Annotated in this window: 53 protein-coding genes and 2 rRNA genes (2 of these 55 only partly in view); 45 read left to right on the top strand and 10 right to left on the bottom strand. The window is 46.9% G+C overall.

What is annotated here, in order from left to right; all coding sequences use genetic code 11:
• Nucleotides 1–628 carry the 3' portion of an ATP-grasp domain-containing protein gene (locus WF803_RS04185; RefSeq protein ID WP_489611856.1) on the top strand. It extends 572 nt beyond the left edge of the window, so 628 of the gene's 1,200 nt are visible here — the last part of the coding sequence; its start codon lies off the left edge, out of view; it ends in the stop codon at nucleotides 626–628.
• Nucleotides 629–647: 19 nt separating this feature from the next.
• Nucleotides 648–1,853, top strand: coding sequence for an MFS transporter (locus WF803_RS04180; RefSeq protein WP_489611855.1), 1,206 nt, complete (start codon nucleotides 648–650; stop codon nucleotides 1,851–1,853).
• A 485-nt stretch (nucleotides 1,854–2,338) separates the two neighbouring features.
• Here the strand turns inward: WF803_RS04180 and gltS are convergent, their stop codons facing one another.
• Entirely contained in the window at nucleotides 2,339–3,574 is a 1,236-nt protein-coding gene (gene gltS / locus WF803_RS04175) for a sodium/glutamate symporter (RefSeq protein ID WP_489611854.1), read from the bottom strand.
• A 115-nt stretch (nucleotides 3,575–3,689) separates the two neighbouring features.
• Between gltS and WF803_RS04170 the strand changes: the two genes are divergently transcribed.
• The 10 genes from WF803_RS04170 to WF803_RS04125 all read left to right on the top strand — a co-directional run bounded on the left by WF803_RS04170 (nucleotide 3,690) and on the right by WF803_RS04125 (nucleotide 12,766).
• On the top strand, nucleotides 3,690–4,148 hold the full coding sequence (locus tag WF803_RS04170; protein WP_489611853.1) for a hypothetical protein: 459 nt from the start codon (nucleotides 3,690–3,692) through the stop codon (nucleotides 4,146–4,148).
• A gap of 36 nt (nucleotides 4,149–4,184) precedes the next feature.
• Nucleotides 4,185–4,661, top strand: a complete 477-nt coding sequence (locus WF803_RS04165; RefSeq protein ID WP_489611852.1) for a hypothetical protein — start codon at nucleotides 4,185–4,187, stop codon at nucleotides 4,659–4,661.
• A gap of 312 nt (nucleotides 4,662–4,973) precedes the next feature.
• Nucleotides 4,974–5,132, top strand: coding sequence for a hypothetical protein (locus WF803_RS04160; protein WP_489611851.1), 159 nt, complete (start codon nucleotides 4,974–4,976; stop codon nucleotides 5,130–5,132).
• A gap of 65 nt (nucleotides 5,133–5,197) precedes the next feature.
• Nucleotides 5,198–5,506 carry a hypothetical protein gene (locus WF803_RS04155; RefSeq protein WP_489611850.1) on the top strand — a complete coding sequence of 103 codons (309 nt, stop codon included), beginning with the start codon at nucleotides 5,198–5,200 and terminating at the stop codon, nucleotides 5,504–5,506.
• Nucleotides 5,507–6,298: 792 nt separating this feature from the next.
• Nucleotides 6,299–7,012 carry an LbetaH domain-containing protein gene (locus tag WF803_RS04150; protein WP_489611849.1) on the top strand — a complete coding sequence of 238 codons (714 nt, stop codon included), beginning with the start codon at nucleotides 6,299–6,301 and terminating at the stop codon, nucleotides 7,010–7,012.
• On the top strand, nucleotides 7,005–8,288 hold the full coding sequence (locus WF803_RS04145; RefSeq protein ID WP_489611889.1) for a hypothetical protein: 1,284 nt from the start codon (nucleotides 7,005–7,007) through the stop codon (nucleotides 8,286–8,288). Before WF803_RS04150 ends, WF803_RS04145 begins: the two co-directional genes overlap by 8 nt.
• Nucleotides 8,278–9,480: an ATP-grasp domain-containing protein gene (locus tag WF803_RS04140; RefSeq protein ID WP_489611848.1), complete on the top strand. Its 1,203-nt coding sequence runs from the start codon at nucleotides 8,278–8,280 to the stop codon at nucleotides 9,478–9,480. The genes WF803_RS04145 and WF803_RS04140 overlap by 11 nt, the downstream gene beginning before the upstream one ends.
• Entirely contained in the window at nucleotides 9,470–10,705 is a 1,236-nt protein-coding gene (locus tag WF803_RS04135; RefSeq protein WP_489611847.1) for a hypothetical protein, read from the top strand. The genes WF803_RS04140 and WF803_RS04135 overlap by 11 nt, the downstream gene beginning before the upstream one ends.
• 530 nt (nucleotides 10,706–11,235) lie before the next feature.
• The gene (locus WF803_RS04130) at nucleotides 11,236–12,030 is read left to right on the top strand and encodes a hypothetical protein (protein ID WP_489611846.1); all 795 of its coding nucleotides are present in this window, start codon (nucleotides 11,236–11,238) and stop codon (nucleotides 12,028–12,030) included.
• 109 nt (nucleotides 12,031–12,139) lie between these two features.
• Nucleotides 12,140–12,766, top strand: coding sequence for an ABC transporter ATP-binding protein (locus WF803_RS04125; protein WP_489611845.1), 627 nt, complete (start codon nucleotides 12,140–12,142; stop codon nucleotides 12,764–12,766).
• Between the two features lie 179 nt (nucleotides 12,767–12,945).
• On the opposite strand, the gene WF803_RS04120 is transcribed toward WF803_RS04125, so the two are convergent.
• Genes WF803_RS04120 through WF803_RS04110 form a run of 3 tightly spaced genes read right to left on the bottom strand, consistent with a single transcriptional unit; the run spans nucleotide 12,946 to nucleotide 15,717 of the window.
• A complete protein-coding gene (locus tag WF803_RS04120) occupies nucleotides 12,946–13,677 on the bottom strand; it encodes an ABC transporter permease (RefSeq protein WP_489611844.1) in 732 nt (243 codons plus the stop codon).
• Nucleotides 13,665–14,582, bottom strand: coding sequence for an ABC transporter ATP-binding protein (locus tag WF803_RS04115; RefSeq protein ID WP_489611843.1), 918 nt, complete (start codon nucleotides 14,580–14,582; stop codon nucleotides 13,665–13,667). The genes WF803_RS04120 and WF803_RS04115 overlap by 13 nt, the downstream gene beginning before the upstream one ends.
• A complete protein-coding gene (locus tag WF803_RS04110) occupies nucleotides 14,566–15,717 on the bottom strand; it encodes a ThiF family adenylyltransferase (RefSeq protein ID WP_489611842.1) in 1,152 nt (383 codons plus the stop codon). The genes WF803_RS04115 and WF803_RS04110 overlap by 17 nt, the downstream gene beginning before the upstream one ends.
• 422 nt (nucleotides 15,718–16,139) lie before the next feature.
• On the opposite strand from WF803_RS04110, the gene WF803_RS04105 reads away from it, so the two are divergent.
• The 14 genes from WF803_RS04105 (at nucleotide 16,140) to WF803_RS04040 (ending at nucleotide 27,744) form a co-directional block, all read left to right on the top strand.
• Complete coding sequence (locus WF803_RS04105) at nucleotides 16,140–17,120, top strand: uroporphyrinogen decarboxylase family protein (protein ID WP_489611841.1); 981 nt, start codon at nucleotides 16,140–16,142, stop codon at nucleotides 17,118–17,120.
• 35 nt (nucleotides 17,121–17,155) lie between these two features.
• Nucleotides 17,156–17,818, top strand: a complete 663-nt coding sequence (locus tag WF803_RS04100; RefSeq protein ID WP_489611840.1) for a corrinoid protein — start codon at nucleotides 17,156–17,158, stop codon at nucleotides 17,816–17,818.
• Nucleotides 17,808–19,505: an ASKHA domain-containing protein gene (locus WF803_RS04095; protein ID WP_489611888.1), complete on the top strand. Its 1,698-nt coding sequence runs from the start codon at nucleotides 17,808–17,810 to the stop codon at nucleotides 19,503–19,505. The genes WF803_RS04100 and WF803_RS04095 overlap by 11 nt, the downstream gene beginning before the upstream one ends.
• Nucleotides 19,468–20,577: a uroporphyrinogen decarboxylase family protein gene (locus tag WF803_RS04090; RefSeq protein WP_489611839.1), complete on the top strand. Its 1,110-nt coding sequence runs from the start codon at nucleotides 19,468–19,470 to the stop codon at nucleotides 20,575–20,577. Before WF803_RS04095 ends, WF803_RS04090 begins: the two co-directional genes overlap by 38 nt.
• A complete protein-coding gene (locus WF803_RS04085; RefSeq protein ID WP_489611838.1) occupies nucleotides 20,570–20,755 on the top strand; it encodes a hypothetical protein in 186 nt (61 codons plus the stop codon). Before WF803_RS04090 ends, WF803_RS04085 begins: the two co-directional genes overlap by 8 nt.
• Before the next feature lie 306 nt (nucleotides 20,756–21,061).
• The gene (locus tag WF803_RS04080; RefSeq protein ID WP_489611837.1) at nucleotides 21,062–21,523 is read left to right on the top strand and encodes a hypothetical protein; all 462 of its coding nucleotides are present in this window, start codon (nucleotides 21,062–21,064) and stop codon (nucleotides 21,521–21,523) included.
• Nucleotides 21,516–22,070 (top strand): ATP-binding cassette domain-containing protein, encoded by a 555-nt coding sequence (locus tag WF803_RS04075; protein WP_489611836.1) that lies wholly within the window; start codon nucleotides 21,516–21,518, stop codon nucleotides 22,068–22,070. Before WF803_RS04080 ends, WF803_RS04075 begins: the two co-directional genes overlap by 8 nt.
• A gap of 137 nt (nucleotides 22,071–22,207) precedes the next feature.
• Entirely contained in the window at nucleotides 22,208–23,353 is a 1,146-nt protein-coding gene (locus WF803_RS04070) for an MFS transporter (protein ID WP_489611835.1), read from the top strand.
• A gap of 483 nt (nucleotides 23,354–23,836) precedes the next feature.
• Complete coding sequence (gene rsmG / locus WF803_RS04065; RefSeq protein ID WP_489611834.1) at nucleotides 23,837–24,550, top strand: 16S rRNA (guanine(527)-N(7))-methyltransferase RsmG; 714 nt, start codon at nucleotides 23,837–23,839, stop codon at nucleotides 24,548–24,550.
• A 189-nt stretch (nucleotides 24,551–24,739) separates the two neighbouring features.
• Nucleotides 24,740–25,018, top strand: a complete 279-nt coding sequence (locus WF803_RS04060; protein WP_489611833.1) for an uberolysin/carnocyclin family circular bacteriocin — start codon at nucleotides 24,740–24,742, stop codon at nucleotides 25,016–25,018.
• 35 nt (nucleotides 25,019–25,053) lie between these two features.
• Nucleotides 25,054–26,199 (top strand): hypothetical protein, encoded by a 1,146-nt coding sequence (locus tag WF803_RS04055; protein WP_489611832.1) that lies wholly within the window; start codon nucleotides 25,054–25,056, stop codon nucleotides 26,197–26,199.
• Nucleotides 26,192–26,701 carry a hypothetical protein gene (locus WF803_RS04050; protein WP_489611831.1) on the top strand — a complete coding sequence of 170 codons (510 nt, stop codon included), beginning with the start codon at nucleotides 26,192–26,194 and terminating at the stop codon, nucleotides 26,699–26,701. The genes WF803_RS04055 and WF803_RS04050 overlap by 8 nt, the downstream gene beginning before the upstream one ends.
• Entirely contained in the window at nucleotides 26,694–27,266 is a 573-nt protein-coding gene (locus WF803_RS04045) for an ATP-binding cassette domain-containing protein (RefSeq protein ID WP_489611830.1), read from the top strand. The genes WF803_RS04050 and WF803_RS04045 overlap by 8 nt, the downstream gene beginning before the upstream one ends.
• Nucleotides 27,253–27,744 carry a hypothetical protein gene (locus WF803_RS04040; protein ID WP_489611829.1) on the top strand — a complete coding sequence of 164 codons (492 nt, stop codon included), beginning with the start codon at nucleotides 27,253–27,255 and terminating at the stop codon, nucleotides 27,742–27,744. Before WF803_RS04045 ends, WF803_RS04040 begins: the two co-directional genes overlap by 14 nt.
• Before the next feature lie 69 nt (nucleotides 27,745–27,813).
• Here the strand turns inward: WF803_RS04040 and WF803_RS04035 are convergent, their stop codons facing one another.
• The 3 genes from WF803_RS04035 to WF803_RS04025 are packed head-to-tail and all read right to left on the bottom strand — an operon-like array spanning nucleotide 27,814 to nucleotide 29,299.
• A complete protein-coding gene (locus WF803_RS04035; RefSeq protein ID WP_489611828.1) occupies nucleotides 27,814–28,242 on the bottom strand; it encodes a hypothetical protein in 429 nt (142 codons plus the stop codon).
• A gap of 41 nt (nucleotides 28,243–28,283) precedes the next feature.
• Complete coding sequence (locus WF803_RS04030; protein WP_489611827.1) at nucleotides 28,284–28,979, bottom strand: ATP-binding protein; 696 nt, start codon at nucleotides 28,977–28,979, stop codon at nucleotides 28,284–28,286.
• Nucleotides 28,904–29,299, bottom strand: a complete 396-nt coding sequence (locus tag WF803_RS04025) for a hypothetical protein (protein WP_489611826.1) — start codon at nucleotides 29,297–29,299, stop codon at nucleotides 28,904–28,906. The genes WF803_RS04030 and WF803_RS04025 overlap by 76 nt, the downstream gene beginning before the upstream one ends.
• Before the next feature lie 484 nt (nucleotides 29,300–29,783).
• On the opposite strand from WF803_RS04025, the gene WF803_RS04020 reads away from it, so the two are divergent.
• From WF803_RS04020 to WF803_RS03965, 12 genes are all read left to right on the top strand, one after another.
• On the top strand, nucleotides 29,784–30,554 hold the full coding sequence (locus tag WF803_RS04020) for a ParA family protein (RefSeq protein WP_489611825.1): 771 nt from the start codon (nucleotides 29,784–29,786) through the stop codon (nucleotides 30,552–30,554).
• Nucleotides 30,538–31,458, top strand: a complete 921-nt coding sequence (locus tag WF803_RS04015; protein WP_489611824.1) for a ParB/RepB/Spo0J family partition protein — start codon at nucleotides 30,538–30,540, stop codon at nucleotides 31,456–31,458. Before WF803_RS04020 ends, WF803_RS04015 begins: the two co-directional genes overlap by 17 nt.
• The gene (locus WF803_RS04010; protein WP_489611823.1) at nucleotides 31,458–31,652 is read left to right on the top strand and encodes a DUF951 domain-containing protein; all 195 of its coding nucleotides are present in this window, start codon (nucleotides 31,458–31,460) and stop codon (nucleotides 31,650–31,652) included. Before WF803_RS04015 ends, WF803_RS04010 begins: the two co-directional genes overlap by 1 nt.
• 21 nt (nucleotides 31,653–31,673) lie before the next feature.
• Entirely contained in the window at nucleotides 31,674–32,771 is a 1,098-nt protein-coding gene (gene ychF, locus WF803_RS04005; RefSeq protein WP_489611822.1) for a redox-regulated ATPase YchF, read from the top strand.
• 9 nt (nucleotides 32,772–32,780) lie between these two features.
• Nucleotides 32,781–33,491 carry a DUF1129 domain-containing protein gene (locus tag WF803_RS04000; protein WP_489611821.1) on the top strand — a complete coding sequence of 237 codons (711 nt, stop codon included), beginning with the start codon at nucleotides 32,781–32,783 and terminating at the stop codon, nucleotides 33,489–33,491.
• 260 nt (nucleotides 33,492–33,751) lie between these two features.
• Nucleotides 33,752–34,267 (top strand): thioredoxin domain-containing protein, encoded by a 516-nt coding sequence (locus WF803_RS03995; protein ID WP_489611820.1) that lies wholly within the window; start codon nucleotides 33,752–33,754, stop codon nucleotides 34,265–34,267.
• Between the two features lie 194 nt (nucleotides 34,268–34,461).
• Nucleotides 34,462–35,943 carry an IMP dehydrogenase gene (gene guaB, locus WF803_RS03990; protein ID WP_489611819.1) on the top strand — a complete coding sequence of 494 codons (1,482 nt, stop codon included), beginning with the start codon at nucleotides 34,462–34,464 and terminating at the stop codon, nucleotides 35,941–35,943.
• 160 nt (nucleotides 35,944–36,103) lie between these two features.
• Nucleotides 36,104–36,997: an SIR2 family NAD-dependent protein deacylase gene (locus tag WF803_RS03985; RefSeq protein WP_489611818.1), complete on the top strand. Its 894-nt coding sequence runs from the start codon at nucleotides 36,104–36,106 to the stop codon at nucleotides 36,995–36,997.
• On the top strand, nucleotides 36,978–38,027 hold the full coding sequence (gene lplA / locus WF803_RS03980; RefSeq protein ID WP_489611817.1) for a lipoate--protein ligase: 1,050 nt from the start codon (nucleotides 36,978–36,980) through the stop codon (nucleotides 38,025–38,027). The genes WF803_RS03985 and lplA overlap by 20 nt, the downstream gene beginning before the upstream one ends.
• Nucleotides 38,028–38,558: 531 nt before the next feature.
• Nucleotides 38,559–39,434 (top strand): helix-turn-helix domain-containing protein, encoded by an 876-nt coding sequence (locus WF803_RS03975; RefSeq protein ID WP_489611816.1) that lies wholly within the window; start codon nucleotides 38,559–38,561, stop codon nucleotides 39,432–39,434.
• A 76-nt stretch (nucleotides 39,435–39,510) separates the two neighbouring features.
• Nucleotides 39,511–41,580 carry a class III lanthionine synthetase LanKC N-terminal domain-containing protein gene (locus tag WF803_RS03970; protein ID WP_489611815.1) on the top strand — a complete coding sequence of 690 codons (2,070 nt, stop codon included), beginning with the start codon at nucleotides 39,511–39,513 and terminating at the stop codon, nucleotides 41,578–41,580.
• Between the two features lie 40 nt (nucleotides 41,581–41,620).
• Nucleotides 41,621–43,264 carry an ABC transporter ATP-binding protein gene (locus WF803_RS03965; protein ID WP_489611814.1) on the top strand — a complete coding sequence of 548 codons (1,644 nt, stop codon included), beginning with the start codon at nucleotides 41,621–41,623 and terminating at the stop codon, nucleotides 43,262–43,264.
• Nucleotides 43,265–43,795: 531 nt separating this feature from the next.
• On the opposite strand, the gene WF803_RS03960 is transcribed toward WF803_RS03965, so the two are convergent.
• The 3 genes from WF803_RS03960 to WF803_RS03950 form a co-directional block, all read right to left on the bottom strand.
• Entirely contained in the window at nucleotides 43,796–45,487 is a 1,692-nt protein-coding gene (locus WF803_RS03960) for an IS1182 family transposase (RefSeq protein ID WP_489611813.1), read from the bottom strand.
• A gap of 159 nt (nucleotides 45,488–45,646) precedes the next feature.
• Entirely contained in the window at nucleotides 45,647–48,205 is a 2,559-nt protein-coding gene (locus WF803_RS03955) for a carboxymuconolactone decarboxylase family protein (RefSeq protein ID WP_489611812.1), read from the bottom strand.
• On the bottom strand, nucleotides 48,202–48,333 hold the full coding sequence (locus WF803_RS03950) for a hypothetical protein (protein WP_489611811.1): 132 nt from the start codon (nucleotides 48,331–48,333) through the stop codon (nucleotides 48,202–48,204). Before WF803_RS03950 ends, WF803_RS03955 begins: the two co-directional genes overlap by 4 nt.
• A 347-nt stretch (nucleotides 48,334–48,680) precedes the next feature.
• Between WF803_RS03950 and WF803_RS03945 the strand changes: the two genes are divergently transcribed.
• From WF803_RS03945 to WF803_RS03915, 7 genes are all read left to right on the top strand, one after another.
• Nucleotides 48,681–49,373 (top strand): response regulator transcription factor, encoded by a 693-nt coding sequence (locus WF803_RS03945; protein ID WP_489611810.1) that lies wholly within the window; start codon nucleotides 48,681–48,683, stop codon nucleotides 49,371–49,373.
• Between the two features lie 775 nt (nucleotides 49,374–50,148).
• Nucleotides 50,149–51,288 (top strand): sensor histidine kinase, encoded by a 1,140-nt coding sequence (locus tag WF803_RS03940; RefSeq protein ID WP_489611809.1) that lies wholly within the window; start codon nucleotides 50,149–50,151, stop codon nucleotides 51,286–51,288.
• Between the two features lie 23 nt (nucleotides 51,289–51,311).
• Nucleotides 51,312–52,802 (top strand): serine hydrolase, encoded by a 1,491-nt coding sequence (locus WF803_RS03935; RefSeq protein WP_489611808.1) that lies wholly within the window; start codon nucleotides 51,312–51,314, stop codon nucleotides 52,800–52,802.
• 717 nt (nucleotides 52,803–53,519) lie between these two features.
• Nucleotides 53,520–54,812 carry a serine--tRNA ligase gene (serS, locus tag WF803_RS03930; protein WP_489611807.1) on the top strand — a complete coding sequence of 431 codons (1,293 nt, stop codon included), beginning with the start codon at nucleotides 53,520–53,522 and terminating at the stop codon, nucleotides 54,810–54,812.
• Between the two features lie 66 nt (nucleotides 54,813–54,878).
• Nucleotides 54,879–55,412, top strand: coding sequence for a peptide-methionine (S)-S-oxide reductase MsrA (msrA, locus tag WF803_RS03925; protein WP_489611806.1), 534 nt, complete (start codon nucleotides 54,879–54,881; stop codon nucleotides 55,410–55,412).
• A 458-nt stretch (nucleotides 55,413–55,870) separates the two neighbouring features.
• A 16S ribosomal RNA gene (locus WF803_RS03920) occupies nucleotides 55,871–57,419 on the top strand.
• Nucleotides 57,420–57,629: 210 nt separating this feature from the next.
• A 23S ribosomal RNA gene (locus tag WF803_RS03915) occupies nucleotides 57,630–57,671 on the top strand; it runs 2,856 nt beyond the window's last position.
• The 16S and 23S rRNA genes sit together here, the layout of an rRNA operon.

Below are 57,671 nucleotides of genomic sequence, written 5' to 3'. Positions count from 1 at the left end.
GGAAAGCTATTCGGAAGCAGGTGAGCGTTATATTTATGGTATTACTGAGAAACATAAAAATGAACATTTTGTAGAAATCGGCCACGTGGTGCCTGCTCCCCTGGCTGCAAAAAAGGCTGCTCAAATTAAAGCTTATGTGAGTCAGGTGCTCACTCATTTGGGGGTGACGGATGGGCCGATGCATACCGAAGTGATGGTGACGCCGACAGGTTTGGAGCTGGTGGAAACGCAAGCACGTGTAGGGGGCGATATGATTAATGAGCTGCACAGTGAAGTTTTAGGTGTGGATCTCTTAGGGGACATTATGGAGGGGATGGTGACGAAGCAAAAAGCGGCGACCTTTAAGGCAATCACAGAAAAAACACCGCGATACTATGCGGCCATTGCGTTTGGCATGTCTGGTTCAGGGCGAGTTAAAACTATCGACGTGCCTAGTGATTTAAAGCGTCAGCCGGGGTACTTGGGCTACCGTATTTGGCGGCAGGAGCAGGAGATAGCCAATGAGGAAAATAGCTCGGTTGGTCGCATCAGTCAAGCCTGGGCTAAGGCCGAAACGCCCCAAGAAGCCTGGGAACGCGCACAAAAGCTACTTTCGGCCATTACGATTACTTATGAACCCATGACTTAATAATGAAGGAGGCATCATGATGACCAATTCTGCCCAAAAAAATTCCCTGCGCCTGATTATTGGGAATATTACCTCGCGCTTGGGGACTTCTGTTTTTAACTATGTGAATCAAATTACCATTACCAATCTTTTTCCCCAGCAGATGCGTTTCATGTCCTATTACCAGGCTTCGGAGACTGTTATTCAGGTCGCCTTTAACCTTTTGTCGGGGGTTTTGGCCGACCGCTTAAATCGCAAACGTCTGCTGATTTTAACGGATGTCTTGAGTGGCCTCGTGTGCTTGGTGGGGGTGCCCTTTCTTCACAGTAAGGAAGTTTTCCTCCTGATTATGGGGGCTAATATTGTTTTGAAGCTTTTAGCGACCTTTAATTCGCCGGTATATAGCGCCATGATTAAGGACAGTATCACGGAGGATGTCGTAGATACCCATTACAGTCGCTCCACGATGATGAAGGAATTATTTAATATTGTATCGCCAGCCATTGGTGTCTTGGTGATGCAGTGGGTAGGCTTGACCGGTGCTTATCTTTTTAACGCGCTGACGTTCTTTTTCTCGGCCTTCGTCGAAAGTCGTATTGAAATCCTCCATGCCCAAGAGAGTCGGGCGGTGAAGGATGTGGCGGATGTGTTAAAGGATATGAAAGCCGGCCTGTCCTATATTCGCCAGCAAAAGGAAATTTTCTTCCTATTAGTCATGTCTTGCTTAGTAAATTTTGTCCTAGCGGCTTATAACTTATTTACTCCCTACCTGAATGGCTACTATGAAGGCCAGACAGCGAATTTTTTTGGTGGCCTCCTGATTGCTTCCTCGATTGGCTCCATTGCTTTTTCTAGCTTGAAAAATATGCTGCAGAAGCGCATCAAAACCTTAAATCTCTATCAAGCCATGCTCGGTTGTGGGCTGAGTTTATTACTTTTCCCCCTGCTCGAGCAAGTGACCACGCTGCTTTGGTTGAAATACGTGCCTTTTGCCCTTTTTAGTGGGTTTTTGACTTTATATAATATTGAATTTTTCGTCAATGTTCAAAAACGAGTCGATCATGCCTATATTGGCCGGGTGATGAGTGTGATTTTTACGGTTGCTGTGCTCTTCATGCCACTAGGAAGTTTAGTATTTGGCTATATTCATGAACGTTATATGATGACGATGTTCACTGGTATGGGCCTAGCTATTATGGTGATTGCCCTCGGTGCCCAAATGATCGCCAAGAAATTAAAGCTTTAAGAAATAAAAGCAGGTGGGTGTCCTGCTTTTTTTGCTCGTGGAGAGGAAATAGTTTCATTTTTTCTGAATTTTGGTAAACTAAACTTATATTCTTTGTTGTTAAATTTTTATACGAAAGGAAGGTTGTGGTCGCATGTTTTTTTTGATGATGTATTTCCTCCAAAAACCGCTGAAGGACTATGTGCTTCATAAGTTGAGTCATTATCACCTCTTTTAGGGAGCTTGAGAGGATATTTCATACGAAAGAAGCGATCCTAGCGCCGATAAACGCGGGCTATTTCTTGCAAAGATAATGAAAGCCTTATCAAAACGTTAGAGAGTTAAAAGCCCTTGCACCGGATGGGGTGAACGGGTGAAAAAGTCGAATTGTTGGGAGGTAACTGATCCCTCAAGAATATCACCGAGAAGAAGTTTAGCCTCCTTCTTGGTGACGTCATTTTTTTAATCATGGGGTAGGGGGCGCAATTACCATGCATGGGGGCTGGCTAAGCTGAATGGACGAAATGCTTAATGAACCAAATGGTTTGCGGTTGGTAGAGAATATCGACGAGGAAGGCCCCCACAATGGGAACAATCATCATGGCCTTCACACTCATGCCGTATTTGTCATTGACGGCGGTGAGATTAACGAGGGCAGTCGGTGTCGCTCCCAGGCCATGGCCAAGGAGGCCAGCGCACATGACAGCAGCATCATAGTCCGCTCCTAAGAGGCGGAAGACGATAAAATAGCTGAAAAGGATGAGGAAAATCACTTGCATGGCGAGAATCACCAGCATGCCCCCGGCAAGTTCGGCTAATTCCCACAGTTTTAAGGTCATCATGGCCATGGACAGGTAGAGGCTGAGGGTGACGTTGCCAATGCCATCGACTAGGGTGAAGGAAAAAGGATAGACTTGTATTTTTTCATTAATATTACGAACGAGCACAGCCACAAACATGCAGCCCACGTAGGTTGGAAATTCCATCTGAATTAAGGCGCCAAAGCCCTTCGATAAGAGCGTACCTAAAGCTACTGCCACCAGGATGACAGTGATATTTTTTAGCACGTCTAAAGCGGAGAGGGGCTCGTGTTTGTCGGTGTTAATCTCCTTGAGATCCGTATTTTCGACCTGACCTTTTTGGGGTTTTAGCTGATGCTTGCGGATGAGGCGGGCAGCCGTGGGGCCACCAACCAAAACTGAGAAAATCAAGCCAAAAGTTGCGGCGGCTGCACCGACTAAGGGGCCTTGCGCATAACCCATATGCTGGAAAGTCTGCCCGTAAGAGAGGGCTGCCCCGTGACCGCCAATCATGCTAATGGCTGAGGATAAGAGGCCATAGGCAGGAGGTAGGCCAGTAAGTTTTGCTCCTAAGATGCCAATCGTATTTTCCAAAATGGAAACGAGGCCAGCAATCAGCCAGTAAATGATGAGCAGCTTGCCCCCTTGCTTGAGAATTTTTAAGCTAGCGCCCAGACCCACCGTTGTGAAAAAAATATTCATTAATAAGGTCTGTAAATCGGTATTGAACTCAAAATGAAAACTATGGGTGAAATGCCCCAAGCTGGTCAAGAGCATAAACAAAAAACCACCAATAACGGGCGCCGGAATGCAATACTTCTGCAACCAGGCACTTCTGTTCTTGAGGCCATAGCCCAGCATCAATAAAATACTGGCAAAGGCGAGAGTAAAGGTCATATCGAGGCCAAAAGTCAATTGGCCAGCAGTCGTCTGAATGGTCATGATTTTCTCCTCCTTTACTAAATTATACCGAAGGCTTTCCTTGGGTGTAAAATGATACATACTTCTTCCTGTGGCCTTAGTCGCTTAGCTCGTAATGGGGAAGGGCAAGAAAGATATGAAATTCAAAAGAATAATAAATGCTTCTCTAATTTTGTTAGCGTTTAATACTACTCTACCTGCCATCGCTCAAGCTGCTAGCTATGATGAGAATAAGGTAGAGGAGGGCAAAAATGTTATCAAAGAGAATGAGTCACTCTGCATTCAGGGCATCACTTATCGCTCATGTGATGAATTGCTTAGGTTACTTGACACAGGCTACTATACGGATGATTCTGAAACAAGATCCTCATCGGTTGCCGTTGCAACAGGGAGTTACTTCATCCCAGGGTTGGTCAAGTCCTTGTCCTTGCAACAGGTGCCGTCATTATTGGAGGGGTGGCTATTTATGCTGGCCATTGGGCTTACAAAACAGTTATCAATTATTTTAGAAGCCATAAGAAAAATAAACAACCCAGCAATTGGAATAAATACACTAAACCTAGGCCGGGGCGTGGTAGTGAAAAGAAAAAGTTAAAAACCGGATGGAAGCCCAGAAAGTAAGGTGTTAATCATGAAGAGCAGTGAAAATAACTGGATGAGTTTGCCCTTAGTAGAATATTATGGGTCCGAAAGCTTGAAACAAAAGGATGAAGCAACGATATCCTTTGCCTTAGGAGGACTCCAACGGTTAGCTGATGATGCCCACTTGCTTTTCTCTCTCAACGAGTATGGGAGTCTCGATAGCTTAGAATGGCGCCCAAAGAAAAGTGTAGGAAAAATTATTGAGGAGTCCCCTTACTTATCGATTTATAAAAACTTTTTGGCTTACAATCAAGAACATGGCCTAGTAGATCCTTACCAGATTGCGGACTGCTTTGCTCCTGCATGGGGAATGTTGCCTCGAGAAAAGCTATTCCTTCATTACAAAGACCACTTGCTGAATTTTCTGGTGCCTTCTCAGGATGAAATTTTGACTGGCCGTTTAATGACTGCCAATAATCGTGGTATTGTTTTAGAACAATTAGCGATAGCGACTTTGGAGGTCTGAGGTCAAAAAAAGTTATCTTGGACAGAAATCGAAGCCGTTGAATTAGTGAGTGTTAAAAATAGGTTACTCGAAAGGGTGCTAGTTGACGCTTAAATTTGGGGTCGGGAAAATTCAGTTTCTAAATATAAAAATGTATTGAAGGAAGCAAAATATGATTGACTTCAAAGTGTTTTAATCCTTTTTATTATTGGGGACGATTTAATCCTCAGTTCCTAGCCACGATTTGATGATATTTGGGGGATTCTATATATTTTTTGCCTGTTTGTAAATATAACGTTGTGAACCTGGGAATAGAATTCGAGAATAGATCATATGAAAAAAGTTGCGTTAAATCAAAGGCAGCTTTACTTGATTTTTGAATTTTTTGGCAGACTTGATCTAATTTTAGATCGTAAAAAATATCTTCAAGAAAAAGATAGCCGAGATAATAACTTTGCTGTTCCTTTTTGGGCAGTATCTTACTTTTATTGAATTTGACAATAATTTTATTATTTTTCTTTTTTTCTTGCTGAGATAATTCTTTGGCAGCCACTCATATGGGCGGCATTGCGATGCTTCTCTATAATTTCTTCGTCATTTTCCAAGGCTTTGATTACTTTCGTGGTTCATTTTCTATCATCGTTGAAACATCTTTAATCATCAAATTGGAGATTGAATTTTTGGATCTTGCTATTTTGACTCGCATCCTAGACATCGCATTCCTTGACTCTATTATATTAGTGTACGATATTGTATGTAATATAAAAATAGAAAAATGGACAAAAAATAAAGCCATGATAGGCTTTTTACCAGTTTTTATGATTAGTAGCCGTCAAAGAGCTGATCCGATTTTAATAAAAATTTGACAATAAGCCAATTCTCAATGTATACTTAAGTTTAGTCGTTTTGTTTATTATTTTTTTCTATTTATGATAGCGATAACATAAATATGGGATGATTATTCGCTGGATGAACTGCCTCGAAATAATGAAGACGATATCTATTTTAAAAGAGTAGCTTCAATTCTACTATTAAATAAGGTCATTATTTTTAAGAGTTCGCAAGTTTCATTGGTTACCATCATTTTTAATTAAATTGTTATCTTCTAACAACTGTAGATAAAGCATTAGAGCATCACAAAAGATTGGTTTGATACTTATTTATATTAATAAACGGGTTGTGAGTGTTATGAAGGATGCGTTATCTCCTAATGATATACATCATAGCCAATTAGCCTTAAATTAAAAGTTTGAGATTATTTTTATTTATTTGCGTGATTTTATATATAAAAACCTCAATTTTAAAAGAATATAGTCATTCTTAATCACTTTGGAAGATCTCATTCTGTTCTCGGCGGGGAAGGATTAACCCAATGCGAACTTAGGTGTGATGCAAGCAATGAATTCCTTATCGGGTTAATGGTCAAAGATATCTATCTGAAGATTCAGAAACAAAATAGGGGGAATAGAAAAAAGATTCTAGATTTAGTAATGAGAATAGGGAAGGTCGAAAGCTGATTCGAATAGGCTAAGTTTGTATTTCCAATTTTGATCTGGAGAAAAGATAAGGAAGGTATAAATTATTCAGAATGTTTTTTCTATCAAGATGGTATGGGGTAAACAAGATGTTTTAGTGGATAAAGTAAAGAGGTGATTTAATTGGTAGAGGGTTTTGATAGGTATACCACTATTGATGATTTATTAAAAGATGTCGATGTAATTGGTTATCTATTAAAAAGAGACGTCCTCTTCAAGACTAATATAAAAAAGATAAGAGGATTAAGGAAGATAGAAAGTTATAAGCATGCAATTATCGAAGGAGAGGTGTTTGTTGGAAATAATGTCGTAATACAACCTTATACTTATATTATTGGTCCCGTTTGCCTGATGGATGATGTATGTATTGGGCCTGGCTCATTTATTCGGCATAATACATTTATAGGGGAAGGGAGCTATATCGGTTATGGTAACGAAATATCAAACTCAATAGTTTTACCAGATTGTGTTATATCACATCACACTACTATTTCTAAGTCATTTGTCGGAGCAGGAACTAGAATGAGTACTCATTCTAGTTTAATGTCCGCAATGTTAAAGCCTTCCTTTGTTACAGCAGCTTTTAGAAATAAGGAAATTTTTCCTGACTTAATTACTCCAGCTAGCATTTCTGAGATTAGTCAAATAGATTTTGGTTCCATTATTGGAGATCGCTGTGTAATTGGGGCTTATGCATCCGTTAATCCAGGATCAGTGATGGAGAATGATGTTATCGTTTATCCAGGTGTTAAACTTCCTACAGGGAGGTATAGAAAGAAGACGCTTGTTTACATAGAAAACTACAAAAGTAGATTGAGAAGTGAAAATTATGGATGACCAGTCGTTGTTTCTGAGCGCTAAGCAGAAAGTTTCCGGTTTTTTAACCCCTGGCGGAGCAAAAAACTCTGCATTATTTTTGATATGTGCTGCACTATTTTGTAACGAGCAGGTAGTGATCCAGAATATTCCAGACATATCGGATATTGAAGTCCTGGCTAAATTGCTTATTTCTATGGAGGTTGGTTGTAAGTATGAGCGCAAAAATAAAACTATATTGATATATAATCAAAACAATATAAAAAACCAAATTGATGAAAATCTTATAAAAAAAATGAGAGCCTCTATTTTTCTTATTTTACCCCTAATTAAAAGATTTAAATCGATTCATTTTCCTTATCCTGGTGGTGATAGTATCGGGAACAGATCCCTTGACGAACTTTTTAGAGTTATGACATGCATGGGAGTGAAATGTTCATTCGATAAAGACTATATTCATCTTTCTAGGGAGAATTTTTTTAATCCTCCTCAATTAATCAATTTAAAGTGCGTAAGTCACTCTGTAACCTTGGCTCTTCTGATGTTTTTATCCTCTTTTTCTTGTGACGAAACTATTATACACAATATATATACTGGCCCAGAACTTAATAACATGATTGAAATGCTAAATGAGGCAGGTGCTTTAATTCGACAAGAGAAAAATAAAATTATTATAACAAGTTCTGGTAACTTATCAGGTGTCCATATTGATGTTATAACTGATCGTGTTGAATTGGCCTCATATATTTTGGCGGCTATTGCTACCAATGGTAATATTATAGTTAGAAAAGATGATTTTAATTTACTGGAGGCCTATGTAAAGAATGTTATTTACAATATGGTAAGCATAACTGAATATAATGAAGATAAAATAATTATTAAGAGTACGCATAATATCAAGCCGTTTGATATTATTGCTGATAACAGTGGAGCCTTTCACTCTGATCTACAAAACTTGTTAATTCCAATTGCTAATAAAGCTCATGGTAAAAGCACCATCACTGATCGTTTATTTAATAATAGGTTTAGACAAGTTGAAGATTATAGGTCAGCCGGTTTAGAGGTGTCTATTGAAAATCATGGTCATACTTGTCAAATCATTCCACACCCTCTGGTAGCGAAGGATCAGCATTTTATAGCCCGAGACATTCGTGGAGGTTTTTCATTATTAATTCTTGCCATGATCTTACCCTCAGGAACGAGAACCAGAATTTCTAATAGTACCGTTATTCATCGTGGTTATGAGCACATTGTTGAAAAATTCGCTCAGTTAGGAGTTGTTATTGATGAAAAATAAAAAACCTAAGCAAATATTAGTGATTGATGGTTTTATTCCCTTACATTTGGCTCTCAGAGCCTTAGGTGCAGAATTAACAATTATTTGTGAAGTGGGTCGCTTGGGTGTGAAATATCCCAAATTATACAAACGCCGACTTCAATTATCCCAAGGCTATTCCGTTGAGGAGGCCATTGCGGTGGCTCGGGACTTGCATGCTATTGACCCTTTCGATGGCATCGTTAATAGCCATGAGAAGAATCAAGATATCACGGCGGCTATTGCCGAGGCTTTACAGCTTCCTTATCACACATCCCAGACCATTGCTTGTATTTATAATAAGGATGCTATGCGTCAAAGGTTGGAGCAAGCAGGCTTACCTGAGTTGGCGCATCAAATGGTCGAAAATATATCGGCTTTAGAAGCTTTTGCTCGAGCATATGACTATCCTTTCGTGGTTAAGCCTGTCGCGGGCTGGGGCAGTCAAGGCGTCAAGGTGATTAATAACGAGGGAGAACTCGCCGACTATCAAGCAGACCTTTGCTTCCCCGTTTATGTTGAAGAATATATTCAGGGGACAGAATATTCTGTTGAAACTTTCAGTGAGAATGGGGAGCATGCTTTACTTGGCATCACAAAGAAAATTAAGCTGGCAGACACTTGTATTGAGATTGGCCATGCCTTCCCTGCTGATCTTCCTGGGACGTTAAGGGATAAGATTTTTGACTATGTCCAGCGCGTTTTGACAGGTGTTGGCCTGCGCTTTGGACCGGCGCATACGGAAGTTATTGTTCGCCCCGATCATAGCCTGCAAGTGATTGAAACGCATAATCGTTTTGGTGGGGATAAAATCGATGAACTGATGAAGTACGCTCTCGGAGTCGATCCCTTAATGCTCTGGGCACGGCAGGTTCTAGGGGAGCAGGTTTTATCTGAAGTGAAGAAGCTCCGGCCGCAACGTGAGGCCGCTGTGTGGTTTTTACATACGAGAGAAGCGGGGCGGCTGGCGACTCTACCGCCCATCACTCTTATGAAAGAGGCCAATGTTTTGGACATTCATTATTTTAAAGCAGTAGGTGATGCGGTAGAGGCGATCACAGATTCCTTTTCCCGACTGGGCTATGTCGTTGTGCAGGGTCAGAGCCAAGAAGAGGCTTTGCTTCTCGCCCAACGTGTGGCTCAACGTATTGAGGAGGGGTGGCGTGTTGAATAAAGTTTGGTCGCTGGCAGAAGTCAATCAGCAAGTGGAGACATGGGGGTTAAAGCATGGCTTCCAGTTAGGCACTCCCAAGCCCTTAATTCGGAGCACTAGACGCCTGCCTTACGTGGTCAGTTCCCCACTCGACTTATACTTGCCCTATTTTAAGCAGGTGCCCAAAAATTTCCCCTCTCGCATGCTGGCTTTGCAATTATGCCTGCGTCAACTTCCTCTAGTGGCCTTAGAACAGCAAGTCTTACAAGCTTCCTTGCAACCGCTATATGGGGTTTTTTCCTTCATCAAACAAGATCTTTTCCAGCATTTTGCACGGTTAAAGCACCTACTTGTCGATCAGTTCGGTTTGGATCAGAGGAACATTTATGTGATGTATGCCGAGGATAACACTGCGGTCGCCAAGGCTAACCCTTTTCAAGCGATTCCCTATCCAAAAGAACGGCTGCAATGTGATCTGCCCCTACCTAGTTCGGCTCAGTATGTCAAAATTAACTATCATTACCGGCAGGGACTTGTGCCAGTAATTAATTTATGCCTCATTCAGCAAACAGGGACTCAAGTATTATTAGATGGTGTATTGTATCCGGAGCGTTTTCAATTTATATTGAGCCACTTGGACCATCAATACGCTTTGCCAGCCTATCAAAAAACGGTTGCCCAATTAAATGCCTGGGGTTTGCCCTACCCGCTGGCCTGTGCGTTAAGTCAACATTGGCGGACGATTCTCTACCTCAGAGCTTGTGGTTTACAGCCAAGTGCGCAAAAATTGGGTTATGTACTCAGAAAATATGAACGTGAGGCCTTTAATTCGTTGTTATGGCAGGCAGAGGGGGAGGAGAAATTAGTGCAGCTTGCCCGCATGGCTCTGCGTGCAGATCCTATTTTATTAGAGGAGGTCGCTTTACCTCCGATTCTCGAACATTTTAAGGCTTACTATCAACTGACGAAAAAGCAGCTCAAGCAAGCGCCCCACTCAGGAACAATAACCTATGAAATGGCTTTGACTCTGAAAGACAGGTATGGCCTCTACCCAGAGGTCTATCGGCAGTATTTGGAGGATCAAGGGGCTGATGTTCATTTTGTTGGCTGGCCAAAAAAACAAACAGAGGATTCGGTAGCTCCTTATCATTTCGATGTCGCTAAAAATAAAATCATGACACCTAAAGCTTGGGCACTTGAACGGATTAAGACGCCCTTTCATAAAGCCTGGCAAAGTAAGGCATAACACAATATAGTCAGAGGCAGAGGAAGTCAAGCACCCAATGCTCGCTTCCCCCAACTATCAAAGGGCAAAAGAAGTGAAGATGAGCTTAAGCCAGGTCCAATGAGGAGACAGAGGAGCTAACCTATCAGCAGCAAGGCACCCTACGGTTAATTGTAGGTTTCATTAAATTAGTGAGTGTTAAAACGATATTGCTAGAGGGGGTGCTAGCTAACGCTTAAATTTGGGGCTGGAGAAAATTCAGTTTCTGAATATTTTAGGAGCAGAATGAGGAAGCAAATTCTTGCTCATTTAGAGTGTTTTTAACTTGACAAGCAAAAAAAAATGATATCTTTTTTGTAAAGGATTTCAATTTTGAAAATTAGAGTGAACTAAGGTGGTAAGCGATTCCTATAGGACTGGTAATTTCTGATAACGTTTTTTTATCATTGTGTGCTAGCGGAGGCCACTGGCTGGCAGCCATACAGCTTGCTTATCCATATAAAGCAAGCTATTGCGGGGAAGGATCAGTAGTATTTAGAAGAAGGGAAAGCATGAAAAACATCAAGACTGTCGCTCGTATTATGTGGCTTGAATGGTTGGCGAGTGCGAAAGAATTAGTCCAGTATCGCAAGTCGGTCATCTCAGAAATCATTTCATTTTTTGTTGCCTTTATCTTGATCCTGGGCTTTTCTGATATGGAATATTTTAAATTGACTTATGGGGCGACGGGTTCCCAGGCTGTTTTGCACGTACTTATCGGTTTTTCTTTCTGGAATTTTGGCAATATGGCGATGGGTTATGCGGCGTCTGTACTCACTGGGGATGCGCGCACAGGTTTATTGGAAAGTAAAGCACAAGCCATTGTGCCTTACTACTTGCTCATTTTTTCGGATATGCTGGTCAGTCTCATCGTGGGCATGTTGACCTTTCTTTTAGCTGAAAGCTATTTAGTCTTGACTGGGCAGCTATTCTGGGGAGACTTGGGTGCTAGCTTTTTGTTTTTGGTATTTATGCTTCCTTCCATCATTGGTATGTATGGGCTGGGGTTGATTTTTGGGGGGCTTGCCTTCAAAGAAAAGACGATCGGCCAGTATCTTTCTCTCTTCTCTATTTTATTAATTTTTATTAGTGATATTTTTGGCTCAGAACAGATGCGTTTTTCCTTTTTGGTGCCGTTCACCCTCGGAATTCGGCTCTCACGCTCCTTTTTGGCTGCAGGCCGTATGGCTTGGGGAGACACTGTCCTTTATTTACTGGTGAATTTGCTCTGGCTGTTTATTGGTGTGTTGGTATTTAATTATGCGGAAAGCCGAGAGCGGAAGTGCGGTGGACTGAGTAATTTTTAATGGTGATAGGCGAGTTTTTCTGGGAGAGGACTGCGATGGTCAAATCTTGTACGGCAGCAAGAAGACTTGGATAGCCTCATTGGGGATCGTCTGCGAAAGGTGGGAGACGATGGTGCTGACCATTAACATTTGTGATTTAGTGAAGCGTTTTGATCACGAGGTGATTTTGAACCATATTAATTTGTCTATCCCTCTCAACAGTGAGACGTTTATTTTAGAGGGAGAAAATGGTGCGGGAAAGTCAACCTTCTTTAAGCTCCTTTGCGGTCTTGTTTTACCGGATGAGGGGGAAATAAAGCTCTCTTCCCAAAAAGCTTACCATGCCTGGGCCCGGGAAAACACCTATTATTTGTCGGCGAGTGATCGGGGTTTAATTTACAGGCTCACTGGTCGTGACAATATTCACTATATTTTAGCCCTAAAAGGGAAGCGGCCAGATGGTTATCAGCTTGATTATTTGTGCGATCTTTTTTCCTGTAAGGCGTTGCTTTATAAGAGAGCTTATCAAATGTCCAGTGGAGAGAAGAAAAAAATTCAATTATTGGGTGCCTTAATGAGTCAGATGCAGTTCATTTTACTGGATGAACCATCCAGCTTTCTAGATCGGCAGAGTCAGGGAGCTTTATGTGAGTTTTTAAATGACTCTGTGGAGGCAAAAATTGGGGTGATCTCACACGATTTCTACTTCAGTCAGCAGCTTGTGGGGGAGCATTACTGCATTTGCGAGCGACAATAGGAGAGGGTAAAGCACGAGGAATCGTTTTCTAAGTCTTGGAGCAATAAGAGTGAGCAGTAGCCTGGTTCAAATGGATGTTTCAATTAGCGGCTGACAGGCTTGCAGAATGGAAAAAGCAGGGCATGGCTCCTGCTTTTTTCTTAAAAAAACTGCCACGTGGGCAGTTTCTGGGGGAATGTTTAACGTTCATGCTTCAACCAGGCAAAAATGATAGTTTGGGTGAGGAGAAACCAGCAGCAAAGAATCAAGGTATCAAAAAGAATCTGCCCATTTTCAGCATAGAGGGTGGCGCGAAGGAGGTCAGCAGCGGGCACGAAGGGGAGGAAGCCGTAGATTTGATTGATGATTCGCGGCAAGCGATCAGCTGGATACATGATGGGGGAGAACATGAGCCCCAACATTAAAATCAGCTGGGAGATAAGGTTGACAAGGTTGGGCGGGAACACGTAGGCGATCGAGAAGCCTAGGCTGATCATCGTAAGGGTGATGAGTAAAATTGCGCCAGCGGCACTGGGGGTGAGGGTGATGGGAACGCCGAACTTCAACTGGCCGAGAAAAATTGAGATCAAAAGTCCCGGTAGCATGGCCAGAAACCAAATCGTTAGGTCGGCTAGTGAGATTAGGAGGCGGGGGACTGGCAGAGCGCGAAGGTAGTCGACGTGGCCTTCATTTTTTGCATGGGAAACCACCGGTGATGAGATAGTGCAACCACTAGAAATAATGCCGATCAATACCGAGCCTGAAGCGAGGTAACGGGTGGTTTCTGGATCGAGCTCCCCCATAATGAGGGGATAGCCAAAGACCAGGGAAATGGTCAAAAGCATCTGTGCGAGGGTAAAGAGAATGAAAAGGCTTTTCTGACGGAGGAAATTCCAGTAGAGTAGGGAGCGGAATTGGGCTAGGCTTTCCATTGGGCAGCCTCCTTTCGGTAGAGGTCGGTAACAGTGGCGTGGTAGGGCTTCACCTGGAGCTGGCTAATGCGTTCTTCTGCGAGCCAGGCTTCAAGTTCTTGGAGTTTTAAAACGAGGTCAGGAGCCGGGCACTCCTGCTGGCACTGGTTGGGAGTTAACCACTCGGCTGCAGGGAGGGAGGCTTTGAGTTTGCTATCATGAACAGTGAAAGTGATGAGATATCTTTCTTCCTGGCTAATCTGCTGAACCGGACCGTGGCTGATTAATTGCCCCTCATTGAATAGGGCGTAGTCATCGGCGTATTTTTCCACTTCAAGTAAATTATGGGTCACGATGACGATGACATGGCCATTTTGGGCAAGATCACGCAGAAGCTGCCACTGTTTCTCTCGCCGCATGGGGTCGACATCATTTGTTGGCTCATCGAGTAAAATAATTTCTGAAGCACCCACCATGGCCATAGCGAAGGAAGTGAGGCGTTTTAAGCCGCCTGAGAGATTTTGCCCCTGCTTATCTTGATGGGCTTGGATATCGAGCTTGTCAATGAGATGCTGGGTCTCCTGTTCGACCTCTGTGGCCGTCAAACCGCGTATGCGCCCAATAATATCTAGGCTTTGGCGGATAGTGAGAAGATCGATGGGGGCAAATTGCTGCGACATGAAGGAGATGAGCTGACGAGCTTTTGGTCGGTGGGTGATGAGAGATTGCCCACGGTAGCAGACATCGCCCGAGGTAGGACTGGTGAAACCGATCATTTGCTTTAACAGTGTTGATTTCCCGGCACCGTTATGCCCAAGCAGAGCGGTCACTCGACCTGGATGGATGGTCAAGGAGATATCCTGATTCGCAAAATGCTTGCCATCATAGGTCTTAGAGAGATGTTCAATATTAAGTTCTTTTGTCATTTTTTGCTGACACCTCCTGCTGGTAGTTCGAAAATATTTCCCAGTTCTCTTCCTTACCTTTCCCACACGTTGGGCATTCTTTGGGATACCTCCCCCAAGGTTGATGCGTGAATGAAGCCCCTGTTTCATAATTTATCTCGAATTGCTTGTTTAGACTCATTGGCTGTGCATAGCCAGTGAGTAAGCGCATTGCTTCATCAGTAATGGCAGCAGTTAGCTGGAATATAGAAGGACCATAGGCGATAGTAGGTATAGGCTTACTGCTGTCACGCAAACCTATAAATTGTTGAATAAACTGATCATCCTGTTTCATATAATGGATATTGAGACAATCAAAACAGCCTGTGACATGTGGAATGACTGAGTAAACGCGACCTCTACTGACCTGGCTAGCGCCAAATACAAATGGGATATCATATTCGACCATTGCTTTGTTGACGATTCGATGGATAATAAATTGAGGCTCATCAATGACACAGATGGCAAGATCAATATCAGAAAGTAGGGGAGCGAGATCATGATATGTACTAATTTTTAAGTTAAAGGCTTCTACTTCAATGTCAGAATTCATTTGTTGCAAGGTATTTTTCGCAACTTCTACTTTTAGCTTGCCTATATCTGATTCCTTGTATAAGAATTGCCGTCCTAAATTGCTGAGTTCAACTCGATCAAAGTCCACAATTTTTAATTTCTTGGGGCCTAATCCGGCTAGTAGGGTTAGGATATTAGCCCCACCTCCACCCAGGCCTAATAGCAAAATATTGGATTGATTAATTTTTCTTTGGATATTTATACTTTTATTGAAATCATTGAGATAACGGCTAAAATAATAAACATTGGAACGGTAGCGGGGTTTTATTTGTTGAATATCTCCGCTTTCTTCAACAAAACCGGCCTGGTCTAGTCTCTTGATCGCTTTAATAATATCTTCCTTAACAAGAGCGGGATATTTAGAAAGCATTTTTTCAACTATTGTACCCAGAGGACGACCGTCCATTAGATCCACTAAGCTCTTCATTTTGTTGTCAACGTCTTTAATCTGGGAAGTGATCCCAATTTGTGCACCGATACGAAATATATTATTGGCTATTTGATAAACTGGATATATTTTTTTAATTCGTGGAGCAATAAACATAAATGCCACTCTCCTGATTATTAATGATAAATTAGGCAGGAGAGTGGCTAAATAAATTAACTACTCTCTGCCCTTTCAAATGTGGGGGAAAATCATTAGATCAAGCATTATCTAAATAACTCCCCAAGAAACATCACCGATACGGGTCATTGTTTCAATTTTAATGTCATCCATGAGTTCTACCTCCTTCATTTTTATAATTATATTATAATACCTTTCATTTTTTATTGCAATAGTTTACATGTATATTATTTATTATTATTAATCGTTTTCCTTTTATGGCTATTTTTGCTAAAACATTAGAACAGATTAAAGAAATATGAAATTAAGGAGTTTCAAGAGGGGGATACTTTGAATGGATGGGGGTATGTTAAAATGAAAAAGGAAGCATGAATTAGTCAAGCTACAGAGAGGTGAGGGGATTGACACCAAGAGAGCGGCGAAAAGCCTTGCAGCAGGGTAAAAGGGTGGATCATTTGCCGATAATGCAATTACACCCAGATTATGCAGCAAAGTTGGCAGGTTATGGGATTGCAGAGTCGCATTTTTCGGCAGAGAAAAGTGCGCAGCGCGAGATTAATATGTATGAAACCTACCATTTAGATATGGTGATGGTGACTTATTTTGCGATGAAGTTGCAGTCTGGCCACCTGTTGAAGAGTTTGGCGGGGGTTGAGGCTTTGGATGTGTCGATGTATACGTATGAGCGTGACTTGCTGCAGCGGATTAACTATGAAGCTATTGAACGAATTCAAGAAGCTATTGGCGAAGACATTGCGGTGACGTATGGGGTGTCGGGGCCACTGACCTTGGCGGGGGGCTTAGTGCCGCACACGGCCATTTTGCGGGGCATGCGGAAAAATAAGGAAGGCGTGCACCGTTTGCTACGCTTGACGACGGACTTTTTGAAGGCGATGGCCGATCGTTTTGCTTCGGTGGGGGATATTCATTATATGATCTTTGAACCAGTTGCGTCGGGCTCCTTACTCAGTCCGAAGCAGTTTGAGGAGTTTGCCTTTCCTTATTTAGAGGAAATTATTAGCTATTTAAAGGGCAAAAGCGAGGAAGTGAACTTGCATATTTGTGGGAATACGACGAAGAGTCTGCCGTTGATTGCGCAGACGGGGGCAGATTTCTTCAGCCTAGATCAGGAAGTCGATATTGCTGAGGCGGTAGATTTGGTAGGCGGCCAGATTGGTCTGATGGGCAATGTGGACCCCACGACGCGCTACTTGCAGGGGACGCCAGAAGAGATGCGCCAAGCTGTGAAGGCTTGCTTTGCGGCGGGACGGAAGAGTGAGCGGGGCTTTCGAATTTGCTCGGGCTGCGGGGTGCCGTATGCGACGCCGGAGGAGAATATGACCGCTTATATTGAAGCAGCGTGCGAATTTGGCCAAGGGTAGCTTTAATATAGGAGAATTTGGAGTGGAGGTTTTCTATGGCTAGTAAGGAAGCGTTGATTCAGAAATTATCGGATGCGATTTATGAGATGGAGGATGACGGGATTATTGATATTGCCCAGGCCTACTTGGACGCCGGTTACGATCCTTATGATGCGGTGAGCCAAGGCCTGGTGGACGGTATGGAGCGGGCGGGTGAGGCCTTTGCGGCGGAGGAATATTTTGTCACCGACCTGCTCTTCGCTTCGGACGCCATGTATGCCGCTATGGACGTGTTGAAGCCGGCGCTCATGGCCCAGCAGGAGAGTCGAACGTTGGGCACGATGGTGATCGGCAATGTGAAAGGCGACACCCATGACATTGGTAAAAATCTGGTGATCACGATGCTGGAGGTGGCGGGCTTTCATATGATTGACCTGGGCAAGGATGTGGACGTGGATACCTTCATCACGGCGGCGGAGGAGAATAACGCTGATATTATTGGGATCTCGACCTTGATGACGACCACCATGCCGAATATGCGCGCTGTGTTGGATGAATTGCGGGCACGGGGCTTGCGGGATAAGTACAAGGTCATGGTGGGGGGCGGCCCGGTGAACGAGCGCTTTGCAGAAGAAATCGGCGCCGATGCTTACTCTGCGGATGCCATGGAAGCTGTTGTGGTGGCCAAGCGACTGTTGGGGATTGACGATGAAGCTTGAGGCTCGAGCTAAAGACCTGCACGAAAAATTGCAAGCCCAACGTGGCCGGCCTTTTCCCTGCCAGGGGCGGGGGACGTGTGGAAAATGCAAGGTGCGCTTATTAGAAGCGATTGAGGAACCCATGAGCCGCCGGGAAGAGGCCCTTCTCAGTGAACAAGAGCGGGCGGCAGGCTTTCGGCTGGCGTGTTTTCTGCGTGGTGAGGAGACGGTAGCAGCTATTTTTGAAGAAGCTGGCCAAGAGGACATGCAGATTCTTCTCACTGGCCAGCAGGCAGACTTTACGCTGGCTCCCTTGGTGGAGCAGGTGCCTTTAGACACTGAGGGCTTGGGAGCAGCGGCCCAAGACTTGGTGGGCATTACCTTCGACGGGACGGTGCTGGATAAGCGTCCTGCCCAAGATGGCCTCTATGCGGGGGTGGTGGATATTGGCACGACGACGATTGCCGTCTCCTTGGTGGACCTTTTGGCGGGGCAGGTTTTAACCAGCAAGAGCCAGCTGAATCCCCAGCGGGCCTTTGGGGATGATGTGATGACGCGGATTTCGGCAGTGCAGGCCGACCCCCAAAATTTAGCTGCCATGCAAGAAGAAGTCCTGACGGTCATTAGGAGCCTGGGCCGGGACTTGTGCTTGGAAGCTGGCCTGGACCCCAGTCAAATGTATGCCTTCATGGTGGCAGGGAATGCGGTGATGAATCATTTGCTATTGGGCGTGTCGCCGGTATCCATCGGCCTAGCTCCTTACGAACTGGGCTTTCAAGAGACGCAGGTGAAGTCTTTTACGGCTTTGGGCTTGGAGCGGACTTTTGGCGTTGGACGCTTGGTCACGCTGCCAAATATTTCTGCCTTTGTAGGTGGGGACTTGACGGCGGGGCTCTTAGCGACTAATTTGCGCCAGGAGAGGGCCACCAGCTTGCTGATTGACATTGGGACGAATGGGGAAATGTTGTTGAAGCATCGCGGTGAATTGTACTCGACGTCTTGTGCAGCGGGGCCGGCGCTCGAAGGGATGAATATTTCCTGTGGCATGCCTGCCCAGAGCGGGGCGATTGAGGAGGCCCAGATGAAGGGCAGCCGCCTGCGCTGTGTGAAAATTAAGCACAAGCCGGCTTTGGGCCTGTGTGGGAGTGGGCTTTTGGCGGTCGTGCGCGAGTTTCTGCGGGTAGGCTTGATTACGCCTCGGGGCAATATTGTGAAGGCATCACAAGTGCCGTCGGGCTTGGAGCATTTTCTCGTGCCTGGGGAGCGAGCCTTATGGGTGGAGAAGCGGCGCAATATTCGTTTGACCCAGCATGATGTTCGGCAATTACAATTAGCCAAGGGGGCGATTCTATCAGGCGTGCAGTGCCTATTGCGGGCGGCAGATATTTCACCGGCAGACGTGGAGAAAGTTTACATTGCTGGGCAATTTGGCCGCCATTTGGAGGAGTCCTCCCTCTTGGGAGTCGGCTTATTGCCCCAAGCTTTCCAAGGTAAGATAACTTACGTCGGGAATACGAGTCTTAGTGGGAGTGTGATGGCGCTCTTGGATCGGGAGCTTTACCGAGAGATGGACGGCTTAACCAAAAATGTGCAACATGTGGAATTGAGCTTTTTAGATGATTATGAGCGTGTCTTTGCGTATGCAAGTTTATTTCCAAAGGAGGATGACGATGGCTTTACTAACCTTAAAGGCACACCCGGCAGATAGGCTGACCCCTGTGGAGCGTGCTTTTGCGCTTGCGCATGGGGAGAGGTATGACCGCCTGCCCGTCAGTTTATTTGTGGGAGAGATTAAGGCCTTGCTTTACGGAGTGACGATGGATAAATTGGTCGACTCTGTGGAAGACATTGTGAATGCTGAGGTGCACTGCTTCAACACTTATGGGGCGGATGGTATTTCTAGCGGCCCCAATTCCTTTGGGATTGCTAGAGCCATGGGGGCAGACGTTGTTTTTCCCCCGGACAGTATTCCCCACACAGTGAGCGATGTTTTGACGACTTATGAAAAGCTAGACGACCTGGGTACCTTTGACCCAGCGACCACTTGGCCAGTTTGTAACCGCTATGAATCCTGCGGTATTTTGAGCGAGCAGGCAGAGGGCTTGGTGGGTGTATCGGCGAGTGTGGGCGGGCCTTTGACGATTGCGTCTTACTTGCGCGGAGTGACGAATTTACTGAAGGACATGCGCCGGGATAAGGAGAACGTGAAGCGCCTGCTAGAGGTCGTGGTGGCCAATCAAAAGCGCTGCATTGATGCCTTTAGCCGCTTTGGCGTGACGATTAGCTTGGGCGACCCGGTGGCCAGTGGTAGTTTACTCTCACCCAAGTACTTCCGGGAGTTTGCTATGCCGGCTCTGCGGGAAGTAAGTGACTATGCCTTTGAAAAGACAGGCAAGAAGCCGACCCTGCATATTTGCGGGCGGACGGAACGCGTTTGGGAGGATATTAAGACACTCAATTTAGCTAGCTACAGTTTGGATAATGAGAGTAGCCTTTTGGACGCGGCGAAATTCTTCGGGGATAAGATGGCTCTGGTTGGCAATGTGCCGCCGGTGGATGTGATGTATGAGGGGGATCGGGAGGCGATTTTTGCCTCGGTGAAGGAAAATTTTGCCGCCGGTATTCATGCGAAGAAGGGCTATGTCCTAGCGTTTGGCTGCGATATTCCGCCGCTGGCACCACCGGAAAATCTCCAGTATTTTATGGAAGCAGCCCGCTACTATGGCGCTTATGAGCGTATTCAAGTTTTGAAAGAAACGGGGGTGTTTCCGGATGCATAAAGGCTTACGCTTCCGCTCTCAGTGGGTGTATTTTCTGACCCTCTTAGTCTTAACGATATTATTATTTGAGCGTATTGGCCTTTGGGCGGCGCTGGTCATGTTATTGTTTTTAGGAGCCTGGCTTTGGGCCTTTACCAAGGATATGCAGGACTTGATTCGGCAAGTGACGAGAAAATAAGGGGTTATCGCTGGGCAAGGCGATGACGACGTTCGGCCTTCGCCGTCTTTTTAAAGTTATTGAAAATACACCGACAGGAAAATTAATCTAAACTGTCTTTAGTGCCCTTGCGGATTTTGAGCGAGATCTGATTGTAGAACGAACACAAGAGGGGAAGCCTTAGCTCGTCAAAATGGTACATTAAAAGGTGGTAGACCACTCAAGTTTAAAAAAGTACAATTAGACCACGCATTAGCATCACTAAGTGAAGTTTTTATTTCAAATAGGCTTATTAATTATTGGAATAAGGAGGTAGCTTATAATTATATGAATATATATATTTTTTTAATATTAATTGTTTTAGTTTATCTTGTAATTTTTTTTCAGATAAAAGGGATAAAAAAAATTATCATTCGAGAAAAAATTAATAAACATATTTTATTAATAGAGTATATTATTGGGATATTATTCTTGATTTGGGGATTCTTTTTAATAGAATCAATGTATCAATATATACTTTTTATAGGTATCTCACTTATATTTTTTTTATCATCATATACTACAGGATTAGGGGGAAAATCTTATTATTATAAATCAAAAAATTTAGGTTTGGGAGGATATGCAATTAAACACCATAGCTATAGTGAAATCACTGACTATAGAATTTATGAGAAGTATGACGATATAGTATTAGTCTTTATTCATAAAAATTTTGAAACAAAAATGAAATTTTCAATAAAAGATAAGGAGAAAATTCATACGATTATAGATGGGAGAAATAATGAATGAACTTTTAAAAGCTGATTTCACAAAAATAATTTCTAAACATCAAAAACTAAATATAAAAGATTTTTATGCAACGAGAGGTGAAATTATCAGTATAACAGGAGATAACGGAGTAGGGAAAACAACCTTTTTAAAAACGTTATTAGGTTTATCTTCTTATAATAAAGGCAACATCCATTACCTTTCCAACATCAAGATCAGCAGCGCATTAGATTTAAAACAATTATATGAATATTTAACCGGACGACAAGCTTTAAAAATGCAACAAATTTTAGATAATGCTAACAGCTCTAAAATTAATAATTACATACATATTTTTCAAATGGATGAATATATAGATAAAAAAATTTCAACATATTCTCTAGGTATGAAGAGGAGATTACTAATTTTAAATTCATTGATCGTAGATGCGGATATTTATTTGTTAGATGAACCAACTAATGGTTTATCACAAAATTTTTTAGAGATACTCGGAGAATTATTAAACGACATAAAAAATAGGAATAAAACAATAATTCAGGACTTGATTCGGCAAGTGACGAGAAAATAAGGGGTTATCGCTGGGCAAGGCGATGACGACGTTCGGCCTTCCCCGTCTTTTTCCCGAACTTTTAATGAAATAAACCTTGCAATGTTCGTTCAATTGAAGGATAATGGATTTAGTAAATTGGAAAGGTTGGACGAGAGATGAAGAAGACTGCCATGCCTTGGCGCTATGTTGTATTATTGGGAGCTATTGCTTTTTTTACGTTTATTTCAGAGCTTTTACCGGCGGGCTTATTACCTGAAATGGGGGAAACGTTGGGAGTGAATGCGGCCTTGACGGGTCAGATTGTGGGTTTTTATGCGCTAGCGGCGACGATTGGAGCGATTCCGGTAACGCGCGCGCTGACACGGCTGGATCGGCGCAAGGTAGCGACTCTCGTGGCCGCTTGCTTTACGTTGAGTAACCTCATCACGGCCTTGTCCCCCTATTATTGGCTGGTGATGGTGGGACGATTCATTGGCGGGCTTTCGGCGGGGGTGGCTTGGTCGATTATTGCCCCTTACATGATGGGTCTGGTGCCTAAGGAAATCCAGGGTCGGGCCGTCGCTTTTGTTTTCTTCGGGTCGACTTTAGGCTTGAGTGTGGGCGTACCAGTGATGACCTCTGTTGGCCATGCCCTGGGCTGGCGCTTTGCTTTTGGCTTAGTCGCCATGTTGTACGGCCTCGTGGGTGTGGGCATTTGGAATATTTTGCCATCTTTACCAGGCCAAGAGGGCACGCATGTGGTGAGTCCGATGGAGATGCTGAAAAACCGCGGGATTCGCTTGGCCATTTTGCTCACGGCCATGTATGTGACCGCCCACTATAGTGCTTATGTCTACATTACCCTCATTGTGAAAGACGTGAAGACTTCCTTGAGCCAATCACAAATGATTTTTGGCTTGGGGGCGATCTGTGCAGCCTTTATCATGGCGAAATTTATTGACCGCCATATGCGAGAAGTCTTATTAGGGGCCTTTACTTGCGGGGCGCTGGCAATTTTAATCTTCACCCTGACCAAGCAGTCGACGATCCTCCCTATGCTTGGGATGTTTATTTGGGGCTTGAGCTTTGGGCCGATTTCTAACTTGATGCAGACCATTACGGCTCATCAAGTGGAGGAAGCGCGGGATATTGCGATCTCCTGGCAGACGATGAGCTTTGACTTGGCCATTCTTCTGGCCAGTACGATCGGCGGTTTCTTCATCGACTTCTTCACCTTAAAGGGTCTTTACATCTTCACGATTGTGGTTTTCTTGCTGGGACTCTTCATCATTGGAAGAAACATTCGCTATTTCACCAATTAAAGGCTTGCCTAGTCCAAAAACAGCGGCACCGCTCCTCGTCGGTATGGCCGCTGTTTTTTAAAGCAATAAAAAGCCAGCCCACTGTCGGTGGCCAGCGTGGGCTAGCGATCTGCGGTGAAAACACCAGGTGCGGCGCAGGCGGTAGCCTAGGTTTTGAGATAGGCCAGAAGGAGGTAGAGAAGAATACCTACCAGCAGGCCGGTTAAGAAAATTTTTCTTTTTTTCATGGGCTCAGCTCCCTAATGACAGATACCGGAGTGATCGATCACGACACCTGGACAGGTGAAGGACTTTTTTAATGCTCATATGGATGCTCCTTTAGCCACCTATTAATAAAATGCTTTCACCTTCTAAATTATAGCATTGTAAGCCATTTAAATATAGGGGGGATATAATAAGTTTTGAAATATAAAGCATTTGTGCCCCTGCATACGAGTGGCATTTCTGGTAAAATCAAAAAGAATAGAGTGAGGAGGAATACGATTGACACCGAAAGAATTACAGCAGGCCAGCGCCAAGCTTGGCCTTCCCTTAGAGGCGAAACAGCTGGCCCAGTTTGCGACTTACTATGCTTTGCTGGTGGCCTGGAATGAGAAGATGAATTTAACGGCCCTGACTGATCCTGAAGAGGCCTACCTCAAGCATTTTTATGACTCGTTGACTCTGGTTATGGCTTACCCTCTCCAGGGCTCGCCTACTTTGGTAGACGTGGGTTCAGGAGCAGGCTTTCCTAGCATCCCTTTAAAAATTGCTTATCCCAATTTGAAGGTGGTTATCGTTGATAGCTTGAAAAAACGTTTGACCTTTCTGGCGGAATTGGTGGATACGTTGGGCCTAGAACAGGTGGAACTTCATCATGCGCGGGCGGAGGACTTCGGCCAGAACAAAAAATACCGGGGTCAGTTTGATCTGGTGACCGCCAGGGCGGTGGCGCGTATGACTGTTTTGGCGGAGTACTGCCTGCCCCTAGCACGAAAAGGGGGGAGTTTTATTGCGATGAAGGGGAGTCAAGGGCAGGAAGAACTGGCTCAGGCGAAGCACGCCATTGCGACCTTAGGGGGCAAGGTGGCGAGTGTCAAAACCCTGCAATTGCCGGGTGAAGACAGCCGACGCGAGATTATCGTGATTCAAAAAACGAAGGAAACACCTAATAAATATCCGCGCAAGGCAGGGACACCGAACAAAAACCCTTTGTAAGGCGTCCCCCTGTTTTTCTCTCATTTTTACCCTCTTGCTGGGTAAAATTCTTAGGGGCCTGTGTCATTTTTCTTGAATTGATTTTGCTAGCTTTAACATCAGAAAAGCTTGACTTTTTTTGTGATACGGTTAATCTGCAGTCATGATTGCAAACGCTATAACTAACGGTGCGATAGAAAGGATGCAATGATGAAATTTCATAAAGAAGGAAGAAAAGTTCTGGCGCTTCTTCTGGTTGTGGGAGCAATGAGTTTACCAGTAGTCACGCCGATGATCATCAGTACTTTAGGGATATCCAGTTACGCAGCTAAAAAAGTGATCGATATTTTAGCAGCGGCAGGAACGGTATGGTCTGTTGTGGGAATAATCGGCGCAGTGGTTGGAGGAGGAGGTATTGGCGTAGCCATTTTAGAATCTGCGAAATGGATGATTAAGAGGTATGGTAAGCAAGCAGCGATTGCTTGGTAGAAACGCCGCTTAAAGGATGAGATGGGGGCAAGAAGATGAGTGGACTTAAGTTAATGATGCGAAGTTACTTCCGGCAGCAACAATGGCTAAAGGATACTAATATTCGTTATATCGTTCTTTTTCTCTATCTGCTTGCCCCTTTTTTGTTAGCATTATTAGCTTATCAAGATTTGCTGATCGCTTTGCTCATTTTTTTGGCGTTATTATATTATAATTATCCACTTATTAGAGCCAGTATAGGGCTGAGGAAGAATGACAGCTTTCGCTTGAGTAGGATAAGTTTTAATAATAAGTTAATGTGGACTATGGCTCATCATAATCCCCTATTGCTGATGCTAGTCATTTATCTTATTGTTAGTCTTTTGATGTTTGTCACGCGGCCGCTCCTCCTTGTCCAGTTTTTAATGGCAATCATAGGAATAGGCCTTTATTACCGCTTAAATTTTAGTGCAGCAAGAATACTAACGAGGGGGACAAAATTCTGTATTCTAGCTTGGCATCTGCTTCTTGTCATGAGGGTCAGCATGTTATGGCTGGTTATGCTTCATCTCATCATCAGTGGCTTGAGTATTTATATCCTTAATCAGCAAGATTATTTTGTCCACTTATGGCCTAATCGTCTACTGAGGGAGAATAAATTATTTGAAAGAAGTAATGATTTGTCCTCTGTGAGGTCAGCTTTAGGTCGGTTATATGTTCGTCGCATATTCAATTTTTTAACATTGAAGCGCATGCTTGTAGGTGGTGCCTTCTTATACTTCCTGGTATTTCTTTTACCTTCGCGCTTTTATCAGGAAATACCAGCAGTTTGCCTGTTTTTGTTTATCCTAGATTGTGAACTATTGGTTGACGGTCTGGAGCTTTCTTATTACGATCATAAAAAACGCTTCACTTATTATCGCTGCCAAGCCGGTGGTCGATGGCACTTTTTTTGCTGTTTGAATTTTATACCGATATGGCTAGCCTACAGTGGGCTCCTCATCTTTTTATTATTCATTGGCTATTACAACGTGCTTCTTCTGATATTTTACTTATGCGCCTTGTTAATTATTATGGCCATGTATGGGGCTTATGTTCTTTATATTTTCTTCGAAAGAGGAAAATGGCATTATCGTTTATTGCAATTTACTGTGATGGTTTTTGCATGGTTATGTTTAATTGGAGGGCATTGGCTTGAATAAAATTGAGGAAAGAATCAGCGTTAAAAACTTAATGCGCTATGCGTTGCTTTGGTTAAGTTGGATGATTTTACTCACAATATTTTTGTTTACTTTTAATTTTTTGCGTATGGATCCAGATGCCACTTCCTACACGATGAGTCATTCACCTGCTATTTTTTCCATATGGCTGAATAATACGCAGCATTTTCTACAATATTTTATTTTTTTCCCTTTTGCCCCAGTCTTCATAATGTGGGATAGTTTAATGCAAGTTACTGCGATTACTATCGCAATGAAGGCCTATGGATTTTCCTATGTTCTAAGGCGTTTGCTATGGCATGGTTTAATTGAACTTCCTAATTTAATCCTTTATAGTTATCTCGCTATGGAGCGCTTAAAAATATTGCTTCGTTATTCGATGAGAGCTGCATGGACGATTGTCTGGATTCGAAAGCGTTGGTTCTTATTAAGTTACGGGCTACTGGTGCTGGCTGCCATTGTCGAAGGAGCTGTCTATGGATAAAATGACCATACCTGAACATCATATTGTTTTGAATAATAAAAAGATTTTAAGCGTTCCAGAAATAGGTATAAAAAATAAAATATATCATATTAGTGGTCGTAACGGGAGTGGTAAATCTGTATTTTTATCAGATGTCTATCGCTATTGTTCAAAGGAAGGCTTGAATGTTCTTTACTTACAAGATGTCCCCGTTGGTGAACCGGGTTTGACTATTCGTGAGAATTGTATCTTGCAGCACCTATTTTTTTCTGTGCCATTGTCAAAGTCAGTGAGTCAGATGATTGAAATTGAAGACCAAGAGACGTTATATGAACAGGCGTCATTGGGAACGCAAATGAAAGTAGGCCTTAGTTTGCTGATGGTTTTTGATCATTGGGATCTTATTCTCTTGGATGAGACTTTGGCGAATGTCGATTTGAGAACGCAAGTAATATTATATAAAGCTTTACAGAAACAGGCTGATGCAGGGACTGCGGTCTTACTCGCTATGCATCAGTTACCAGCAGGGTGGGATATTGAACACATATGGTCGATTGAGGGGGGAAGGATTCATGAAAAAAGTTAGGACATTTCCTTTTTTACTGACGTTTTGGTTAGCTTATTTTTTTGTTGGGCCGGCAGTGATTGAGGCGAGGCCTGCACTGCAGCAACGCTTGGTTTCGGCCTTGGCTCCTTTTGCGTTAAGTCCTTTGAAAATTTATCTGTTACTCGGTTTATTCATGGTTATTTTTGCTACCGCACGTCTCCTTATTAATTACCTGCTCGTCCATTGGGCTTTGACGTTAGGCCAAGGGGCAAGGTCCAAAGCTGTTAGTGAACGTTTATTCATTGCGTTGGTTTTGAGTGATACCTTAGTGGCTGTTTTGTGCTTGTTTGGACTCGAATTTTGGCCGGGTGGTGTTGCCCTTTTCCGCCTCCTGACACCTTTTTTATCGCTGGCCTTTTTTGCCATTTTATTTCATTATCGTTCTGTCCCACAGAAAGTGTGGCTTAAAGCGGTAGGCATTCAAGGACTCCTCCAAGTGCTTGGCCTCTTCCTATAGGGTGCGCCGAGTGGCTTTAATAGGCTTTGTTATTGTAAAAACCTCCTCAGTCGCATGAGGAGGATTTTTTTAGGCGTCGGGATGGAGGAAGGCGGTGTCTAGGGTTTCGGGATCCTTAAGTTTTAGCTCGATGGTATCGGCTTTTTCCCGGCTGGTTAAGCGCGCATTGGCGGGCTCGCACTGGCAATCGGCCAGGCTGTTATTGGGGGTGATGAGCCAGTCAATGGTATAGGTTTGCTGATTTTTTTTGGTGGTGACGGTGAGGGTGCGGAGGCTCGGATGGGTCGCAAGGAAGTATTCGCGCACTAGGCCACCTGCCGTGGGATCCGGCGCAAAAGTTTGGGGTTTTAAGGCTTCTTCGAGGCCAGCTTTTTTCAGGCTGAGGGTGAAAGTGTTCAGGTGGTCTTCCTCATCCTGAGTGGTGTAGTGAAAGTCTTCGATGACGGTGTCTGGAATGGTGATTTCTTGTAAATCATTAAATGTTAAACTGAGTTCCATGGTAACCTCCTAGTGTGGTATGGTTCAAAGACGTGTTCCTACTATAATATCCGGTACTTGGTGGCGCGACCTTGCCCTTCAACTTGAATAAGATTTTGGGCCAGCAAGTGTTTAATGGTTTTGAGTGTTTGGCTTTTATTCAGGCCTGTTTTTTCTTCAATTTCCCGCCGTGAGAGCAGCAAGCCTTGGTTAAGAAGCTGGTAGATTTCTTTTTCGGGTGGAGAGAGATGCAGGTTAGCAGTTAGACTTGGCAGGGGGATACTGACTTGGTTAGGGGTCACGGTAAATTGAGGTGGTACAGGGTGGCCCGCATAGGTGTCCTTGATCCGTTTAATGCCAGTGCCAATAATTTCAATGTCATGCAGACGGAAAAGGATATTGGTAATGATGGGATGACGCAAGGCGGAGACATAGCCATTTTTATATTCTTCCTCACTGACACCGGCGGGCAGCCCCCCTGGAGACTGAATGGTAATTTCCTTAGGTGACATGGTGATGCGTACGTGCTGTTTAACATTCCAAGTGCGGTGGACTAGGGCGTTGGCTAGGGCTTCGCGAAAGGCTTCTTTTGGGATAAGTTCCCGTTGCTTTCGTTCGCTACCTTCGATTTCTTCATAGAGGTAGTTACGGACGAACATGGCTAGCGTTTCATCAAAAAGCTTTAAAATAGAAATATGGGTAAATGTTTGGTGCTCGAGAATTGTATTAATGGAAGAGACAAAATGTATGATATCCACGCCAGGGCAGGTGTTTTGGTCCGCAAAAATTTCTGCGGCTCGATTCCACTGATTATCTTCGGTAAAAAGCCGAGTGTTTTAAAAATATCGTCATTAAGCGTTGTAATCTCTAATTTGGTCGCAAATTTTTCTTCCAAACGGTGAAAAGTTAAGGATTGTTGAGGGGCGGGAAGTTCTTCAAAATAACGATTTTCCCCGGTTGAAATTAAACGTTTTAATTCGACTTGAGCCACCTCAACGGTACTGGTATCGCTACGCTGATAAGCTTTTCCCTTGTACAGATAAGGCTTGTGTAAGCCTGCAAAAACTTGCAGACTCACAACTTGATCGGGGCGAATATGAAGAGTGAAATTGGGCTTTGGTTTAATCGCATCATTAATTTTATTTTCGATTAATCGTACAAAATAAGAGGCGGAAAAGCAACGAATATAGAATCGTCACGTTTGCGTTATTGCTTTAATAGGCCTCATGACGACAATAGGCGGTTAGGATGTCTATGACTAGTGTAAAACCTTGGCTTTCTGCTGGCAAGAGAGAAGGAAGAATAAAGATCGGCGTTCCCTTCCTTTTTAGTCCAGGTCACGCCTGAGGAGGGCCTGTGTTACATTAAATGGCGGAACCTTTCTAAAGAAAGAACCCTCCATTTAAGTGTCAACTCGACCTCTCCTCTTTTCGGCGTCCCGTTTCTAGCCTTTTTGGGTTAATCTTTGCTACAATAGAAGGGAATAATGAGCAACATGACGGAAGGCTTGCTTTCGTTTCTTTTTTCTTTTGTATGAATGGAGTTCAGGGAGGAGTTTCAGCATGGGACATGTGATTGCTGTCGCTAATCAGAAAGGCGGGGTGGGGAAGACGACGACCACCATTAATCTCTCTGCCGCCTTGGCCTATGAGGGGCAGTCGGTGTTATTGATTGATAGCGACGCTCAGGGCAATGCGACGAGTGGCTTAGGCTTGAATAAGGCCGAGGTGCCGTATGATATTTATGATGTGTTAATTAATGATGTGCCCTTGAAGGAGACGGTGTGTCCATCGAGCCGTGAGCGGGTGTCGGTGGTGCCGGCAACTTTGCAGTTGGCGGGGGCTGAGGTGGAATTGACGAACATGAGCCACCGCGAGGAGCGTTTGAAGCGGGCCTTGGTGGACTTGCGGGACGCCTACGATTATATTTTCATTGATTGCCCGCCTTCCCTGGGACACTTGACGATTAATGCGTTTACGGCGGCGGATGCGGTGCTGATTCCGGTGCAGAGTGAGTATTATGCCTTGGAGGGCTTGAGCCAGTTATTGAACACGATTCAATTGGTGCAAAAGCACTTTAACCCGACGCTTCGGATTGAGGGCGTCTTGATGACGATGTTTGATGCCCGGACAAATTTGAGTAATGAAGTGGTGGGTGAGGTGCGCAAGTACTTTGGCGAGCGGGTTTACGAGACGTTAATTCCCCGCAATGTGCGCCTGTCGGAGGCACCGAGCCACGGCTTGTCCATTATTGATTATGATATGAAATCACGTGGGGCAGAGGTTTATTTGAAACTCGCAAAGGAAGTGATGGCGGATGACCAAGAAGACTAGGGGCCTAGGCAAGGGTATTGGGGCTTTCTTCCAGGATGGGCCTTATGAGGAAGAAGAGGCCTTGAAAAAGGTGACGGCCACAGGGAAAAACCAGGTGGTGGACTTGCCGCTTGGGGACTTGCGCCCGAATCCTTATCAGCCGAGGAAGCATTTTGATGAGGCGGCCTTAAAGGAATTGGCGCATTCTATTGAAGAGCAGGGGCTCTTGCAGCCGATTATTGTGCGCCAGTCCACGATTAAAGGCTATGAAATTATTGCGGGCGAGCGGCGTTTCCGGGCGACAAAATTACTGGGCCGGGAAAAAATTCCGGCGATTGTCTGTGAGATGACGGACACGCAGATGTTTGAGATGGCGGTTTTGGAGAACTTGCAACGGGAGGATTTGACGCCCCTGGAGGAAGCCGAAGCCTATGCCAGCATGATGCGGGAATTGGACATGACCCAGGAAGACGTGGCCCAGCGCTTGGGGAAGAGCCGCTCTTATGTGGCGAATTATGTGCGCCTGCTCGATTTGCCAGAAGCTTTGAAAGCTTACTTGGATGCGGGCGATTTGTCGACAGGCCAGGCGCGGACTTTACTTGGGGTGAAAGACCCTGAGCGCCGGCTAGCCTTGGCCAAACGCGTGGTGGCAGAAGGCCTCACGGTCCGGCAAGTCGAGGCTTTGGTGCAGGCGGAAACCTCTTCGAAAAAACCGAAAAAGCCCCAGCCCGTGCCGGAAAAATCGGCCCAAATTCGAGCCAACGAGGATGCCTTAATGGATAAATTTGGCACGACGGTAACTATTACACCGAAAAGTCGGGGCCAGGGTGGCAAGATTGAGATTGAATACCTGCATGAGGCGGATTTGACGCGTATTTTAGATATGCTTGCGATCCGCTTGGAAGACGATGAGGGGGGCCTGTAATGGCTGGTAAAGATTATGATTTGAACGACCATGTGGCGATGCGCAAGCCGCACCCATGTGGGGAAAATGAATGGAAAATTATTCGCATGGGCGCTGATATCCGCATCAAATGCCAAGGCTGCGGGCAGTCGGTCATGATGAGTCGGCGGGAATTTGAGAAGAAAATGAAGAAGGTTCTCCCGGCGCAAGACTAAAAATGGAAGGTGAGGTTAGCAATGGCATTAACAGCTGGAATTGTGGGCCTGCCCAATGTGGGGAAGTCCACCTTATTTAACGCAATTACGAAGGCACAAGTGGAGGCCGCAAACTATCCTTTTGCGACGATTGACCCGAATGTGGGAGTCGTGGAAGTCCCCGACCAGCGCCTCTGGGAAATTACGGAGCGCGTGCATCCGAAAAAAACGGTGCCGACGACTTTTGAATTTACGGACATCGCCGGCATTGTCAAAGGCGCCAGCAAGGGCGAAGGCTTGGGGAATAAATTCCTAGCCAATATCCGCGAAGTGGACGCCATTGTGCATGTGGTGCGCTGTTTTGACGATGGGAATATCACGCACGTGAGCGGGGCGATTGACCCGGCCGAAGACATTGACACGATCAATTTGGAACTTATTTTAGCCGATTTGGAAAGTGTCACTAAACGGGTAGAAAAAGCCGTTAAGGCCGCAAAATCCAAGGATCCGGAGCTGGTTTTAGAAGCCAAGGTGCTAAAAAAAATCAAGGCCGGCCTAGAAGATGGCCAGCCGGCGCGGGCTTTGGACTATTCGGAGGACGAGGAACGCGTGGCCAAGCGCCTGTTTCTCCTAACTATGAAGCCTGTTTTGTATGTGGCTAATGTGGAGGAAGCAGACGCTGCCCAAGGAGACAATGCTTACGTGGACGCCGTGCGCGACATTGCTGAGGCTGAAGGGGCGCAAGTGGTGCCTGTTTGTGCGAAGTTAGAGGAAGACTTGGCCAGCTTGGAAGACGAAGACAAGCAAATGTTCTTGGATGACTTGGGCATGGCCCAATCTGGCTTGGATATTTTGATCCAAAAATCCTATACTTTATTGGGCTTGGGGACGTACTTTACCGCGGGCGAGAAGGAAGTGCGCGCCTGGACCTTTAAACGTGGTATGACGGCTCCGGAAGCCGCAGGTGTGATTCACTCGGACTTTGAGCGCGGCTTTATCCGGGCAGAAACCGTAGCCTATGAGGATCTGATCGAATTTGGCAGCATGCAGGCCTGCAAGGAGCATGGGCGCTATCGTCAGGAAGGCAAGGATTATGTCGTCCAAGACGGCGATATCATGCTCTTCCGCTTCAACGTGTAGGAGGGCCTTATGAGTAAAAAAAATCAAAGTCAAGCCCAAGAAGAACCCACACGGGCTCAGTTGGAGGCCGAAAATGCCCAATTCTACCCGCAGTTGACCAAGCGGAATGCGAGCTTTATTTACCAATTATTGAAAATTTTACAAGAACGCGAAAGTGAAGCCAGCTATCCCATGGATTTGGTGAAAATTGAGCATCACGTCATGAAAGAAATGCTCACGACGCAAAGCCAAGGGACCACGGCTCAGCAGCTTTACGGCACGCCAACTGAATTTGCCGAGCGCTTGCTGGAACGGCCCATGGACGCCAAGGAGGAGCCCAGCAAAGGCTTAACCTTTCAAGCACTTTGGTGGGACGGTGCCCTGCTGATTGGCGGGATGTTTGCTGCCATTGCCGCCCTCACCGTCTGGACTAAGCCCCAAGCGGATGTTGCCACCTATGGCATCACGACACTTGTTTTGAACTTTATCTTTGGGGGGTTAGGGATGGCCGCCTTGACCTATTACCAATTGCATCTCCAAGCTCAAAAAGACAAGCACCCGATTTTGAAATACATCGGCTTGGGCTTGCTGGTCATCATGGCCTGGGTCGGGATCGTCGTCGTTGCTACCAATTACCTCCCTGCCTACCTCAATCCCGTCCTCCCCGCCCTCGCTTACGCCCTCATCGCCGCCGCCGCCTTCGCCCTCCGCTGGTGGCTAAAAAGGAAGGGAACGCCGTAAAGAGGGAGCGGTGAGTTGACGGGCAAATGAGAGGTTCTTCCTTTAGGAAAGTTCACTCATTTGACGTAACGCAAGCCTCCCTCAGTCGTGACCTGGACTACAGAAAATGAGCGGAGGGCTTTGGATCGCTCTTTGAGAACTTTGCGTTATGATATAGATAGTAGGTGTCGATAAGAAATAGAAGGTATATAAGAAAGTAGTAGTTGATTGGCAGATGGAGGCTGGGTTCGCCTGGCCTTTTTGCCTAGAAAGGATGAGCGATGGATTTTCATGCAGAAGCCATTGAGCCGCGTCGTGACGCGTTAGTGCTTGGTGAGGAGGACGCCCCGATTCAGGTGGTGGAGTACTTGAATTTGGCTTGCCCGAGTGCCAAGGCCTATTTTGAGTTGGCGGCAGAGGTGTTAATGCACGCCGTGAAAGAGGGCCGCGTGGTGCGCTATTTGAAGCATTTCGATAAGAAGAAGGCTCCCTTAGAGCGTGGCAATGAGCTTTACCGCTATTTGGATTTGAGCCGGCCGACGGAAACCTATGCTTTAATGGAAGATATCTACAAGACCCAGGACCAGTGGAAGAAAATGAGCGCCGACGCTTTTTCCACTTACTTAAAGGATCAGGGCTTAGAAGAACAGCCGGATGCCTTAGAGCGCCGGGCGCGGATGCTCCAGGAAGTGGAAGCAGCGGGCGTGGTGGAAATCCCCACGTGCTTTGTGAACGGACGCCCGGTGCGGAATGCCGATTTGACACGGCGGAATTTAGAAAACTGGCTGGCTGATTAAGGAACGAGTGGCACTTCGGGGTGCCACTTTTTTAGTAAAGACGAACAAAAATAGATAAATATTCATTTATGTTCCAATTTTAGGGGAAAATGATTGACAAGGGGGAGTTTTAAGGCTATCATATACAACTAATACGAGTAAACACGAACACTAAAGATTTTTGGTGGCGAATCAGGAAGAAAAGGAGCGATAGGATGACCACATGGGAAGATAAATTTGCGAAGGAAGGCCTGACCTTTGACGATGTGCTGTTGGTGCCCCAGGCGAGTGACGTGATTCCAGAGCACGTCGACCTCAAGATGCAGTTGGCGCCGAAAGTTCGCTTGAATGTGCCGATCATCTCCGCCAGCATGGACACGGTGACCGGTGCTGAGATGGCGATTGCGATGGCACGGGCAGGTGGCTTGGGCATTATTCACAAGAACATGACCATCAACGAGCAAGCGCAAGAAGTGCGCAAGGTGAAGCGTTCCGAGAGTGGGGTCATTACAGATCCTTTCTTCCTGACGCCGGAGCATACGGTGCAAGACGCGGAAGATTTGATGTCCCGCTACCGAATTTCGGGTGTACCGATTGTGGAAAATGAAGAGTCTATGCGCCTGGTGGGCATTATCACGAATCGGGACAAGCGCTTCGTGGAGGATTACAGCCAGCCGATCGCCGATTACATGACGCAAGATAGCTTGGTGACGGCACCCACGGGTACGGATCTCTTGGAAGCGGAGAAGCGTCTGCACGAGCACCGCATTGAAAAATTGCCGCTGGTAGACGAGGAAGGACGCTTGAAAGGCCTCATCACCTTCAAAGACATTCAAAACGTGGTCGATTACCCAGAAGCCGCCAAGGATCAGGATGGGCGCTTACTGTGTGGAGCGGCCGTTGGGGTCACTTCCGACACCTTTGAACGGGCAGAAGCCTTGGTTCATGCGGGTGTGGACGTGATCGTCATTGACACCGCCCACGGGCATTCGGCCGGCGTGATCCGGAAGATTAAGGAAATTCGCCAAGACTTCCCTGAGGTCACCCTGGTGGCTGGGAATGTGGCGACTGCTGAAGCGACGCGCGCCCTCTTTGAAACAGGGGTCGACGTGGTGAAAGTGGGCATTGGACCGGGTTCCATCTGCACGACCCGCGTGGTGGCCGGGGTCGGTGTGCCGCAAATTACGGCGATTTATGACGCAGCGCAAGTGGCGGATGAATTCGGCAAAACGATTATTGCGGACGGGGGCATTAAGTACTCCGGTGATATCGTCAAAGCTCTCGCTGCCGGTGGCCATGCGGTCATGCTGGGCTCCATGCTGGCTGGAACTGACGAAGCACCGGGGGAAATGGAAATCTTCCAAGGACGTCGCTTCAAAACCTACCGTGGCATGGGGAGTTTAGGCGCCATGCAAAAAGGCTCCGCCGACCGTTACTTCCAAGGCGAAACCAATGAAGTCAACAAGCTGGTGCCGGAAGGGATTGAAGGCCGGGTGAGCTACAAGGGCCCAGTGGGGGACATTGTCTTCCAAATGTGTGGGGGCTTAAGGAGTGGCATGGGCTACTGCGGGGCTAAAACGGTAGAAGACTTGCGCCAAAACGCTAAATTTGTGCGCATGTCTGGGGCTGGCCTCATCGAATCCCATCCGCATGACGTGCAAATTACGAAGGAAGCTCCGAATTACTCCCAAGGTTAAAAATAGCTTGAGCGCTGGTGTTCCAGCGCTTTTTTGCTGTTTAAAACATTATCGGACGGGGCTTTTTAAGATGAGACGCCGAGGGTTAACAGTACAAAGCTTGTCTGTCTTAAAAAACATAAGATGTGCTACAATAGGGAAAGAGAAGGAGGCAGGTAGCATGTGGCAGGCACAGGAACTTCATGCTCAGGGCGGCTCCCCTGAGCAGGTACTCAAAACAGCTCTTCAGGAGGCTGAAGCAGTACTTGTGGGCGTGGGTGCTGGTATGGGGGCAGCGGATGGCTTTACCTATGTGGGATCGCGCTTTTCAGCAGCTTTCCCGGATTTTATCGAAAAATATGGTTGGTTGGACATGTTCCAGGCCAGCGTGCATCCTTTTATGGAGGAGGCAGAGGCCTGGGCTTTTTTCAGCCGTTTTGTGGTATTGAATGGCCTGGATCAGCCGCTAGGTCCATCATTTGTGCGTTTGCGAGACATGTTAGCGGGCTTGAATTACCATATTATCACGTCGAATGCGGATAATAGTTTTGAGGTTGCGAAGTTTCCCGCCGAACGCATCTATGATGCTCAGGGCAAGTACCGGCTCATGCAGTGTGCTCGTGGCTGCCATGCGAAGCGTTATCCCTTTGATGACTTGGCTCGGGCAATGGTGGAGCAACAAGAGGATATGCGGGTGCCCAGGGACTTGATCCCGCATTGTCCGGTGTGCGGGGGGCCGATGGAACTGAATCGGCGTAATCACTGGGATTGGATGGTGGAAGACGAGGCTTTTTACACACAAAGGAAGCTCTACAATCAATTTCTGGGTGCCTACCAGCATGGCAAACTCTTGCTTTTGGAATTGGGTTGTGGCTTTATGGCACCACAAATTATTAAACAGCCTTTTCAAAATTTCTGCCGCTACCAGCCTAAGTCTTTGTACTTGACGGTGAATTTAAAGAATTACCAGCGGCCGCAAGCCATTTTGAAGCGTAGCATTTGGCTGCCAGCAGATATTAAAACCTTACTAGCTAACACGTGGGAGGCGATGGGACATGGACATGACCTTAATTGAGATGAAGCGGAATGGGAAAATGGTTAAGGATACGGCTTATGCCATGGCAACGCAGGTGTATGTGAGAGATCACTTGCCGCTAAGGGGAACGATTCTGCTACCTTACATGACGAAGCCTTTCGTGCAGATTGGGCGTTATCAGAATGCCATGGAGGAAGTTAATTTGCCCTATATGAAGGAGCATGGCATTCAAATCGTGCGCCGGGATACAGGCGGGGGCACGGTGTATTTGGATGAGGGCGAGATTAATGTTTGCTTTTTAGATGATAGCGATAATCTCGATGCCTTGAGTCAATTTAATTTGATGTATGAACCGGTTTTAGCCATCATGCGGGAAATGGGCGTGGAAAACATTGAAAAGAATGGGCGCAATGACCTGGAAGTTGACGGAAAGAAAGTCTCGGGAGCGGCCTTAACGATCACGAATGGGCGCGCTTATGGCGGCTTTACCTTGCTTTTCGATGTGAATTGGGAGCATATGACCAAAGTGCTCCGGCCGAATGCAAAGAAAATGGCGTCGAAAAGTATTAAGTCGGTGCGCAGTCGTGTCGGGAATTTGCGTGATTACGTGGATGCAGCCTATAAGGACTGGACAAGTGAGCAATTTCTCGAATATCTGCTGGTAAAAATGACCGGAGCTCGGGATTATGCCAGTATTCCCCGCTATGAATTGACTGAGGCGGATTGGGCAGCGATTGACCGCTCAGTCGAGGAAAAATACGGGAACTGGGATTGGATTTTTGGGGCGGCACCACGCTTTAGCTATAATCGTGACCACCATTTTAAAGGTGGCACCGTGGATATTAGCTTGGACATTGAACACAGCCGCATTGCCCACTGCAAGATTTACGGCGACTTCTTTGGCAGTCGGCCGATTGAGGAGCTGGAAGCCGCATTGGTGGGCTGCCCTTTACGGGAAGAGGATCTCATGTCCCGTCTGGAGGCCGTGCCACTGGCTGAGTATATGGCCGGCATTACGGCGAGGGACTTAGTGGCTTTAATTTTAGATCAAAAGCTGCCGCAGGATTAGGAGCAAGGCATTAGAATTTGAAAAGGCGTGCCGGGAGGGGCACGCCTTTAAATTTTTCTTATCTGAAGCTATTTTTCTGGGCAGTAAATGGTAACACGAATGATACTTTGCTTTTCCCCGATATTAGGGAGTTGGTTCAATTGTTGGGTGAGCATCTATTGTTCCTCCTTTTGCTATTGTTCTAGCTGTTATTTTTCTGGGCAGTAAATGGTAACGCGAATGATACTTTGCTTTTCCCCGATATTAGGGAGTTGGTTTAATTGTTGGGTGAGCATCTATTGTTCCTCCTTTTTTGTTCTTGACTTCAGTCTAGGGCTTAGGGGATGGGAAAAATAAATTTTTTCCTATAGGGGAGGGAGCACCTGAAATAAAATAAGTTAAAGGGGGAATTCATTGCCTTTTAAACCGCTTTCTGCTAGAATTAATTGGCAGATATGAGATAGATATTGGGGAATTGGACTATTTGTCCAAGATCAGAAAATGTGGAGAAAAAGTAGGAAATTCTCATATAAGAACATAAGGAGGCTGGCCATGGTGGCGGGACATATGGGAGGTTTACTGAAGGAGATCCGGCAGGCGAAGGGTTTAACCTTGCGGGATGTGGCAGGGCCTTATTTATCAGTATCCTTCCTCTCAAAATTTGAGCGCGGAGAGACCGAGATATCTCTTTCGCGCTTTTTGTCGTTGTTGGAAAATTTAAATATGGATTTGGCGGAATTCTATGGGGTTTACCAGGAAGCAGAGCCCACCCTTGCCCAAAATGCGATCGCCAAAGCGGGCTTGGCCTATCAGGAGAATAATGCGCTCGCTTTGAAAAAATATGAGCGCGAGGAGCGGGCAGCTTACCAAAAGACGGGGCGCCCTTATCATCTGCATTATGCCATCATGATGCGTTCCTTCTATGCGGATTTGACTGGAGAAGAAGTACCCGAAGCCGATATGAAGGCCTTGACCGATTACTTGTTTGGGGTTGAGTACTGGGGCTTGGCGGAATTGATTCTCTTAGGGAATGCCATGTCCGCCATTCAAACAACAACACTCAACTTGCTTCTTACGGAGATGCGGCAGCGGACGCTAGGCTTTGGCACCACTCAGGAGAAAGAGCGGCTCCGCATTCAACTCTACATTAATGGCTTGAATTTATTTTTGGCACGCCGGGAATTAGCATTGGCCAAGCGGGTGCTGGTGGAGTTGTCAGATAGTGGAATTCCTGAAACTTGGACCTATGAACGTTTACTCTTGCATTTTGCCAAAGGGCAGCTGGCTTATTTTCAAGGTCAGACGCAAAAAGGCGAGGCATTGATGAAAGAATGCCTGACCATTGGGAGGATGCTCGGCATGGAGCAAGTTTTACTCCGATTAGAAAGCGTTTACGACGAAAGAATGCTGTCCTCTATAGAACAATAAAAATAAAAATGGGGCTGGCTGGCTTATACTCAAGTTAAGTATTTCGTAACATTCTCATGCGTTAGGAGGTATGCTCATGCCAGTCACATCATTTACTAGCCTCACAAAAGGTCGAGCTCAGGAAAAAGAACTGCGGCTACCGGGTCGACATCGCTTGCCCCGCCAAGGTTTTAAGATCCATGTGAGTGCTACCTTGTCAAATTACATGGAAATTCTTAATTTGGTTTTAGCGGATGCCCAAGATCATGGTATCGCCCTTAAAGCGGTGGTTCATCATGACGATGTCTTGGCGCTGTTAAGCAAAACTACCGCTCCCGAGGCCATTGGGAAATTAGTCACCTTGTATCCTACTTCCTTAGCTGAATTTAAGGCCACCTTAGCCCGCCTGCATGCCAAATTAGGGGAGCGTCCGGGTGCGCAAGTAGTGACCGACCAGCCTTACCTGAATTCTCAAGTACTCTGGTATCGCTATGGGGTTTTCCAAGTGCCAACCGCTGAAAATAGCTCCGGCGAGCGACCACCCCTCTTATCACCAGCAGGAGAGGAAATGCCGGATTGCCCCGGCCCTTACTACTGGTTACCTGACTTTGTGGACGAGCCTTTTGGCCAAGAGCTAGCGGCCAAAGTTGAAAGTGTCCGCCTTAAGGATCGCTATCTCGTTACTGCTATTCTAAAAGCCACGGGAGCTGGCAATGTCTATCTGGCTCGGGATGAGCAGACCCAGCAAGAGGTTGTGATTAAGGAAGCTCGTCCCTATATTCACCTGAATGCCAAGAAAACAGCGCAATGGGGCTTGGAGCGTGAAGCTTATTGGTTAAAGGAACTTTCGACTTGGCAGGTGGCTCCCCAATTTGTTGACTATTTCTTTTTAGAAGGGGGCGCTTATTTAGTGGAAGAAAGGCTTACAGCCCCACCACTCAGCCAGCAAAGTGCGGATTTTCTCTTAGCCTTGCCGCGAACGGAGGAGGAGAAGCGAGCCCTTGACCGGCGTTTGCTAGAACTCTGGACAGCGGGCGAAAGGCTCCTGGCTCGCCTGCATCAGGAGGGCCTAGGGCTGGAAGATATCCACTTGGATAATTGGCTGTGGGATGGGAGGCATTTGCAAGTGGTCGATTGGGAGTCGGCCTACCGCTTTGAGGAAGGTTTAAGTCTACCGTCTACCCATGATCGTGAGGGTCAGCCTTTACCGCCAGCAGGGGCAGCCCGCGATGAGAAAAAATGGGCTTATGCCTTTGTGGATTTGCTCAGTGAAGCAGGTGGACTCCTGGCTGGCGAACCCAAGGGTCAGACCTTTCGGGCTTATATCGGGGAATACCTGACCAGCTTCTCCTTCCCCCAGTCGCTGAAAAAAGAGCTCCAAGATTTGCTCGCTTTGCCGCCGGACTCTTGGCTAACAAGGTTGCCGTTGGTGAGGGAAGGTTTGACGCTGGAAAAATTACAAGACCACCAGCAAAAATTAGCCCGTGTCCTCCAGTTTCAGGAGGTTAGCCAACAAGACCTGCTGGCTAATTGGCAGAATGCTTGGGCAGAAGGGATTGCCGCTTCACCCCTAACAACAAAGCGTAAAGCAGGGTTTGGTCGGTGTGATGAAAAGCAGCCTGTCCAAACAGACCTCGCTTTACTGGCTAGTTTGCTGGTGGAAGAAGAGCAGCCGTCTGCCTTTCCCCAGGTTGCGAGGGAGCTGATGGAGCGCTGGGGCGTTTGGGAGGGGGAATTCTTCTATCTTAAGCTATCCAGTGGTGCCTTGAGTCCGCGTTTTCTGGATGGCACGGCCGGCTTGGCCTACCTCCTGGCTTCTTTTGAGGAGCGGGAGGGTCAGGGACGCTACACCGCCTTGCTCCGTTCCCTTCGTCCGACCTTGCGTTTGCCCTACAGCAAGCATTTGGGCCTGGCCCAGGGCTTGACGGGCTTGGCCTTGAGTAATCTGGCCCTCTACCGCTGCACCCAGCAGTGGGAGGATCTCAAGGCGGGGATTAGCCAGCTTCGCCACGTGTGCCAGTGTCGTAGTTCTTATTGGGGCTCTTATCGCCTGCTGGATCCCAAGACGGGGACGCCACTTGATGCCAGTTTGGCTCATGGCTTAGCAGGGGTTGCCTATAGCTTAAAGGCCTTATTTCAAGCCACTGAGCTTCCCGCTCACTTCTAAGTCGCTGTCTCATTCTCTCATTTAAAGGAGTGTGTTCACCATGAAACAATATTTACTGCGCTATAAGGGACGGAATGCCCTACATCTTTTACTACTTATGGGTCAGGGGCTTACCAATGTAGCGATTTCCCTCATGCTAGCTGTAGTGGCTAACCGTTTAATTGCTCACGATCTCAAGGGCTTCCTCCTGATGATTTCCCTCCATGTCTCGCTTTTCTTCCTGGTTCTTTTCTTCGCTTATGTGGTCAATGTCCACCAAACGGATCTCATTTTGAAGATGACCCTCGCCTTGCGCCAGCAATATGTGTTAGGCCTCACGCAAAAGCCTTACCTCGAGGTGGCCAAGCGGGATAGCGGGGGCCACCTGTCTGTTTTAAATAATGACATTGAATTGATCGATGCGAAAGGCTTTACCAGCTTTTATCAACTGATCTCCACAATTTTTACCACCGTCTTCAGTATTATCGCCCTCATCAGCATGGACTGGCGAATTTTAGCGACCACCCTTGTGCTTGCTTTGGTCATGACTTTTGCCCCTCGGCCGTTTATGGCGAAGATGGCGACCTTGACGGAGAAGTTCTCCCAAGCGAATGAACACTTGCTCGGTGGCCTGAATGACCAGTTGGCGGGGTATCGGACGCTGTTCTTTGCGAATAAAAAAATGACCTTTGTGGCGCGCATCAAGGCCATTGTCAAGCACTTCAATCAAGAGAAAATGACTTTCACTAAGAAGGCAACCGGCATTGAAGTGGTCATCGGCTTCTTCTCCATTTTTGCCCAAGCCGCCTTGCTCCTCGTGACGGGCTTACTAATCACTATGGGTGAAGTGAGTGTCGGCATGTTCATGTCGGTGGGGCAAATTGCAGGGAACGTGTTCAATGCTCTCACTGAGTTCAACCAATTGCGGATGAACATTAAGTCGACAGCCCCCTTGTTTGAAAAGTATGCCTTGCCAAGCCAGCAGCCAGACGGAGAAAAAGTGGGCGCCTTCCAACGCTTTGCGGCCCAGGATATGGGCTATGCCTTTAAAGGAAAGCCCGTCTTCAAGGATCTTTCTTTCAGCTTGGCAGCTCATGATAAATTAGCTGTTGTCGGTTCTTCCGGCAGTGGAAAATCCACCCTGATTTTGGCCATGCTCGGCCTCAATGAAGATTATAGCGGCCAGCTCACTTACAACGGTAAGGAAGTGAAGGCCATTGACCAGGACAGTTTGCTAGATCACGTGGCTTTTGTCGAAGCCCAAAGTCACATCTACCATGCCAGCCTGCGGGAAAACTTGCGTCTTTGGGATGAGGATATCTCTGATGCAGATTTGAAGCAAGTGCTCGCGCAAGTCAATTTGACCGACCTCACCGAGCGCTTGGATGAAGAGCTTGGGCCTGATAGCCTCAGTGCCGGGCAGAAACAGCGGGTTGGCCTCGCCCGTGCCTTCCTGAAAAACACGAAGCTCATGATTCTTGATGAAGGAACCGCTAACCTCGACCCCAAGAACGCTGCCCTCATCGAGGATGCCCTCCTCCAAAATCCTGACCTGACTCTCGTCGCCATCACCCACCACCTCCGCCCCGAAAGCAAAAAGCAATTCACCCAAATCCTCGACCTGGATAAAAGGAAGGGAGCGCCGCACAGAGGGAGCGCTGAGTTGACAGGCAAAGCGAAGGAGGGTCAGTTTGTCACTTCCTAAAAGTGTTGTTCGATAAAAGCGAACAGCCCACAAAAAGTGCCCTGCCCACTTGTTTTTCGAGAAAGCTTGTTAAATCAAGCTTTTTCTTTTTGAGTTGGAGGAAAAAATGCCATTTCTCCACCAGCAGGATAAAAGGAAGCGAAGCTCGAAAAGCAGGCAGAACCAGTGGAGAACAATGACGAAGAGACGGCGAAGCATGGTCTCAAGTCATTGATCGAAGTGGAAGTCCAGCCTGCCTGGTCGACCTGGACTACAGGGTGGTTCTGGCTTTAGCCAGGCCTATTCGCAAAAGTAACGCAAGTGTAGAGACTGGTGGTGAGTTCAACTAAAGGATACGAATCCACCGCTTGCCCCCGCTGAGTTGACTGCTTAGAATGGTTCTGACGATAGTCAGGTTCATTCAAAGCAGTAACGCAAGCGACGGGGCAGGTGGTGAGTTCAACTCCAGGCTACGAATCCACCGTTTGCTTTATGATGAAGGCTGATAACCTCCCAATCAGCAATACCTCGGGAAGCACCCGGGGTTTTTTGCTAAGAAAAAGGGGCTGGGAAATAAGTCGCCCTAAATAATAAAAAATGCATTGAAGTTATCCATATTTGGATTCCTTCAGTGCATTTTTTACTTTTAGAGAAATGATTACGAAGAGCTTCTGCTCTTCGCCGAGCTTTAAGGGCTAATTTCGTTAAATTCATGCTCATCAGCATCATTCCGATATCATTATACACGCTTTGTTTGCCTCTCACATGTGTTCTGCGCATACCAAAGACACCTTTCATCCGTCCGAAAACGGTCTCTATGTCAATTTTACGTTGCGCATAGATTTCTTTTCCAGGTGTGCTTTCTAAATTCTCTTTTGCTTGGTGCTTAAAATATTCCCAATTAAGATTGACCGCCGTCTGGCGCTGACGTCCTGTCGGAGTTTTCGCAAGCTCATTTAAACGCTCATCCATTTGTTCAGTATCGGCTTGATAGACTTTAAACTGTCTTTGGAAACCTTTTTTATCTTTTCGCGTACGATAATATGAAAAACTAAAATGAACGCCATCTAAATCCGTATAGGAATCTTCAGCCGCATGATAGTGCCAGTTCTCACGATGCTTGGATTGGTTTCGATATTTTTTACTTTGTTCTTTATGATACATTCCGTAAGGAATCAAAGGGACTTTCTCAAAGTCATCGATAATCGCCATATAATTCTCTTCACTCCCATAACCCGCATCCGCAACAATATATTGGAACAGATCAAGCGTTGGGATTGTTTTTAAAAACGGAATGAGGGTGCGCGTATCGGTAGGGTTCGGGAAAATATCAAAGTCAATAATATATTGATGACTTGAAGCAACTTGGAGATTATAGCCAGGCTTTAACTCCCGATTTTTCATGGGATCTTCTTTCATACACATAAAGGTGGCATCGGGGTCCGTTTTTGAAAAACTGTTTCTGCCATTAAATCGTGCGTTTGCTTCCTCGTATTTCTGTTTTCGGGGTAAGAAATCCTTCATACATCGATTCCGGTGCTTTTTAAGCGTGCGACGACGTCGCTTGTGTCGAGAACCTCCTTTAGGAATGGTCGTCTCATTTTCAATTTTGCTTTCAACCTCTTCGATTGCTTCATCAAGACACGCAATAATTTTTTCAATCCCATCAGAAGTCGTTAATTCTTCTTCGGTCAAGGCGATATCGACATTCGTTTGAATAAGTTCCTCATATAAACTCGAAACATTTTCATTGAGCTTCGCTTCATAGCGTTCAATCGCTCTTCGCCAAGTAAAACTATAGATGTTCGCATCCGCTTGAATTTTTGTCCCATCGATAAATAAAGCCTCTGGGTGGATTAAACCATTGTCCCTCAGCAGCATGGTGAAAAGGATAAAAGCATACTTGATCAAGTTCGAGGCATGTTCGCTTGAACGAAAGTTATTGATTGTCTTGTAGCAAACTGGGGTATCGCCCGTTAGCCATTTCATCGGAATAGATTCTTCATTCATTCGTTCAATTTTTCGACCTGAAAACGTTGATCGACTATAGGCAAATAAACACATCTTTAATAGCATTGCTGGATGAAAAGCAGGACGTCCCGTATGAGAAGTGTCTTCCAGAATAATTTCCGTAGGAATCGAGTCGACAAATCGGCTGATCAGCCGAGCTTCATGGTCCTCAGGAATCGTAAAATCTAATTTTAGTGTTAAAGCTGTTTCCATTGTGGTATAATTTTGATACAAAGCGAGTTCCTCCTTCGGTTTGCTTACCTTTTATTATAAGGCTTGGAACTCGCTTTGTCTTTATAAAATATCAAAACGCATCAATTTATTTTCGAAATAAATTGATGCGTTTTTTATATTCTGAGACTGAGTTTTTTCCCAGCCCCTCGGGCAAGTAAGCTAATCTTGGCGACGGCGGAAGAGGGCTGCCCCACTACTGAAGAGCAAGAGGCCGAGGGCGATACTGGTGCCGGCTCCCGTTTGAGGGAGAGTTTTAGCTGCGCTAGCACTTGACTTGTTTTCACCTGGTTTATCTTCACCTGGTTTGTCTTCGTCTGGCTTGACTTCACTTGGTTTATTTTCACCCGGCTTGTCTTCAGCTGGTTTTTCTTCACCCGGCTTCTCTTCGCCTGGCTTCTCTTCGCCTGGCTGGCTGCCTTCTTCTTTGCGTTCGGCGATTAGTTTGTCTAGAATTTCTACGGTTTGCTGGAGGCGAGGGCCAGCGGGGCCACCCCCCATTTGATGGTAGGTTTCTAGGGCGCTTAAAATTTCCTCCTTCGTGGCATCGGCGTCTAGCAATTTATTGTTGTGGTAGGTCATGCAGGTATGGCATTCCATTTGAGTGGCCATGGCGATCGCAATAAGCTCTTGTTCCTTCGCACTCAAGACAGCGGCTTTTTTCTGGTCAATTTGTGGATAAGCTTTGGCATTGTTAGCGAGCAGGGCGTCATAAGCCTCTAAGACTTGCCCACTGGTCAAAGCCATGAAGTCGCCGCCCATGCCGAGGAAGGTGGGGAGGGCACTGGCGAGTTCCTTTTGCGTGGTGCCTAGTTTCAAGAGTTCATCGACATGCTTGGCAATGACACCGGGGTTATTTTCCCGGGCGGCTACGGCGAGAGCGATGAAATGCTTTTCCTTGACGGATAAGGCGTCCTTTTGGAAGGCTTTCTTGGTGGCTGCAATTTGTGCTTTGATCGTTTCAGGAATTTGGCCACCGAGATTTTCTACTTGATGTTGGTAAAGGCCGAGTTCGCGCACCCAGTCACGTTGGCTGCTGACGCGTTTCACCTGGCCGACCGTTAATTTGTCGGCATCAAATTTTGGTGTTTTATGTTGATCAGCCTTTAATTGTTCGGCACTGACCACTTTATCGGCTTCGGCGGTTTTAGTTTTGAAGACGTCTTCGGTTAAACCAGCACGCACGCCAGCAGGGCCACCGCCGACTTGCTTGTAGACACTGAGGGCTTCTTGGACTTCTGCTAAAGTAGCGCCCGCATTCACGAGTTGCTGGCTGTGGTAGTTCCGGCAGGTGTCGCAATTGGCTTGGGCAGCCATAGCGATGGCAATCAGTTCTTGTTCTTTGGCATTGAGGCCAGAGGGCTTCGTTTGGTCAATCTTCCAAGCTTTTTCATTGGCCCGGTACAAGGTTTCGTAAGCGTCTAGAGCCTTACCGGTGTAGGACATGGCTAAATTCCCACCCATGCCGATGGTTTTGGCGAGCATGTCGGCGAGTTCTTGGCGGGAGGCTCCCAGTTTTAAGAGAGCTTGGGTGTGTTGGGCAATGCCTAAATCATGATTTTCCCGGACGGCTAAGGCCAAGGCCGTAAAGTGCTTGTCTTTAGCGGACATGGCACCGTCGCTGAAGACTTTTTTGGCGCTTTCAAGGCGGCCATTGGTGGCGTCAGCGGCGAGACCTTGTAAGGTTTTGAAAATCGTATCACTTTGCTTAGCGAGGCTGACCCAGTCCACATAGCCATAAGTCCGCTTGCCTAAGCTCTTCGCATATTTGAGGGCTTCGGCTTGGTGTTCAATCGCTTTGACGTCTTTTTTCTCTAAGGTTTCTTTGGCTTTTTTGTCGAAAATATGGGTTGTCTTTTCATTCCGTGGGCCAGCGGGTCCGCCACCGAGCATGTGATAAACAGCGAGGGCTTCGTCTAATTCTTCGCGGCTGGTGCCCCAGTTCTTCAAGACTTGGCTGTGGTAGTTCCGGCAGCCGTTACAGTCGGCTTGGCTGGCCATAGCAATGGCGATGAATTCTAATTGTTGTTCCGTGAGCGGCTGGTATTTCTTCGTTTCAACCTTGCTTTCGGCTTTGAATTGGTCGTAAGCGTCTAAGGCTTTGCCAGCGTAGGGAACGGTTAAGTTGCCGCCCATGCCGATCGTCTTAGCGAGTACATCCGCGAATTCCTGGCGGGGAACGCCTAAGTTAACAAGGTTTTGGGCATAGCGGGCGATGGCTGCATCACTATTTTCCCGTAAGCCGACTGCCAAAGCAATGTAGTTTTTTTGCGTGGTGGAAAGCTTACCCGGTTGGAGGGCTTTTTCTTCTTCGTCCAAACGGCTTTTGACGGTATCGGGAATCAGGTGTTTTAAGGCGGCCAATTGGGCGTCATCCTGGGCTTGGACAGCCTTCCAATCGATCGGGCGACTGGCTTCGACTTTAGCGTCAGCTTGCTTTTCGTCTGAAGTCGTTTCTTTTTGGTCAGTGTCCGCGGTATTATCCGCTTCAGCACTGGTATTTTCCCCGTTCGCTTGGCTATTCTCATCGTCAAGCTTTTCAATGTTGACTTTGTCTAGCAGCTCGTCCGCCTGGCTCATTTCTTCCATGAAGAGCTCGTCGTCCGTTTTTTCGGCGGCGGCTACGGAGGGGCTGATGATCTGTGTTGTTACAGCACCGGCACTCAAAACCGCTAAACTGACTAATAAGCGTTTCTTAAATTCGCTTCCTTGTTTTTTCATGTTTCCTCCTCAATAATACCTGCAAGAATTCCAGGCGTCCCACCGCCCGCCTTCTTGCCTATCGCCATCGGATGTTTGGGCGCCTCATCCCCCTTCCCTAAAGTCACTTCTAGTTTAGCACGATGCAAAGACACTTACAAATCAATAGTTAGAACTGCAAGGCTTCTATCGACTGGCAATCAAGGCCTCCAGGGCAGATGGTCAATCTTTTGGCTTGGCAAAGTTTAAGATGACGGAATATTATGGAAGAAATGATGGGGGAAATTGTCTTGGTGGCAGATTCTGGTAGTAATTTTGGGCAAGCTTTGGTACTATTTGGGGGAAAGTAGGTGGTATTTACCTCTCTGGCCTTTCCTGGAGAAGTGGGCTGCTTCTTTTTAAGTCTTTTTTAACGAAAGAAAAGTAAATCTTTCCTCCCTGCTGGGGATTGTTTGGTAGAATAAGGGTTGTATAGATATTTTTAGGAGGTCAACTCATGAAAATTTTAATTGTTGACGATGATAAGGAAATTGTTGAGTTACTCACTATTTATGCCCACAGTGAAAATTTCGAGGTGCTGCAAGCTTTTGACGGCAACGAAGCCATGCAGCAAATAGCTGAGCATCCCGATATTGCGCTGATGATTTTGGATATTATGATGCCTGAAAAGGACGGCCTGACCGTGCTGAAGGAATTGCGTAGTCGGGAGGTGGATTTGCCGATTCTCCTCTTGAGCGCGAAGTCGAGCGATATGGATAAGATTTCTGGCTTAACTACGGGGGCGGATGATTACGTGACGAAGCCCTTCAATCCATTGGAAGTTATGGCACGCGTGAAAACTCTGCTGCGGCGCATCGACCGGGAAACCCCTGACGAAAAAGATACTATTAAGATTGGCCCTTTGAGCATTAATAAAAGTTCCCATGAGGTGATTACCAATGAAGGCGCATACATCCAGCTCACCGCCTTGGAATTTGGTATTTTATACCTCCTCGCCAGCCACCCCAACGAAGTCTTCAGCGCCGATGAAATTTTTGAACGCGTCTGGCAGCAAGACGCCCTCGTCAGCGCCAAAACTGTCATGGTTCACGTCAGCCACCTCCGCGAAAAAATCGAAGAAGCAACCGGCGGCGACAAAGTCATCACCACCGTCTGGGGCGTCGGCTATAAAATTATCGATCATAAATAAGGCTGCGAACCACGATAGCCCCAACCGAGTTGACTTTTTAGGAGGGTTCTGGCTTTAGCCAGGTTCCTCCTAAAAGTAACGCAGGTGTCGGGGCCGTGGTGAGCGCAACTCAGGCTGCGAACCACGATAGCCCTCGTCGAGTTAACAACAGGAAGCGAAAGCGGATCAGAGGGCAGGATCACTGGAGGCAAAACGTGCTGAGACGGCGAAGCAATGTCTCAAGCGTTTTGTCGAAGTGGAGGCCTCGCCCTCCCGCTTGAGCTGGACTACAGGAGGGTTCTGGCTTTAGCCAGGTTCATTCAAAGCAGTAACGCAAGCGACGGGGCAGGTGGTGAGTTCAACTCCAGGATACGAATCCACCGCTTGCCCCCGCTGAGTTGACTTATTAGAACGGTTCTGGTCTCGACCAGGTTCGTTCTAATAAGTAACGCAAGCGACGGGGCAGGTGGTGAGTTCAACTCCAAGGTGTGAGTCGCCGATTAGCTGAGGCGCAAGCTCAACTTAAAAGCAGCCACTACCGGGATGTTACTTCAAAATACAAGTCCCATAAGCTCGCCTACAAAAAAGCCACGACAAGATGCCTGTCAAAAAACGGAGAAAAGCTCACTTTTAGCACCCGCTAGAGGACAGATGCCGAGCTTTTTTCCAATTACTTTTCTTTTATCGTTTAAAATGGCGTGGGGCCCGGTCCCAAGCCCCTTGACTAAGGAAGCAGCACCAGCCTTGTCGCTTCTTCCTCATTTCAGCCTGTTTAAAAGCCTAGAAAGGAGCCCTCATGAATCGTCGTTACCGCCGTTTACTGATTGAATTAGTGTTGGAAGCCTTGGTGTGGCTGGCGATTTTACTGATGGCTTACTTTGGCACGATGTTTATTTTGCTGATGGCTTACGACTATTTTTACGGGCGACTGTTGTCCATGCAAGGCTATGTGGTGATTTTAGATCCGAATTTCCAGGAGAATTTTTTCCTAGGCTACACGCTGGTGTTTCTGGCCTTGGGCTTGGCTTTTGTGTTTTGGCGGATTTACCGGCGCTACCGCTCAGTGCAGTTGCAAAATATTTTGCGCGACTTGCGTTATGTGAGCGAAGGGCATTATGAGTACACCATTGCCGACACCCATCTCTCCAGCATGCAGCCCATTGTGGATTCCATTAATCGCCTGGTTGATAATGCGGTGGAGGCCATGGATGAGGAGCGGCGTATTGAACAGTCCAAAGACGAATTGATCGCTAATATGAGTCATGATATTCGCACCCCTTTGACGTCGATTATTGGCTACTTGGGCTTGCTGTCAGGCGGCATGTACGATAGTCCCGAGCAACATGACCATTACGTTCAGATTGCCTACACGAAGGCTCAGCAGATGCAGCGGATGGTGAATGATTTGTTCGAATACACGACGGTCAGCCACTACGACGCAAGCTTGTCGGTGAGCAATGTGAGCTTGGTACGCCTCTTGGAGCAGCTTTTGGTGGAGTTTGAGATGGAAGCGGCGGAAGCGGGCCGGGAATTGGAATTGGTCGCTCCACCGGATGATGACGTGACGATTCCGGTCGACCCTGAGCAACTGGTGAGGGCTTTTATGAATTTAATCACCAACGCCTTTAAATATGGGGGCAAGGGAAAATTTGTGCGCGTGACGGTGGCGCCGGCGGGGAAAATGGTCCGGATTACGGTGGCAAATGACGGGACTAAAATTCCGCCGAAAGAACTCAATCAATTATTCCAGCGCTTCTACCGGGGGGATAAGGCGCGCAGTGAGCCGGCAACGGGCAGTGGCTTGGGCCTGGCGATTACGGAGAGCATTGTCTACCTGCACCAGGGGAAGCTTTGGGCGGAATCGGATGACGTGAGCACGCGTTTTATCATGGAACTGCCGAAAGCGGGTCCGGTGGAAGATGGGAAGCAGCAGTAAGCAATACGGGAGGATATTTGGGGATGACAAGGAGTTCGAGAGAAATTCGCTATCAAGGCCTAGCCCAGGCCGGGCGTTGGTTTTGGCTTGGGCTTGTTTTGTGTTTCTTCAATCTGGCCACACCCGCTTTGGCGAGTGAAGAGGGGACGGGTGGGGCGTCGGCCACTGAAGAGCAGCTGATGGCTAATGACGTGCATGGGGGCCAACAGAAGCTCGCTCCCCTGTCGGGTGCGGAAAATATCGAGAAATTTAGTGCGCACCTTTACCGGAAATTGGGCCTGAAGTTACCGGTCGTAGCAGCGATGGATGAGGAGAGCGGCCAGTTGTTATTTACCCATGAGCGCGACCAATTGCATGCGATTGCTTCCATTACGAAATTGCTGGCGGTTTATGTGCTTGAGGATGCCTTGGCGGATGGAAAAATTACCCTAGATACGAAAGTGCCGGTGAGCCCGGAGGTGGCAGCTTTGTCGAGGGAACCGGACCTCTCCAATGTGCCGCTCGTGGCGTCTAAGGACCGCTATACGGTGGATGAATTATTGGATGCGGTGCTAGTGAGCTCGGGGAATGCCGCCACGGTGGCTTTGGGGGAACTCTTGGCGCCGGATGAGGCCGGCTTTGTCCAGCTCATGCGCGATAAATTGGATGAATTAGGGCTGAAAGATTACGAAATGTATACGGCTTCGGGCATTAATACCGATTATGGCTTAGGCGATATCAAAAAGCAGGACCGCAAGGAAAATAAACTGACCGCGAGTGGCTTACTTGATCTGGTGCAGCATTTGCTTAAGACATATCCCAATTTGCGCGAGCGGATGTGTTTAACACACGTGGACTTTGCGGTGGACGATCAAAATTCGCTTTTGGCGAGGAATTCCAATGAGTTTCTGCCGGACGGCTTGTACGCGCGGGCTGGCGTTACGGGAGTGAAGACGGGCACGGAACAGGAAGCGGGCTACTGTTTGGTGTCGGAGGTGGAAATCTCGGGCCGGAAAATTTTACTGGTGTCCTTGGGGGCGGGGACGCATGATCAGTTGTACCAGGAAACGGGGCGCCTGATCGATGCCTTGGATGAGGAGTTGACCTGGGTGCCCTTGGTGAAGCAAGGGGAGGTTTACTTGTCTCGGGACAACATTCAAATTTACCAGGGCATGCGGGCGAACGTGGATTTGGTTTATGGGGAAGACCAGGGTGTTTTTCTCCCCAACGGCCAGCATTTTGAAGCGGAGGTCTGGCAGAGGCCCACGGAAAAATTCTCCTATGCGCCTAATGGGAAGCTGCAGGTGGAGGCTCCTTTAGCGACGGATCAGCCTGTGAACCACGTGAAAACCCAGCTCGATTTCGTCAGCAATCGCCAGGGCCAGCCCTTGGAGCTGGTGTCCAGCCTGGTGCCTTCCCAAAATGTGGAGGAACTCCCCTTCGTTCTTCGCGTCACCAATCGCATGAATAATCTGCTGGATAAGGTCTGGGAAAAGTTCCAGCAGACCTTTAATACTGGGCCAGCAGGGTCCTGATGGGGTGGTCCTGCTTGCTGGTCGAGTTTCGCTTTCTTTAGTTGGGTTCGCGCCTGAGGGTAGTCCAGTTCACATCGCATGGGGGTCTGCGTTATGACAAACAGAAGAACCTACCTTTCAGGTAGAACCTTCTATTTGACCATCAACTCAACCACCCATTTTTTCGATGTTCACTTTCTTATGCTTGCGTTACGTTAAAGCGAAGAACCTGCCCTAAGGCAGAACCTTCCTTTAGTTGAACTCACCACCAGTCTCTGCACTTGCGTTACTTTTGCGAATGAACCTGGCTAACGCCAGAACCACCCGCAAAAGTCAACTCAGTGGAGACTTTGGTGGATTCGTATCCTATTTTTCCAGTGATTCCGCCTGCTGGTCGAGTTTCGCTTCCTTTTGTCAACTCAGGCCTCAGCTGATCGGCGACTTACACCCTTTGCCTTGACGGTGGGTTTTCTTTTGGGGTATAATATTATAAATACTGATACGTTTAAAACAGCTGGGTGACGAGTAGGTGGTCCGATTTTTTCAGCGAGTGTGCGGCGGGTGCGAGCACATAAAATCCCCATTGAATCCACATCCATGATGCCTGCGAGGAGTAGGCCGGCCGGTCCGTTAGCCCCAGAGTGCAAGCTTGGCTTGTAGGAGGGTGGTACCGCGCAGAGCCCACGTCGTCCCTTAATGAGGGACTTTTTTTTGTGGGAAAAATTAAGGGAGGATATTATGATAGACATTAAAGCGATTCGCCATGATCTGGATGTGGTGAAGGAAAAATTAGCAAAACGCGGGGTGGCGCCGGAGACTTTGGAGACGATTGCCGAGAAGGATCGCCGCCGCCGGGAAATTTTAGTGGAGACGGAAGATTTAAAGCACGAGCGGAACGCGGCTTCCAAAGAGATTGGGGCTTTGAAGCGCCAGCAAAAAGATGCCCAGCCGGCGATTGAAAAAATGCGGGCAGTGGGCGATAAGATTAGTGCTTTGGACGAGGAATTGCGTGAGGTGGAAGCGGAGGTGAAGCATTTACTGGACCGCCTGCCCAATTTGCCCCACGACGATGTGCCGGAGGGGGCGGATGAGGACGATAATGTGGTGCTCCACCAGCACGGGTCGGTGCCGGAATTTTCCTTTCCCCCTAAGGCCCATTATGAACTGGGCGAAGACTTGGGGATTTTGGATTTTGCGACGGGTGGCCGGGTGTCCGGTTCACGTTTCGTCTATTATAAGGGGCTGGGTGCGCGTTTGGAGCGGGCACTGGCGAACTTTATGTTAGACGAGCACTTGAAAGAAGGCTACACGGAGATGCTGACGCCGTATTTGGTGGGGGACGCGGCCATGTATGGGACGGGCCAGTTCCCGAAATTTACGGAGGATGTCTTCCAGATTGAACACGATGCGCGCGATTTGACGATGATTCCGACGGCGGAGGTGCCGTTGACGAATTACTACCGCGAGAGCATTATTCCGGGTGAGGAGCTGCCGGTGAAATTAACGGCGCTCTCGCCTTGCTTTCGGAGTGAGGCGGGGTCGGCTGGCCGGGATACGCGCGGCTTGATCCGCCTGCACCAGTTTCAGAAGGTGGAGATGGTGAAATTTGCCAAGCCGGAGAATTCTTATGACGAGTTGGAGAAGATGACACGAAATGCAGAGAACATTTTAGAGAAATTGGGCTTGGCCTACCAGCGCATCATTTTGTGTACAGGAGATTTGGGCTTTAGTGCGGCGAAGACGTATGATATTGAGGTTTGGCTGCCGGCCCAGGATACCTACCGGGAGATTTCCTCTTGCTCCAATACGGAGGACTTCCAAGCACGGCGGGCCATGATTCGCTATCGGAAGGAAGACGGCAAGCCGGCCTTGGCCCATACATTAAACGGTTCTGGCCTGGCGGTCGGGCGAACGGTTGCGGCCATTTTGGAAAATTACCAAAATGCGGATGGTAGTGTGACGATCCCTGAGGTATTGGTGCCTTACATGGGCGGCGTGACGGCGATCACCCCGGAGAATGCGCTGGGCTAAACAGCTTGCTTTATAGGCCGGGGTAGGCCTTCTTATAATGGAAGAAAGAGAGTGAGGAGGCTTAATATGAGTAAGGAAAAATTGGCGACATTTGCGGGGGGTTGTTTTTGGTGTATGGTGAAGCCCTTTGACACGTGGCCGGGCGTTTTGAGCGTGGTCTCTGGCTATACGGGCGGCCATGTCAAAAATCCGACCTACCGGGAAGTGTGCCGGGGGGAGACGGGCCACACGGAAGCCGTGCAGATTACCTATGACCCCGATGTGATCAGTTACGAGAAATTGCTAGCGGTCTACTGGCAGCAAACCGATCCGACCGACGCTAGCGGGCAATTTGTCGACCGTGGGAGTTCTTACCGGCCGGTCATTTTCTACCATGACGAAGCGCAACGAGCTTTGGCAGAAGCGTCAAAAGCCGAATTAGAAGCTAGCGGCCGCTATGATGGCCCCATCGTGACAGCCATTGAGCCCGCTCAGACCTTCTACCCCGCCGAAGACTACCACCAAGACTACTACCAGAAAAATCCCGACCATTACGAGCGCTACCGGCGCGGTTCGGGGCGCCAAGCCTTTATCGAGGCGCACTGGTCTCATGATAAGTAAGTTGACACGCGTGACTTCACTTTTGAGTCACGCTTTTTTAAAAATTTTTTCCTGCTCAATGCACTCTTTTTGACCTAGATCTAGTAGGTCATAAGTCATTTTAACTACAACATATTGGCCTTGGACTTATTCTGGAGTGTCGGCTTAGCAACATTTTAATTTTTTCTCTTAAAAAGGGCTTGCCAAGATTCCCCAGACATGCTAATATAGTTTTTGTCGCGAGGGAAAGAAAATTTCCTGAAAAAAGGCTTGACAAGCCGACCAATAGTTGCTAAGCTATATAAGTGCGTCACATTGGCGCTGTTTTTATTGCTAAGGCAACTTGGCAAGTGACCTTTGAAAACTGAACAAAGAGACGAACCAAATGTGTAGGGAATTTGCTTTAGGCAAATCCTAACAATTCAAGTCTAGACAAGACAAAAAACTGTCAGTAAATTTTGAGCTGATCAAAATCTTTCTTTCATGAGAGTTTGATCCTGGCTCAGGACGAACGCTGGCGGCATGCCTAATACATGCAAGTCGAGCGAACTGAAGGGGTGCTTGCACCCCGGACGTTAGCGGCGGACGGGTGAGTAACACGTAAGGAACCTACCGATAAGCGGGGGACAACATCCGGAAACGGGTGCTAATACCCCATAATACTTGAAGTCACCTGACTTCAGGTTGAAAGACGGCTTTGCTGTCACTTATCGCTGGCCTTGCGGTGCATTAGCTAGTTGGTGGGATAAAAGCTCACCAAGGCGATGATGCATAGCCGACCTGAGAGGGTAATCGGCCACACTGGGACTGAGACACGGCCCAGACTCCTACGGGAGGCAGCAGTAGGGAATCTTCCGCAATGGGCGCAAGCCTGACGGAGCAATGCCGCGTGAGTGAAGAAGGTCTTCGGATCGTAAAACTCTGTTGTAAGAGAAGAACAAACGATAGAGTCACTGCTATCGTCTTGACGGTATCTTACCAGAAAGCCACGGCTAACTACGTGCCAGCAGCCGCGGTAATACGTAGGTGGCAAGCGTTGTCCGGATTTATTGGGCGTAAAGGGAGCGCAGGTGGTTTCTTAAGTCTGATGTGAAAGCCCACGGCTTAACCGTGGAAGGTCATTGGAAACTGAGGAACTTGAGTGCAGAAGAGGAAAATGGAACTCCATGTGTAGTAGTGAAATGCGTAGATATATGGAAGAACACCAGTGGCGAAGGCGATTTTCTGGTCTGTAACTGACACTGAGGCTCGAAAGCGTGGGGAGCAAACAGGATTAGATACCCTGGTAGTCCACGCCGTAAACGATGAGTGCTAGGTGTTGGAGGGTTTCCGCCCTTCAGTGCCGCCGTTAACGCATTAAGCACTCCGCCTGGGGAGTACGGCCGCAAGGCTGAAACTCAAAGGAATTGACGGGGACCCGCACAAGCGGTGGAGCATGTGGTTTAATTCGAGGCAACGCGAAGAACCTTACCAAGTCTTGACATCCTCTGTTACACTAAGAGATTAGTGGTCCCCTTCGGGGGCAGAGTGACAGGTGGTGCATGGTTGTCGTCAGCTCGTGTCGTGAGATGTTGGGTTAAGTCCCGTAACGAGCGCAACCCTTATTGTTAGTTGCCAGCATTTAGTTGGGCACTCTAACGAGACTGCCGGTGACAAACCGGAGGAAGGCGGGGATGACGTCAAATCATCATGCCCCTTATGACTTGGGCTACACACGTGCTACAATGGATGGTACAACGGGCTGCGAACTCGCAAGAGCCAGCGAATCCCTGAAAGCCATTCTCAGTTCGGATTGCAGGCTGCAACTCGCCTGCATGAAGTCGGAATCGCTAGTAATCGCGGATCAGCACGCCGCGGTGAATACGTTCCCGGGTCTTGTACACACCGCCCGTCACACCACGAGAGTTTGTAACACCCGAAGTCGGTGGGGTAACCTTTTGGAGCCAGCCGCCGAAGGTGGGACAGATGATTGGGGTGAAGTCGTAACAAGGTAGCCGTATCGGAAGGTGCGGCTGGATCACCTCCTTTCTAAGGATATAAAAAATCGGAATACACCGGAACGCTCTTTGTTTAGTTTTGAGAGGTCATCTCTCAACTTGGTCTTTGAAAACTGAATACTGTAAGTTTTAACGCCTCGTTTCACAGGAGCGAGAGCGTTAAGAAAATCCAATTTTACCAAGAGTAAAACCGAAAGAGTTTTTTAATAAACTTTTCGCGAATTATACACCCTTAACCATTGGTTAAGTGAATAAGGGCGTACGGTGAATGACTTGGCACTAG

It is taken from the genome of Aerococcus sp. BD502, from assembly GCF_057919555.1.
This window is presented reverse-complemented; position numbering and strand designations above follow the sequence as displayed.

Bases quoted from the DNA above. Each gene is read 5' to 3' on its own strand.
- WF803_RS04130 (WP_489611846.1), top strand. From the start codon at position 11,236: ATGAAAAACATCAAGACTGTCGCTCGTATTATGTGGCTTGAATGGTTG.
- WF803_RS04100 (WP_489611840.1), top strand. From the start codon at position 17,156: ATGGCTAGTAAGGAAGCGTTGATTCAGAAATTATCGGATGCGATTTAT.
- WF803_RS04160 (WP_489611851.1), top strand. From the start codon at position 4,974: ATGAAAAAAGTTGCGTTAAATCAAAGGCAGCTTTACTTGATTTTTGAA.
- WF803_RS04165 (WP_489611852.1), top strand. From the start codon at position 4,185: ATGAAGAGCAGTGAAAATAACTGGATGAGTTTGCCCTTAGTAGAATAT.
- WF803_RS04180 (WP_489611855.1), top strand. From the start codon at position 648: ATGACCAATTCTGCCCAAAAAAATTCCCTGCGCCTGATTATTGGGAAT.
- WF803_RS04080 (WP_489611837.1), top strand. From the start codon at position 21,062: ATGAATATATATATTTTTTTAATATTAATTGTTTTAGTTTATCTTGTA.
- WF803_RS03935 (WP_489611808.1), top strand. From the start codon at position 51,312: ATGACAAGGAGTTCGAGAGAAATTCGCTATCAAGGCCTAGCCCAGGCC.
- WF803_RS03965 (WP_489611814.1), top strand. From the start codon at position 41,621: ATGAAACAATATTTACTGCGCTATAAGGGACGGAATGCCCTACATCTT.
- WF803_RS04085 (WP_489611838.1), top strand. From the start codon at position 20,570: ATGCATAAAGGCTTACGCTTCCGCTCTCAGTGGGTGTATTTTCTGACC.
- WF803_RS04125 (WP_489611845.1), top strand. From the start codon at position 12,140: ATGGTGCTGACCATTAACATTTGTGATTTAGTGAAGCGTTTTGATCAC.
- WF803_RS03975 (WP_489611816.1), top strand. From the start codon at position 38,559: ATGGTGGCGGGACATATGGGAGGTTTACTGAAGGAGATCCGGCAGGCG.
- WF803_RS03970 (WP_489611815.1), top strand. From the start codon at position 39,511: ATGCCAGTCACATCATTTACTAGCCTCACAAAAGGTCGAGCTCAGGAA.
- WF803_RS04120 (WP_489611844.1), bottom strand. From the start codon at position 13,677: ATGGAAAGCCTAGCCCAATTCCGCTCCCTACTCTACTGGAATTTCCTC.
- ychF (WP_489611822.1), top strand. From the start codon at position 31,674: ATGGCATTAACAGCTGGAATTGTGGGCCTGCCCAATGTGGGGAAGTCC.
- WF803_RS03940 (WP_489611809.1), top strand. From the start codon at position 50,149: ATGAATCGTCGTTACCGCCGTTTACTGATTGAATTAGTGTTGGAAGCC.
- WF803_RS04140 (WP_489611848.1), top strand. From the start codon at position 8,278: ATGAAAAATAAAAAACCTAAGCAAATATTAGTGATTGATGGTTTTATT.
- WF803_RS03955 (WP_489611812.1), bottom strand. From the start codon at position 48,205: ATGAAAAAACAAGGAAGCGAATTTAAGAAACGCTTATTAGTCAGTTTA.
- guaB (WP_489611819.1), top strand. From the start codon at position 34,462: ATGACCACATGGGAAGATAAATTTGCGAAGGAAGGCCTGACCTTTGAC.
- WF803_RS04055 (WP_489611832.1), top strand. From the start codon at position 25,054: ATGAGTGGACTTAAGTTAATGATGCGAAGTTACTTCCGGCAGCAACAA.
- WF803_RS04075 (WP_489611836.1), top strand. From the start codon at position 21,516: ATGAATGAACTTTTAAAAGCTGATTTCACAAAAATAATTTCTAAACAT.
- WF803_RS04145 (WP_489611889.1), top strand. From the start codon at position 7,005: ATGGATGACCAGTCGTTGTTTCTGAGCGCTAAGCAGAAAGTTTCCGGT.
- serS (WP_489611807.1), top strand. From the start codon at position 53,520: ATGATAGACATTAAAGCGATTCGCCATGATCTGGATGTGGTGAAGGAA.
- WF803_RS03985 (WP_489611818.1), top strand. From the start codon at position 36,104: ATGTGGCAGGCACAGGAACTTCATGCTCAGGGCGGCTCCCCTGAGCAG.
- WF803_RS04040 (WP_489611829.1), top strand. From the start codon at position 27,253: ATGAAAAAAGTTAGGACATTTCCTTTTTTACTGACGTTTTGGTTAGCT.
- WF803_RS04015 (WP_489611824.1), top strand. From the start codon at position 30,538: ATGACCAAGAAGACTAGGGGCCTAGGCAAGGGTATTGGGGCTTTCTTC.
- WF803_RS04060 (WP_489611833.1), top strand. From the start codon at position 24,740: ATGAAATTTCATAAAGAAGGAAGAAAAGTTCTGGCGCTTCTTCTGGTT.
- gltS (WP_489611854.1), bottom strand. From the start codon at position 3,574: ATGACCATTCAGACGACTGCTGGCCAATTGACTTTTGGCCTCGATATG.
- WF803_RS04000 (WP_489611821.1), top strand. From the start codon at position 32,781: ATGAGTAAAAAAAATCAAAGTCAAGCCCAAGAAGAACCCACACGGGCT.
- WF803_RS04070 (WP_489611835.1), top strand. From the start codon at position 22,208: ATGAAGAAGACTGCCATGCCTTGGCGCTATGTTGTATTATTGGGAGCT.
- WF803_RS04095 (WP_489611888.1), top strand. From the start codon at position 17,808: ATGAAGCTTGAGGCTCGAGCTAAAGACCTGCACGAAAAATTGCAAGCC.
- WF803_RS04115 (WP_489611843.1), bottom strand. From the start codon at position 14,582: ATGACAAAAGAACTTAATATTGAACATCTCTCTAAGACCTATGATGGC.
- WF803_RS04170 (WP_489611853.1), top strand. From the start codon at position 3,690: ATGAAATTCAAAAGAATAATAAATGCTTCTCTAATTTTGTTAGCGTTT.
- lplA (WP_489611817.1), top strand. From the start codon at position 36,978: ATGGACATGACCTTAATTGAGATGAAGCGGAATGGGAAAATGGTTAAG.
- WF803_RS04035 (WP_489611828.1), bottom strand. From the start codon at position 28,242: ATGGAACTCAGTTTAACATTTAATGATTTACAAGAAATCACCATTCCA.
- WF803_RS04110 (WP_489611842.1), bottom strand. From the start codon at position 15,717: ATGTTTATTGCTCCACGAATTAAAAAAATATATCCAGTTTATCAAATA.
- WF803_RS04045 (WP_489611830.1), top strand. From the start codon at position 26,694: ATGGATAAAATGACCATACCTGAACATCATATTGTTTTGAATAATAAA.
- WF803_RS04090 (WP_489611839.1), top strand. From the start codon at position 19,468: ATGGCTTTACTAACCTTAAAGGCACACCCGGCAGATAGGCTGACCCCT.
- WF803_RS03995 (WP_489611820.1), top strand. From the start codon at position 33,752: ATGGATTTTCATGCAGAAGCCATTGAGCCGCGTCGTGACGCGTTAGTG.
- WF803_RS03945 (WP_489611810.1), top strand. From the start codon at position 48,681: ATGAAAATTTTAATTGTTGACGATGATAAGGAAATTGTTGAGTTACTC.
- msrA (WP_489611806.1), top strand. From the start codon at position 54,879: ATGAGTAAGGAAAAATTGGCGACATTTGCGGGGGGTTGTTTTTGGTGT.
- WF803_RS04010 (WP_489611823.1), top strand. From the start codon at position 31,458: ATGGCTGGTAAAGATTATGATTTGAACGACCATGTGGCGATGCGCAAG.
- WF803_RS04155 (WP_489611850.1), top strand. From the start codon at position 5,198: ATGGGCGGCATTGCGATGCTTCTCTATAATTTCTTCGTCATTTTCCAA.
- WF803_RS04020 (WP_489611825.1), top strand. From the start codon at position 29,784: ATGGGACATGTGATTGCTGTCGCTAATCAGAAAGGCGGGGTGGGGAAG.